Source organism: Streptomyces sp. NPDC004051, from assembly GCF_053604275.1.
Genome location: NZ_JBSGHG010000008.1, coordinates 110,750 through 166,748, shown reverse-complemented (window position 1 = coordinate 166,748; position 55,999 = coordinate 110,750). Strand labels below are relative to the sequence as shown.

Sequence of the window (55,999 nt, the reverse complement as noted above, 5' to 3'; positions counted from 1 at the left end):
GGTCGCCGGTGAGTCCGTCCGGGCCGACCAGCACCGAACTCTTGTAGATGCCGGGCTGGTCGGAACGCCGCGCGTCCACGTTGACCAGGAGCTCGGCACCCGTCGCGCGCGACAGCGCGGCAAGGCGCCGCACCAGGTCGGGCCGGGCGCCGAGGTCGAAACCGACGCTGCTCTCGCCCCAGACGACCAGGTCGACGTCCCGGCCGGAGAGCTCCCGGGTGAGCCGCTCCTCGCGGTCGAAGCGCCGGTCCGGGCTGTCCGGCCCGGAGACGACCCCCGGCTGGACGACCGCGATCCTGGCCCGGCCCCCGGAGTCCGGGACGGGCGTCCCCACCCACGCGGCGGAGGCGACCACGCCCGTGGCGACCAGAGCGGCCACGGCCGGCACCCGGGCCTGCCGCACCACGAGGAGCACGGCCACGGCCACGTTCAGCACCACCAGCAGAAAACTGAGCAGCCAGATCCCGCCGACCGACGCCAGCCGCAGCGCCGCACCCACCTGCCACTGGCTCGCACCGAGCACGCCCCAGGGACCGCCCAGCGCCTCCCAGGAACGCACCAGCTCGATGGCCAGCCAGCCCGAGGGCAGCACGACCAGCGCGGCCCCGGCCCTCCCCCGGGACGGCGCCCCGCCCAGCAGCCGTCGCACCAGCCACCCCCAGGGCGCCCACAGCGCGCCCAGCAGGGCCGCGAGGACGAACGTGAACACATGCAGATTCGGCAGCAGCCAGTGGTGCATCGCGAACATGAAACCGAACCCGCCCCACCAGCCGTCGTACGCGGCGCGGCGGCCCGTGGGCGCGGAACGCGCCAGCAGAATCCAGGGCACCAGCGCGACGTAGGCGAACCACCACAGGGACGGAGCGGGGAAGGCGAGGACGGGCAGGGCCCCCGCACCCGCGGCGACGGCCGAGCGCCGCCACGGGGAGACCAGCCAGTGGCCGGACGACTTCAACGGCGCCTCCCTGTCCCGGGTATGCCTCCAGTGTGCGCCCCGGGCAAGATCCGGGACAGGGCGCGTGGGACCCAGTGGACCACAGACGCCGTCGGCCGGCCGGACGGACGCCGCCGGGCCCATGTCCGGGCCGGGACCCGCCCGGAGCCAGGGGGCGTGCGCGGATGTCCGCATTCCCGCGAGGAGTTCCGGAGAGTCTGGGAGTCTGGTGATCTTGGGTTCGGGCTCCAGCACAGGAGGACTTCATGAGGCGTCTCGTCACCGTGGTCACCGGTGGTAGCCGGGGGATCGGGGCCGCGACCTGCCTGCGGCTCGCGGGGGAGGGGCACGACGTGGTGGTGGGGTACGTGCGGGACGCCTCGGCCGCACAGAGCGTGGCCGACGGGGTGCGGGCGGCCGGTGCGCGGGCCGTCACCGTACGGGGGGACACCGCCGACGAGGAGGACGTCGACCGCCTCTTCGGCGTGGCGGAGCGGGAACTGGGGCCGGTCACGGGGCTGGTGAACAACGCCGCGGTGACCGGGCCGCTGGGGCGGTTCACCGACGTCGACACCGCGACGATACGCCGGGTCGTCGACGTCAACCTCATGGGGACGCTGCTGTGTTCGCGCCGCGCCGCACAGCTGATGACCCCCCGGGGCGAGGGGACGATCGTGAACATCTCGTCGGGGGCCGCCACCCTCGGCAGCCCCGGCGAGTACGTCCACTACGCGGCGACCAAGGCCGCCGTCGACGCCCTCACGGTCGGACTGGCGAAGGAACTCGGTCCGGTCGGCATCCGCGTCAACGCGGTGGCTCCGGGTGCGATCGACACGGACATGCACGCCGCCATGGGCGCCCCGGACCGGGCGTGGGAGGTGGCCGCCACGGTCCCGCTGCGCCGCCCGGGGCGGGCCGAGGAGATCGCCGCGGCGGTCGCCTGGCTGATGTCTCCGGACGCCTCGTACACGACGGGGGCGGTGCTGCGGGTGGCGGGCGGGCGCTGAGGCGCTCCTCCCGGTGCGGGGGCGGGGGCTGGGGGTACCGGTACGGGGGCGGTGGCGGCGGGGCTCAGGCCGCCTTGACGACCTCGACCCGGATCGCCGCCGCCCACTCGATCACCAGGAGCTCGTACTCCGCGCGCTCACGGGCCGACAGGGAGCCGCCCGCGCGCAGCCACAGTGCTCGGATGCGCTCGTTGACCTCAGCGGCGGACCGCACGGAACCAGGGGTCACGGAATCGGGGGACATGCCGACCAGCCTAGGGCCACGCACTGACAGTGCGCTACCGGACGGCTACCCGTCCCGTATGGGTTCGGTCACGTCTCCCGTGAGGACCCTCAGCCCGACGACTCCGCCGCGTGCGGACTCAGCACACCCGTGCTGACCAGGACGATGATGACGATGCCGAGCGCGATGCGGTACCAGACGAACGGCATGAAGCTCTTGGTGGAGATGAACTTCATGAACCACGCGATCACCGCGTACCCGACCGCGAAGGCGACGACCGTCGCGAAGATCGTCGGGCCCCAGGTGACGTGACCGCCGTCGGTGGCGTCCTTGAGCTCGTAGAGTCCGGAGGCGAGCACCGCGGGAATCGCGAGCAGGAAGGAGTAGCGGGCCGCGGCCTCACGCCGGTACCCCATGAACAGGCCGCCGCTGATGGTGGCGCCGGAGCGGGAGACACCCGGGATGAGCGCCAGGGCCTGGCAGAACCCGTAGATCAGGCCGTCCTTGACGGTCAGGTCCTGGAGTTCCTTGCCCTGCTTGGGGGTGCGGTGCCGGCCGCCGCTCTCGTCCCGCGCCGCCAGCCGGTCGGCGACACCGAGGACGATGCCCATGACGATCAGCATGGTCGCGGTGAGCCGCAGGTCGCGGAACGGCCCCTCGATCTGGTCCTTCAGCGTCAGGCCGAGAACGCCGATCGGGAGCGAGCCGACGATGACCAGCCAGCCCATGCGCGCGTCGTGGTCCCGGCGCATCTCCTTGCCGGTGAGCGAGCGGGTCCAGGCCGACAGGATCCGCCCGATGTCCTTGCGGAAGTAGATGAGCACGGCTGCTTCCGTACCGATCTGGGTGATCGCGGTGAAGGCCGCGCCCGGGTCCTCCCAGCCGGAGAAGGCCGCGGTCAGCCGCAGATGTGCGCTGGAGGAGATGGGCAGGAACTCGGTCAGCCCCTGGACGAGTCCGAGGATGAGGGATTCAAACCAAGACATGAGGCAGCGGTGTCCAAGTGCCGATCGCGGAAAGGGATGACGGGCACGCCGAAGCACGGTGTGCGGTGATCGGGCGCGCCGGGGTCGAAGCGTAGCGTCCCAAGATGAACGAGAGACGCCAGGTGTTGCGCGAGCTTTCGGCCCCTGAAACCGACGCGGTGGTGCGGGAACGACCACGGCGGGGCGGCGGCGGATCCCACCCGGAGTGCCGGAGGCGTCAACGGCGGCGCAGCGCGCGCCGCTTGCGCCACGCGAGCACCGCGCCCAGCAGGCCCGGCACGGTGATGCAGGCCAGGGCGATCAGGAAGGCGGGGGAGGTCGGTGTCGAGGCGCGGGCGCCGGCGACGGCGTAGGCGGCGGTGTTCGGGATCGAGCCGAGAGCCGTCGCCAGCAGGAACGGCAGCAGGCCCATCCGGGAGACGGCGGCGCAGTAGTTCGAGGCGGCGAACGGCACCCCCGGGAAGAGCCGCGCCGCCAGCATCGAGCGGAACCCGTGCCGGCTCAGCTGCTTGTCGGCCGCCTTCAGCCAGCGCCCCCGCAGGAGCGTACGCAGTGCGTCCTGGCCGAGTGCCCGGCCGAGGCAGAAGGCCAATCCGGCGCCGAGCACCGTGCCGGACAGGGCGGCACCGAGCCCCAACTGGCTGCCGAACAGCGCGCCCGCGGCGAGGTTCAGCAGCGGGCGCGGCACGAAGGCCACCGTGCACACCCCGTAGGCCGCCGCGTACACCACGACCGCCGCGGCTCCGCCGAGCTGCGGCGGCCAGCCGTCGGTCAGCAGCTTCTGCGGCTCCAGGAGCAGCATCCCCGAAGCCGCGGAGGCGAGCAGCGCCAGCAGCAGGGACAGCCGTGACCAGGGCGACAGCAGGGCTCTGGCGCAGCGGGCGGGCAGGCCCGTGGCGGGCGGCACGGGCGGGAGCACGGAGACCGGGGCGGCCGAGGGGACGGCGGCAGCGGTGAGTTCCGTGGCGACGGCCCGGGGAGAGGCCGTAGCGGTGCCCCCAGAGCGGTTGGTGGCATCGAGCATTCGGTGACATTAACCGACGAATATGTCCGGTCGCCGTAGTGTGCGTCTCACGAGCGTCACAAGGGCCGGAACACCCGGGGCGCCGGGGAGCGGGCTCGCCGGCACCGTGCCGGAGGGCCTGCCCCGGCCCGACGCGGCCGACTGCGCCGTCATGGGTGCCACTGTGCCTCCGGGTTCCCGCACGTCGCCCGGCACCTCCTCACCACCGTCCCGTGGCGGGACACCGTCGCGTGACCGCCCGGCTCCCGTGACCCCGCGGAAAACCGTTCGACGCGGGGCGGTCCGTCGGCAATGATCGACGCCATGTTCCGGTACGCCTTCCACCTCGCAGCATCCGCGGTCGCGGATGCCCCGAAGGCTGCCGTTCCCGCTTTCCTCGCCGCTGTCGACGGCGCCCGAAGCTGACCCTCCCCGGATCGTCCGGCGGACCCCCCAGGGGGAGGGTCGGTCAGGTTCCCGGGGTCCCCGTCCCACCGCGCGCCGATCCGCCGCGCGGCCGGGGCCGATCACGCATCACCTTCGAGAGGCTTCGAGGTACCGCCATGTCCAAGACGGCGTACGTCCGCACCAAACCGCATCTGAACATCGGCACGATGGGCCATGTCGACCACGGCAAGACCACCCTGACCGCCGCCATCACCAAGGTCCTCGCCGAGCGCGGCTCCGGCGGTTTCGTCCCGTTCGACCGCATCGACCGGGCGCCGGAGGAGGCCGCGCGCGGCATCACCATCAACATCGCGCACGTCGAGTACGAGACCGACACCCGGCACTACGCGCACGTCGACATGCCCGGCCACGCCGACTACGTCAAGAACATGGTCACCGGAGCCGCGCAGCTCGACGGGGCGATCCTCGTGGTCTCCGCGCTCGACGGGATCATGCCGCAGACCGCCGAACACGTCCTGCTCGCCCGCCAGGTGGGCGTCGACCACATCGTGGTGGCCCTCAACAAGGCCGACGCCGGCGACGAGGAACTGACCGATCTGGTCGAGCTGGAGATCCGCGAGCTGCTCTCCGCACACGGTTACGGCGGTGACTCCGTACCCGTCGTACGGGTCTCGGGACTCAGGGCGCTGGAGGGCGACCCGCGCTGGACGGCGTCGATCGACGCGCTGCTCGACGCGGTGGACACCTATGTGCCCCTGCCCGAGCGGTACGTGGACGCGCCGTTCCTGCTGCCGGTGGAGAACGTGCTCACCATCACCGGCCGGGGGACCGTGGTCACCGGCGCGGTGGAGCGCGGCACGGTCCGTCTCGGCGACCGCGTCGCGGTGCTCGGCGCCGGGCTGGAGTCGGTGGTCACCGGTCTGGAGACCTTCGGCAAGCCGATGGAGGAGGCGCAGGCCGGGGACAACGTGGCGCTGCTGCTGCGCGGGGTGCCGCGGGACGCGGTGCGACGCGGGCACGTGGTGGCCGCACCGGACAGCGTGGTGCCCAGCGGGAGCTTCACGGCGCGGGTGTACGTGCTGTCGGCCCGGGAGGGCGGCCGTACGACACCGGTGGTGACCGGGTACCGGCCGCAGTTCTACATCCGCACCGCGGACGTCGTCGGCGACGTCGACCTCGGCGAGACGGCGGTCGCCCGGCCCGGCGACACGGTGACGATGACCGTCCGGCTGGGGCGCGAGGTGCCGCTGGAGCCGGGGCTCGGATTCGCGATCCGCGAGGGCGGTCGCACGGTCGGCGCCGGGACGGTGACGACCGTCGGCTGAACGGCGGGTGACGAGGGCCGTCCCGCGGGCACCCGGCCGGTGCCCGCGGGACGGCACAATGGGGGACTGTGAACGAGCCGATACCCGTGACCCGCGCCGTCGCCCACGGCACCGCGAAGCTGATGCCCGACGTCGACCGTGCGCGGGCCTGGCTGCTGACGGTCGACGGGGCGCCGCAGTCGTACGTCGACCTGGACGATCCGGCTCATCTGGAGTTCGAGTACGTCCGGCGGCTCGGGCACGTCCTGGACGCCCTCGCCGAGCCGGGGCGCCCGCTGGACGCGATCCACCTCGGTGGCGGCGGGCTCACCCTGCCCCGCTACCTGGCCGTGACCCGCCCCGGATCCCGGCAGGACGTCGTCGAGTTCGACGGGGAACTGCTGGACCTGGTCGCCGAGGAACTGCCGCTGCCCGCGGGGGCGGACGTCACACTGCACGCGGCGGACGCCCGCGCCTGGCTGGAGGCCGCCCCCGACGCCTCCGCGGACGTCCTCGTCGCCGACGTCTTCGGCGGCTCACGGGTCCCGGCGCACCTGACCTCCGTCGCCTACGCCCGTGAGGCGGCGCGCGTCCTGCGGGACGGCGGCGTCTACCTCGGCAACCTCGCCGACGCGGCTCCGTTCGCCTTCCTGCGCTCCCAACTGGCCACGCTCGGCACGGTCTTCGAGGAGCTGGTGCTGATCGCCGAGCCGGGGGTCCTGCGCGGGCGCCGCTTCGGCAACGCCGTACTGGCCGCCGCGCACCGCCCCCTGGACGTCACCGCCCTGGCCCGGCGCACCGCCGCCGACGTCTTCCCCGCCCGCGTCGAGCACGGCGCGGCCCTGCGGGACTTCACCGGCGGGGCGCGGCCGGTGCGGGACGAGGACGCCGTACCGTCACCCGAGCCCCCCGACGGGGCGTTCGGCATCGGCTGACTCGGTGCCCCGGACCGCCCCGGCGACGGGCACGGTCCGGCGGCGCAGGTCGCGCACGTCCGGTACGCACAGCACCGCCGCCGTCACCACGACGACCAGCGCGGCGCAGCCCCACAGCGCCTCCGTGCGGCCGAACACCGACTCGACGGGGCCCGCCAGCGCCATCGCGGCCGGCACCAGCGCCACCGAGCCGAACCAGTCGTAGGCCGAGACCCGGGAGAGTTTCTCCTCCGGTATCTCCTGGTGCAGGGCCGTCATCCAGGAGACGCCGAACACCTCCACGCTCACGCCGGTCACGAACATCACCGCGCACAGCACCGCCACCGGTACCGGCACGGCGAGCGCGGCGGACGGCAGGGCCAGCGGGAACACACAGAGGGTGCCGACGAACAGCAGGCGGCGCGGTTTCCAGCGGGTCATCACCAGCGCGCCCACCACCGTGCCCCCGCCGAAGAAGGCCAGGGCCAGGCCCCACGGCGCGGCGCCGCCCAGGTGGTCCCGGGCCACGAGCGGACCGTAGACCGCGTCGGCGGCGCCGACGACCGCGTTGGCGATGGAGAACTGGATGACGATGCCCCACAGCCAGGGCCGTCCGGAGAACTCCCGCCACCCCTCCCGGAGGTCGGCGAGCAGACCGCCGCCCGGTGCGCGCGGCGGGATGTGCTTCACATCGAGGAAGGCGCGCAGTGCCGCCGCGACCGCGAAGGCGGCCGCGTCCGCCGCGAGCACCCAGCCCGGCCCCATCACGGTGATCATGAGGCCGCCCAGGGCGGCGCCGCCGAGTGTCGCGCCCTGCATCGCCATCCGGAACACCGCGAACGCCCGGCCGGCCTGTTCGCCCTCGACCGAGGAGAGCAGCATGCCCTCGGCGGCGGGGCCGAAGAACGCCTGGCCGACTCCGCCCAGGCCGCTGAGCAGCATCATCTGCCACAGTTGGGCCTCACCGGCCAGGACGAGGGCCGCGAACGCGGCCTGCGAGAGGCAGTTCAGGACGTTGGCCGCGACCATCACATGGTGGCGCGGCAGCCGGTCCGCGACGGCACCGCCGATCAGCAGGAACAGCACCAGCGGCAGGGTGCGGGCGGCGGCCACCAGGCCCACGTCTCCGGCGCCCCCGCCCGCGGCCAGCACCGCGAACGCGGAGGCGATCAGCGCACCGTGACTGCCCAGGCTCGTCACCACCGCGGAGGCGGTCAGCAGCGTGTAGTTGCGGCCCGCCCAGGCGGGGCGGCGACGGGAATCGATGGTCGGCACACCGTGACTATCGCCGGGGGGTGGCCGACTTGCCAAATGTGCCGAGGGGCGCTCCGCCCGTCACAGGCCGCCCGCCGCCCGTCCTTCGCTTCCCGCCGCCCGCTACGACCCCGTCACGACTCGGTCGGCGGTTCCTCGGTGAGCCGCACCGTGCTGAGGATCTTCTGCACGGTCGCCTCCGGGATCTCGTCCTTGACGCCCTTGGCGCCGTACAGGTTCCAGGTGACGAAGTCCCCGGCGCCGTTCTTGAACGCGAAGGTGACCGCCTTGCCCTCGCTGTCGCACTTGCCGTTCTGCGGCGTGCCCTCCGAGTGCGCGGTGACGACGCTGCCCTCGAGACCCGAGGCGGTCGTGTACGCCTTCGGCTTCCCGGCCTTCACGCTCTTCTTGTCGGGCTGGGTGTAACCGCCGAAGATCCACCACGGCACACGGGTCTCCGCCGCCATGTCAGTGGTCTTGGCGCCGTTCTCACCACGGGTTCCGGCGGTGACGAGGGAGGTGTTCTCCTCGCGGCCGTCCTTGTCGTCGTCGCTCGTGCACCACTTGGACTTCAGATAGGCCGGGGCGGTGACGGTGGTGCGGCCCGTCTCACCGTCCTTCTCCTCCCACTCGAAGCCCACACTGGTGCCGGGGGTCTCGATCTCCCAGTCGGCCGGGACGTCGAACTTCGTGCCGAAGCGGGTGTTCGTGACGACCTGCCAGCCCGGAACCGTCGCCTTCTCCGCCTCACCGCCCCGCGGGTTGTCCTCGGAGCCGGAGCCGGAGCCGGATTCGGATGTGCTCGGCTCCGCGGACGGGTCCGCGGGCGCGCTCACGGACGGCTTCTCGTCCTTCTCGCCGGCCGTGTCGTTCGTGTCGCTGTTGTCGCCGCCCAGCACCAGGAAACCGGTGACACCGGCGGCCACGACGACGGCCGTCGCCGCCACGACGGCCACCAGTTTCGTCCGGTTCCCGCCGCCCCCGCCCTGCGGCGGCTGGGGCATGCCCACGGTGGCCGGCGTCCCCCACTGCTGGTGCTGCTGCGCGTAGGGGTTGGGCTGCTGGGCACCGGGCTGCTGATACGGATTCGGCTGCTGGTACCCCGGCTGCTGGTACGGATTGTTCGACTGCGGGTTCTGCTCGCCCCCGGGCGGCTGGTTTCCTGGCCACATGGCCAGCCACCCTAGTCCTGCCAGTGACACGATCAGGTCACTGCCTTTTGACAGGGACGTAGCAATCAGAGGGTGGGGGCCGCGCGGCGGGCCGCCGGTCCGGGCCGCCGGAGGGCGGGCCCGGAGCCTGGCCGACATGTTCTACTCGTGGGTAACATGCGGCCATGAGCCAAGACCAGATGACCATCGGCGAGATGCTCGCCGCCACGGTGCCCATGGCCCGGACCCTCAACCTCGAGTTCCTGGAGACCACTGCGGAGCGGGCCGTGGTGTCCCTGCCGGACCAGGGCGACTACCACAACCACGTGGGCGGTCCGCACGCCGGCGCCATGTTCACCCTCGGTGAGTCGGCGAGCGGCGCCATCGTGCTCGCCGCCTTCGGGGACCAGCTCGCGCGGGCCGTACCCCTGGCGGTCCGCGCCGAGATCGCCTACAAGAAGCTGGCGATGGGCCCGGTCACCGCCACCGCGACCCTCGGCCGCCCGGCCGCCGAGGTCGTGGCGGAACTGGACGAGGGCAGGCGTCCCGAGTTCCCGGTGTCGGTCGCCATCCGGCGCGAGGACGGCGCCGTGACCGGGGAGATGACGGTCGTCTGGACCCTCCGCCCCAACGGCTGACCGAGGGGGGCGGGCCGGCGGCGGGGCCGGTTCAGACGCCGCCGCCCGCCCCGTGAGGGCCGTACAGGTCCAGCAGCCGGACCCGGGCGGCGTGCAGCCGGTGGGAGACCACGCTGCCCACCCACTGGGAGAGGTCCCGCCCGAGGGCCGGCTCCTCCTCGCTCAGCGAGTGGACCGTCGCGGCGTCGAACTCGTAGGCCCGCACCGGACTGGCCGCCTCCGCGCCCAGATGCCAGACGTGCGGGCTGTACAGCCAGGACCAGCCGACGAGTTCGTTGTGGCCGAGGCGTTCGATGACGGCGGCCCGGCGGCCGGGCACGTGCATGTCGAGTTCGACGGTGCCGGTACGGATCACCCAGAACCGGTCCGCGTGGCCACCCTCCTCGAACAGCCGGACCCCTTGCGGGAAGGACACCTCCCGAGCGGTCTGCAGGAGTTTCACCCGGTGTTCGGCGGGCAGAGCGCGCGGCATGCTGGGGGACGGGGGAGCGAACATCGCGGACCTCCCATACGGGGTGCGGGAACTGCCGTGGTGATCCCAGCCTCCTGCGGAACCCCGCCCGTGGCCATGGGCCGTACGGCCCTGATGCGTCGCCTCCGCCCCCGTGCCGGGCCGGTCCCGCACGCCGACGGGACCCGGTGGTCCGGGCGCTCCCTCCCCCGCGGGAGCAGGACCTTCGGCACCCGCGGGGGACCTGTGGTCCCTGTCGTCGGGTTATTCTCCGGCCGACGCTGTGGATGATCCCACCGACAACAGGAGGCGCACGTCATGTCCCGCACCATCACGGTCGGTTTCGACGGTTCGGCCGAGAGCCGGGCCGCGGCCGAATGGGCGGCCCGCGAGGCGAATCTCCGTGGCCTGCCGCTGCGGCTGCTCGAGGTCCGCGAACCCCTTCCGGACCCTGTGTCCCAGGCGCTGTCCCTCGGTGCGGAGAGCTCCTCCGCCGACGGCGGGGACAGTGCGCGGAGCGAGGCCGCCGAGGGGCTGCGACTGCGCCACCCCGGTATCGAGGTCACCGCGGAGCAGGCCGCCGGCCGGCCCTACGAGGTGCTCGTCGAGGCCGCCGAGGAGGCCGAGCTGCTCGTGCTGGGCTCCCGGGGGATGGGAGCCTTCGCCGGCTTCCTGGTCGGCTCCGTCGGTCTCGCCGTCGTGGCCCGTGCCGAGCGGCCCGTCGTCCTGGTCCGTGCCGGGGAGCAGGCCGCCGACGAACACGAGCCGGACCCCGCGGGCATCCCGTCCGCCGCGACCCGCTACCGGCCCGTCCTCCTCGGTGTGGACGTGGACCGGCCCGACGAGGCGGTGATCCGGTTCGCGTTCGCCGAGGCGGCCCGGCGGGGCACCGGCCTGCGCGTCGTGCACGGCTGGAACCTGCCGCCGTACTACGTCCACGGGCTGCCGGCCGACCCGGACATGTACCAGAAGGTCAGCGCGGAGCAGGCCGCGGCGCTGACGAAGGTCCTCCTCCCCTGGCGGGCGGAGTTCGGGGACGTCGAGGTGACGGAGGAGTCCTTCAGCGGCAGCCCCTCCATCCGGCTGATCGAGGCGTCCCGGGAGTCCTCGCTCGTCGTGGTCGGGCGCCGTGTCCGCCGGAACCCGTTCGGCATCCGCGTCGGACCCATCGCCCACGCCGTGCTGCACCACTCCGCGGCGCCCGTCGCCGTCGTCGCGCACGACTGATCGGCAGGGGGCGGGGGCGGGGCACCGGACGGTGCCCCGCCCCCGTTTCAGGCCGTACCGTGCGCGTCGCGGTGCGCCTTCGCCAGTTCCGCGTACATCGTCCCGTTGAGCGTCAGCCCCGCACGCTCCTCCTCGGTGAGCTCCCGCCGGACCTTCGCCGGGACCCCCGCGACGAGGGAGCCCGGCGGCACCTCCATGCCCTGCGGCACCAGCGCCTGCGCGGCCACCAGGGAACCGGCGCCTATCACCGCGCCGTTGAGCACCGTGGCGCCCATGCCGATCAGGCAGTCGTCCCCGACCGTCGCCCCGTGCACCACGGCGTTGTGCCCGATGGAGACCCGCTCGCCGACGGTGACGGGGAAGCCGGGGTCGGCGTGCAGCGTGCAGTTGTCCTGGACGTTGCTGCTCGCGCCGACGGAGATGCTCTCCACGTCACCGCGCAGGACCGCGCCGTACCAGACGCTGGTGCCCGCCCGCAGTGTCACGTCCCCGATCACCGTGGCGGTGGGCGCCACGAAGGCCTCCCGGTCCACCTGCGGTTCCCTGCCGCCGACAGCGGTGATCAGTGCCCTGTGCGTCATCGTCGCCTCCTGGTCGGGTGTTGTCAGGCACCGTACGCCGACACGGTGGGGTGAAGATCACAGGGCGTCCGGCTCTTCGGCGGCACACCCGCCGACTACGGTGAGCGGGTGCCGAAGAGCAGGAACACGTTCTCGTCCTGGCTGCGCCGCCTCGCGCAGCGCGCCGTCCACGCGGGCTGGGCGTGGGCGCAGCGCACGGGCTCGGTGACCGCCGAGCACCCCGGCCGCTTCCGGTTCGGCGCGATGGGAACGGGCACCAGGCTGGCCTTCCCGCTCGGCACCGTCTTCGGTGAGCCCTGGATCCATCTCGGCGCCCACTGCATCATCGGCGAACAGGTCACCCTCACCGCAGGTCTGATGCCCGGTCTGGAGCTGGGTCCCGCCCCGATCCTGCGCCTCGGCGACGGTGTCGTCCTGGGCCGCGGCAGCCATGTCATCGCCGACACCACCGTCACCATCGGCAGCGACTGCTACTTCGGGCCGTACGTCTACGTCACCTCCACCAACCACTCCTACGACGATCCCCACGAACCCATCGGCAAGCAGTGGCCGCGGATGGACCCGGTGGAGATCGGCCCCGGCTGCTGGATCGGCACCGGGGCGGTGATCCTGCCGGGGGCGCGGATCGGACGGAACGTGGTGGTGGCCGCGGGCGCGGTGGTCCGGGGCACGGTGCCCGACCACGCCGTGGTCGCGGGCGCCCCGGCCCGCGTCGTACGCCGCTGGACCCCGGCCGACGGATGGCAGCCGCCGCTGCGCACTCCGGCCCCGGTGCCGATCCCCGAGGACGTCACCCCGGAGCAGCTGCGGGCGCTGGCGATGCTGGACGTCGAGAGCGTCGAGGAGGCCAAGGGCGCCAAGGACGCCGAGGAGACCAAGGACCTCGAGGACCTCGAGGAACCGGCCCGGCTGGTCGAGCTGGAGCCCGAGCGCTGACCTCCGCCCCGGCCGCCGGCGGCCGGGGCGAGTACCGCTGTCACGGCGAGCCGCGCAGTACAGTTCGGTGGACGATCGGGTGCACCGCACCGCAGCCGAACGAGTTGAACGCTGTCATCCGGAATATTGGACGGAACGTGTCGGATCTCGACCTGCTGGCCCAGTCGCTGGCGCGCAACGTCAAGCGCTGGCGCACCGAGCGGGCCTTCACCCTGGACGCGCTCGCGGCGCGGGCCGGGGTGAGCCGCGGCATGCTCATCCAGATCGAGCAGGCCCGCACCAACCCGAGCATCGGCACCGTCGTCAAGATCGGAGACGCGCTCGGCGTCAGCATCACCACCCTGCTCGACTACGAGCGGGGCCCCAGGGTCCGTGTCGTCCCCGCCGACCGGGCCGTACGGCTCTGGCACACCGAGGCCGGCAGCTGGAACCGGCTGCTCGCGGGCACCGAGGCACCCGGGCCGGTGGAGATGTGGGACTGGCGTCTCATGCCGGGCGAGAGCAGCGACTCCGACCCGCACCCGGTCGGCACGGTCGAACTGCTCCACGTCACGGCCGGGGAGCTGACGCTCACCGTCGACGGCGCGGAGCACCGCGTCCCGGCCGGCGCCAGCGCCTCCTTCGAGGCCGACACCCCGCACACCTACGGCAACCAGGGCGGCGAACCCATGGAGATGATCATGGCGGTCTCGGTCCCGCCCGTGCGCTGAGACGTCCCACCTGCGCCCGCCGAGCGGCTGTTACGGTGCCGCCATGCGCGCACCCATCGGCTCCTTCGACCACGCCATCCCCGCCCCCGACTGCCTCGACGGGCTCACCGCACCGGTCGCCGCGGCCGTCCGCGCCTGGAACGGCAGCGTCCCCGCCGAGCAGATCCTCTACGTCGACACGGACCCGCACTGGGCCGACACCGCCGTCTTCGTGGAGCACTACGGCCAGGACCTGCTGGAGCGGTCGGCGAACTGCGTGGTGGTGGCGGGCAAGCGCGGCAGCGGGACCACCCTCGCCGCATGCGTCGTCCTGTCCACCACCCGGGCCGACGTCAACGGAGTCGTGCGCCGCCGGCTCGGCGCCCGCAAGGCGTCGTTCGCCCCGATGGACACGGCCACGGGGGAGAGCGGCATGGAGTACGGGGGCATCACCCCGATCGGGCTCCCGGCCGGCTGGCCGGTGCTGGTGGACGCGGCCGTCGTCGACCTGCCGTACGTACTGGTCGGCAGCGGGCGCCGCCGGGGCAAACTCCTCGTGCCGGGCAAGGCCTTCGCCGAACTGCCGGGTGCGGTCGTGCTGGAAGGCCTGGGGGTGGCCTGAGCGGGGGCGCAGCAGCCCGGCCCGGGCCCGAGCGGGGGTGTGCCGGTCATGCCGTCGCGTGGTGGGCCAGGGGCAGGTGCGGGTCCCGCTCGCCGGGGACGGGCTCCGGGTCGGTGTGGACCAGGGCGGCGGTCAGCCGGGGCACGGCGTGCAGCAGGGCGTGTTCGGCGTCGACCGCGATGCGATGGGCCTCCCGCACCGTCGCCCCGCCGTCCACCACCACCGCCACCTCGGCGCGCAGCCGGTGCCCGATCCAGCGCAGCCTCAGCTCACCCACGCCGCGTACCCCGGGGACCCTGGTCAGTGCCCGCTCCGCCCGGTCCACGAGCGCCGGGTCGACGGCGTCCAGCACCCGCCGGAACACCTCCCGCGCGGCGTCCCGCAGCACCAGGACGATCGCCGCGGTGATCACCAGTCCCACGACCGGGTCCGCGAGCTGCAGCCCCAGAGCCGATCCGCCGGCCCCCAGCAGCACGGCGAGTGAGGTGAACCCGTCCGTCCGGGCGTGCAGTCCGTCCGCGACCAACGCGGCCGAGCCGATGGCACGGCCGACCCGGATGCGGTAGCGGGCCACCCACTCGTTGCCCGCGAACCCGACGAGTGCGGCCACGGCGACCGCCGGGACGTGGTCCACGGGACGCGGATCGAGCAGCCGGTCCACCGCCGTCCAGCCGGCGAACGCCGCGGAGGCGGCGATCGTCAGCACGATCACGACACCGGCCAGGTCCTCGGCCCGGCCGTAGCCGTAGGTGAAACGGCGGGTGGCGGCGCGCCGGCCCAGCACGAAGGCGAGGGCGAGGGGGACGGCGGTGAGCGCGTCCGCAGCGTTGTGCACCGTGTCGCCGAGCAGCGCGACCGAGCCCGAGACGGCCACCACGACCGCCTGGACCAGCGCCGTCAGGCCGAGCACCGCCAGCGAGATCCACAGCGCCCGCAGGCCGCGGGCCGAGGACTCGAGGGCGGGGTCGAGCTTGTCCGCGGCCTCGTGCGAGTGCGGGGCGAGCAGGTGGCGAAGGCGGTGACGCGGGGACGTTCCGGGGTGCGGGTGCTCGTGCCGGAGACTCACGTGGATCCCCTTCCGGTGGGCGGGGTGGACGGGATGTCGCCCAGGGGCCATTATGTGCGTATGAGCGCACGCATGCACCTGTCACCTGCGCACGAAGCGTACCCGCGCACCCCCGGCGACCAGCGGTTCGCGCTCGCGGCGGAACTCCTCGCCCTGCTCGGCGACCGCACCCGGCTGGCCCTGCTGCACGCCCTGGCCGGTGGCGAGGCCGACGTCGGCACGCTCACCGAGGTGTGCGGGGCGGCGCGACCCGCGGTCAGCCAGCACCTGGCACGACTGCGCCTCGCGGGGCTGGTGGACACGCGGAAGGAGGGCCGCAGGGTGATCTACTCACTGCGCGACGGACATCTGCTCAGGCTGGTGGCGGAGGCGCTGAACGTGGCCGACCACCGGATCGGCGGACGCCCCCCGCACGACTGACGGCGGCGGGCGCGGACCTCCCGTGCCCCGCGCGTCGGCCCGGGCCGACGGGTTCCGCGCCGGGCCCCCTCGCGCACAAAAGGGGCACACTGGCAGGAGAGGGATGTGCAGCGCGGCAGTGCGCGTTCACTGGAGGTGATCCGGATGCCCAGGAGCCGGTCGCATTCGCGGTACGCCCCGGACCGGGGCCTCACCACCCGTATGGTGACGACGATGTTCCTGATCGGGCTGCTCTACGTCGTCTTCGTCGGCATCCTGCTGGCCCTCCTGAAGAACGCGTGGCCCGTCGTCCTGCTGTTCGCGGGCATCCTGTTCGTCGCACAGTTCTGGTTCAGCGACCGGATCGCGGCCTTCAGCATGGGCGCGCGCGAGGTGACCCCCGAGCAGGCTCCCGGGCTGCACGGCTCCGTGGACCGCGTCTGCGCCCTCGCCGACATGCCCAAACCGCGGGTGGCGATCGCCGACAGCGACCTGCCGAACGCCTTCGCAACCGGCCGCAACGAGAGAACGGCCCTGGTGTGCGTCACCACGGGGCTGCTCCGCCGACTGGAACCGGAGGAGCTGGAGGGCGTCCTCGCCCATGAGCTGTCGCACGTCGCCCACCGGGACGTCGCCGTGATGACCATCGCCTCGTTCCTGGGCGTCCTGGCCGGTTTCATGACCCGCGCCGCGCTCTACACCGGCCTCGGCCGCACCAGCCGCGACAGCTCCACCGCCATCGTGGTGATCCTGATCCCGCTGGTCAGCGCCGTCGTGTACGTGATCAGCTTCCTGCTGACCCGGCTGCTGTCCCGCTACCGCGAACTGTCCGCCGACCGCTCCGCCGCATTGCTCACCGGCCGGCCGTCCGCACTCGCGTCCGCGCTCACCAAGGTGACCGGAGAGATGGCGAGGATCCCGACGAAGGACCTCCGCCGGGCCGAGCCGTTCAACGCCTTCTGGTTCGCACCGGCCTTCTCCTCCCGGGAGAGCCTGAGCCGGCTGCTCTCCTCCCACCCCACCCTCGAACAGCGCCTCGACCAGCTCGGCCGGATCTCGGCCCAGCTCGGCCGGGCATGACGATCCACGGAGGTGCCGTCCCGTGGGACTCCTCGACACCATCCTCGGCCGCAGCAAACCGGTGCGCCCGGACCTCGACCAGCTCTTCAGCCTGCCCTCGGCCGCGATCACCGTGCAGGCGGGGGCGGGGTTCACCCCGACCGGGAGCGGATCGGTCTGCTTCGCGAGCGTGGAGGGCGGCGCGTTCGACCGGCTCCAGCAGGAGGTACGGGACCTGCTCGACGCCGACACCGGCCGGGGCGGCACACCCGTCGAATACACCAAGGACGCGTACGGGTACACCTGGCTCCTCGTCCACCACCCCGCCGACGACACCGCCTCACTGGTCAACGACCTGCACGCCGTCAACACGCTCCTCCAGGACGCCGGCTTCGGCCCGCAACTCCTCTGCTCCCTGGTCGGCTTCCGGGCCGCGACGGACCCCCGGGTCCTGGCACTGGTCTACCTCTACAAGCGCGGCACCTTCTACCCGTTCGCGCCGCTCCCCGACGGCACGGAGCGGCGCGACAACGCGTTGGAACTCCAGATCAGGTCACTCCTCGCGGACGACCTGCGCATCGAGGCCGACCTGGCCCGCTGGTTCCCGGTGTGGGGCGCTCCGGGTCTCACGGAACGCCGGCCCTGAGGGCCCTGAGGCGTGCCGCCGGCCCGGCTCCGGTCAGCCCAGGCGCGGTATCTCGATCGCCGGGCAGCGGTCCATCACCATGTCCAGGCCCGCCGCGCGGGTCCGCTCGTAGGCCGCCTCGTCGACGACGTCCAGCTGGAACCACACCGCCTCGGCGCCCTTGGCGACGGCCTCGTCCGCGACCGCTCCGGCCAGTTCGCTGTTCACGAACACGTCGACGACGTCCACCTCGAAGGGGATGTCCGCGAGCGAGGCGTACCCCTGCTCGCCGTGCACCGTCTCGGCCTTCGGGTGCACCGGCACCACCCGCTTGCCGAAACGCTGCAGCACCTGGGCGACGCCGTACGCCGCGCGCTGCCGGTTCGACGACAGGCCCACCACGGCCCAGGTGTCGCCCAGCCCGGTGAGGATCTTGCGGACCGTTGCCTCGTCGCCGTACACCGTCGGGCCTCCTGAAGGGTCGTGGAAGAGCAGGCGCGCAGTCGCGCGGTTGTTCCGATGCTCCGGCAACGGACGGGCGCGTGCGGAGATTCCCGGTTCGGGGCCACGTCGGGCCCGAAAAGCGTGCGAGATGCCTGCGCGGGCCCGCTTGTGCGCCTACGCTCGCCTCGTGCTGCGCATCACTGACGCCCGGACCGGCGAACCCGTGGACGCCACCCCCGCCCGACGGGGCCTGACCCGCGTCGAGGCCCACACGCGCGGATTCGATCCGACGAACCTGCGGGTGCTGCTCGTCGCCGACCTGCTCGTGCGTGCCCTGGAACTCGGCGGCACCCCGGTGTGGGCGCTGCTCGTGGGCGAACGGGACCTGCCCGAGCTGCACGCGGCGGGCGCGGCCCTCGGCGTACGGCCCTTCGAGGACAGCCGGGACGCCGGCACGGGGCTGGGCGAGGCCCAGGTCCTGCACGTGGTGAGCGAGGGCGGCGAGACACCCGAGGGAGTCCGGGTCGCCGTCGCGCCCGTCCGTCCGGAAGCCCCCGGCGTGTCGGACGGCACCGACCCGACCGTTCTGCGTCTGGCCCTGCTCGCGCACCCCAGGAGCAGACCGCTGCGGCTCGACCCGGCCGCCCTGGACGACGCCGCCGGCATCCTCGCGCGCTGGCGCGGCGCGGTCGCCGCCTGGGCGCACCGGCCCTCGCGGCCCATCCCCGACGAGGTGCGCGCGGACCTGCGCACCGCGTGGGAGGACGACCTGGACGCGGCCGGCGTCCTCCGGGTGCTGCGGGACGTGGAGACCGCACCGGACCTGCCGGACGGCGCCCGCTTCGAGACGTACGCCTACGCGGACCGGCTGCTCGGCCTCGACCTCGCCCGAGACCTGGGATCCCCGGCGTGAGCGGGGCGGCGGGGACGAGCGGGGCGGCCGGGCGCACCGGCGCGGGACGGGAGCGCCGACTGGTCGTCCTGCGGCACGCCAAGTCCGCCTGGCCCGACGGCGTCGCCGACCGGGACCGCCCGCTGGCCGCGCGCGGCCGCCGGGACGCGCCCGCCGCCGGACGCGCGATCGCCGAGACCATCGGCCTGCCCGATCTCGTGCTGTGCTCCACCGCCGTCCGCACCCGCGAGACCTGGGAGCTGGCGGCGGCGCAGTGGGACACCTCCGTGCCGGTCCGGCACGAACCGAGGCTGTACGCCGCCGACGCCCCCGCGCTCCTGGCCGTGCTGCACGAGGCGCCCACCGAGGTCGGCACCCTGCTGCTGATCGGCCACAACCCGGGCCTGGCCGAGCTCGTCCTGGCACTGGCCGGCGAGGGCGCGGACGACACGCTCGACCGGGTCCGCACCAAGTTCCCGACCTCCGCGATCGCCGTGCTGTCCTGGCGCGGCGCCGGCTGGCCGGACCTCGCCCCCGGCACCGCCCTGCTGACCGCCATGACCGTGCCCCGGGGCGCCGCATAGGCTGGCCGGATGCAGGACGAGTACCGCACCGTCGCCCGCGCGGGTGTGCACGAGACCGAGATCAACCGCTCCCGCTTCCTGTGCGCCCTCGCCCCGGCGGCCACCGAGCAGGAGGCGCAGGAGTTCATCGCCGGCGTCCGCAAGGAGCACGCCGACGCCACCCACAACTGCTGGGCGTACGTCATCGGCGCGGACGCCTCCGTCCAGAAGGCCAACGACGACGGGGAACCCGGCGGCACCGCGGGCGTCCCCATGCTCCAGATGCTGCTGCGCCGTGACATGCGGTACGTCGTCGCGGTCGTCACCCGCTACTACGGCGGCGTCAAGCTCGGCGCGGGCGGACTGATCCGCGCGTACGGCGGCACCGTCGGCGAGGCACTGGACACCGTCGGCACGCTCACCCGCCGCCGGTTCCGGCTGGCCACGGTGACGGTCGACCACCAGCGGGCCGGCAAGATCCAGAACGACCTGCGCTCCACGGGGCGCACGGTGCGGGACGTGCGCTACGCCGAGGAGGTCACGATCGAGATCGGCCTCCCCGACTCCGACGTCGACGCCTTCCGGTCCTGGCTCGCGGACGCGACCGCCGGAACCGCCCGCCTCGAACTGGGCGGCGAGGCGTACGGGGACGCGTGACCACCACCGGGTCGCATCACGGTCATCGGGTGCATAACGGGCGTACGGATTCCGGGTCGTGACGGGGTGATGCGGGAGTTACCGAGCGTGATGCCGGACCCGGCCGATACCCTCGGGGATCATGAGGCTGCTGCACACTTCCGACTGGCATCTCGGCCGGTCGTTCCACCGGGTCGGCATGCTCGGTGCCCAGGCCGAGTTCATCGGCCATCTGGTGGCGACCGTGCGCGAGCGCGCCGTCGACGCGGTGGTCGTGTCGGGGGACGTGTACGACCGTGCGGTACCGCCGCTCGCCGCGGTGGAGCTGTTCGACGACGCCCTGCACCGCCTCGCCGCCCTCGGTGTGCCGACGGTGATGATCTCCGGGAACCACGACTCGGCCCGCCGTCTCGGCGTCGGCGCCGGGCTCATCGGACGCGCGGGCATCCACCTGCGGACCGACCCCGCGGCCGGCGGCACCCCCGTGATGCTGTCCGACGTACACGGGGAGGTCGCCTTCTACGGGCTGCCCTATCTGGAACCGGCGCTGGTCAAGGACGAGTTCGGGGTGGAGAAGGCAGGCCACGAGGCGGTGCTCGCGGCCGCCATGGACCGGGTCCGGGCCGACCTCGCCGCCCGCCCGCGCGGCACCCGGTCCGTGGTCCTCGCACACGCCTTCGTCATCGGCGGCGCACCGAGCGACAGTGAGCGGGACATCACCGTCGGCGGGGTCGCCGCCGTGCCCGCCGGGGTCTTCGACGGCGTCGACTACGTGGCGCTCGGCCATCTGCACGGCTGCCAGACCCTCACCGAGCGGGTGCGCTACTCCGGTTCTCCGCTGCCGTACTCCTTCTCGGAGGCGGATCACCGCAAGAGCATGTGGCTCGTCGACCTGGCCGCGGACGGATCGGTCACCGCCGAGCGGCTCGACTGCCCGGTGCCGCGCGCCCTCGCCCGGATCCGCGGCACCCTGGAGGAACTGCTCGCCGACCCCGCCCTCGCGCGGCACCGGGAGGCGTGGGTCGAGGCCACGCTCACCGACCCGGCCCGCCCCGCCGACCCCATGGCCCGGCTCACCGAACGCTTCCCGCACACCCTGAGCCTGGTCTTCGAGCCCGAACGCGCGCCCGACGACCCGTCGGTGTCCTACGCCCGGCGCCTCGCCGGGCGCGACGACCAGCAGATCGCGGAGGACTTCGTCGCCCACGTGCGCGGCACCGGCCCCGACGAGCACGAGCGGGCCGTCCTGCGGGACACCGTCGACGAGGTCCGCGCCGCCGAGGCCGTGAACGAGGTGGCGCGATGAGGCTGCACCGGCTCGACATCACCGCCTTCGGCCCCTTCGGCGGTTCGCTGACCGTCGACTTCGACGCACTCTCCGCCGCGGGCCTCTTCCTGCTGCACGGCCCCACCGGCGCCGGCAAGACCTCGATACTCGACGCCGTCTGCTACGCGCTGTACGGCTCCGTCCCCGGGGCCCGGCAGAACGGGCAGGGCACGGCGCTGCGCAGCGACCACGCGGCCCCCGCCACCCGCACGGGGGTCACCCTCGAACTCACCGTCGCCGGCCGCAGGCTGGAGGTCACCCGGCAGCCGCCCTGGCAGCGCCCGAAGAAGCGCGGCACCGGAACGACCCTGGACAAGGCGCAGAGTCGGCTGCGCGAACACGATCCGGCGAGCCGGTCCTGGAAGGACCTCAGCCGCTCCCACCAGGAGATCGGCGAGGAGATCAGCCAGCTCCTCGGCATGAGCCGGGAGCAGTTCTGCCAGGTCGTCCTGCTGCCCCAGGGCGACTTCGCGCGTTTCCTGCGCGCCGACGCGGAGGCGCGCGGCAACCTGCTCGGCCGGCTCTTCGACACCCGCCGCTTCGCCGACATGGAGAAGCGCCTGGCCGAACGCCGCCGTGCCGCCGAGTCCCGGGTACGGGACGGCGACGCCGAACTGCTCGCCGACGCGCACCGGATGCAGCAGGCCGCGGGCGGGGCCATGGAGGCGGCGGACCTCGCGCCGGGCGAGCCGGGACTGGCCGAGAGCGTGCTGAGCGCGGCCGCCGTGGCCCGCAGCACCGCCCGCGAACAGCTCACCGTGGCCCGCTGCCGCCTCGCCGCAGCCGAGTCCGCCCAGGCCTCCGCCGACCGCTCACTGGACGAGGTACGCGAACGGGACCGGCTGCAGCGGCGGTTCGCCGAGGCACGGCAGCGCGCGGCACGGCTGGCGGAGCGGGCCGAGGACCGGCAGGAGGCGCAGACGCGCCTGGACCGGTCCCGCAAGGCCGAGACGGTCGCCCCCGCCCTGGAACTGCGGGAGTCCGCCGACGCCGAACACCGGCGGGCTGCCGACGCCGAGGCGCGTACCCGCGACCTGCTCCCCCCGCCCCTCAGGGACGCGGGTGCGGCCGGGCTCGCGGCCGCCGCCCGCCGGGCCACCGAGGAGCTGGGCGGGCTGGAGTCGGCCCGCCGCGCCGAGCGACGGCTCACGGAACTCCTCGAGGAGCGGGCCGGTCTGGACCGCCAGGAGCGCGCCGACGACGACGTGCTCGACGAGTCCGAGGCGTGGCTCACCGGCTGGGAGGAGACCCGGGCCGGTCTCCAGGCCCGGATCGAGTCCGCGCAGCAGGCCGCGGCCCGGGCCGGTGAGCTCGCCGTGCAACGCGACACCGCGTGCAAGCGGTTGACCGCCGCACGGCTGCGGGACCAGCTGGCCGAGGACACCGAGGACGCCGCCGAACAGGCCCGCGCGGCCCGGGAGCGGGTCCTCGAGGCCAAACAGCACTGGCTCGACCTCAAGGAACAGCGGTTGGCCGGCATCGCCGCCGAACTCGCCGCGGGCCTCACCGACGGCGACCCCTGCGCCGTCTGCGGGGCCACCGAACACCCCGCCCCCGCCCGCAAGGTCGCCGGCCACGTCGACCGCGAGGCGGAGGAGCGGGCCCTGGCCGCGCACCAGAGCGCCGAGGAGCACCGGGCCGACCAGGAAGGCCGCCTCGGCGCCGCACGCGAGGCGCTGGCCGCCGCCGGAGCGGAGGCGGGGGACACGCCGACCACCCACCTCGCCCGAGAGGTCGAGGAGTTGGAGCAGCGGTACGCGCAGGCCCGGGACACCGCCTCCGATCTGCACCCCGCCCGGGAACAGCTGCGCCAGGCGGAACACGAGCATGAACGACGCGTCGCCGCCCAGCGGGAGGCGGCGGTGCGGACCGCTGCCCGGGCGGGCCACCGGGAGCGGCTGGCCCATGAACAGGCCGTGCTGGAGGAGGAGTTGATCCAGGCGCGGGGCGACGCGGACAGCGTGGCCGCGCGCGCCGCGCAACTGGAGCGGCGCGCCGCACGGTTCACCGACGCCGCCGACGCCGCCCGGGTCGCCGAGGGCACCGCACAGCGGCTCAAGGAGGCCGACGGCCGGCTCGCCGACGCCGCCTTCCGGGCGGGCTTCGCCACTCCGCGGGAGGCGGCCGAGGCACTCCTCGACGCGGCCGCCCACCGCGAACTGCAGGACCGGCTGGAGGCCTGGCGGCAGGAGGAGGCCGCCGTACGCGCGGTGCTCGCCGAGCCGGCCACCGCGGCCGCCGCCCAGCAGCCCCCCGCCGACCTCACCGCCGCACAGCGCACCGCCGAGGACGCGGACCGCAGGACGCGCGAGGCGGTGTCCGCACGCGACGCCGCCGCCCGCCGCTGCGCCGAACTCGACCGGCTCTCCGCGCGGGCCACCGCCTCGGTGCGCCGACTGGCGCCGCTGCGCGAGGAGTACGACCGGGTGGCCCGTCTGGCAGGTCTCACCGCGGGCACCTCGGCCGCCAACGAACGCAGGATGCGCCTGGAGTCCTACGTCCTGGCCGCCCGCCTGGAGCAGGTCGCCGCCGCGGCGACCGCCCGGCTGCACCGCATGTCCTCCGGCCGCTACACCCTGGTGCACTCCGACGACCGCACCGGGCGCGGGCGCAGCGGCCTCGGACTGCATGTCGTGGACGCGTGGACCGGCCGGGAGCGGGACACCGCGACCCTCTCGGGCGGCGAGACCTTCTTCGCCTCGCTGGCCCTCGCGCTCGGACTCGCCGACGTCGTCACCGACGAGGCCGGCGGGGTCCGGCTGGACACCCTCTTCATCGACGAGGGCTTCGGCAGCCTCGACGACCAGACGCTCGACGAGGTCCTGGACGTCCTGGACTCCCTGCGGGAACGCGACCGCAGCGTGGGCATCGTCAGCCACGTCCCCGACCTGCGCCGCCGGATCCACGCCCAACTCGAGGTGGTGAAGGGGCGGTCGGGATCGACGCTGCGGCAGCACGGCGTCACCTGAGCCGAGTCCGTGGGCTTCCCACAGCCGTCGGCCTTCCCGGGTTTCGCGCACGGCTGCGACAAGAGGAGGCGAAGTGGCTGGAATCGGACGGCGGCCCCCTCAGGGCAGCGCCGCCGAAGGCGCTGCCCTTCCGGACGGGTGCCGACGGCAGGGAGACGGCCTCCGGCACGACCGGGCCCGCGGGGCGGACGGACCCGTCGGGCTCCCCCCGGGGCGGCGACTCCACGGCCTGGCCCGGCAGGGATATCCACGTGCGCCGGCCGCCGACGCCCCTCATGATGGGCGATCATGCCCAAGCTCCCGCACCCCGCCCCCGAAGCCCTCCGCCGCGACCCCCTGCCCCTGCGCGGCCGGACCGCCCTGGTCACCGGGGCCAGCCGACGCGGCGGCATCGGGCACGCGGTCGCCCGCCGTCTCGCCGCCCACGGAGCGAGCGTCTACCTCCACCATCACGTCCCGCACGACGCCGCCATGCCCTGGGGCGCCGACCGGATCGAGGACGTGACCGCCTCCGTACGGGAAGCCCTCGGCGACCCCTCGGCGCGAGTGGCCGCCGGTCCGGGTGACCTCGCCGACCCGGACGTCCCCGCCGAACTGCACGCCCGGGCCGCCACCGCGCTCGGCGGGCGGCTCGACATCCTCGTCGCCAACCACGCCCTCAGCGGCTCCGACGGCGACCTCGACACCGTCGACGCCGCCATGCTCGACGCGCACTGGGCCGTCGACACCCGCTCGGTGCTGCTGCTCGTCCAGGCCCACGCCCGGCACCGGGCCGCCCTGCCGCCGCGCACGCCGGGCGGACGCGTGGTGATGATGACGTCCGGCCAGGACATCGCCGGAGGCATGCCCGGTGAGATCGCCTACGCCCTGCAGAAGGGCGCGCTCGCCTCCGTCACCCGCTCCCTGGCGACCACGCTCGCCGAGCACGCCGTCACGGTCAACACCGTCAACCCCGGCCCGGTGGACACGGACTACCTGACCGGCGACGCCTACGAGGCCGTCGCCGCACGCTTCCCCGCTGGGCGGTGGGGGATGCCCGACGACCCCGCCCGCCTCATCGCGTGGCTGGCCACGGACGAGGCGGACTGGATCACTGGCCAGGTCGTCAACTCCGAAGGGGGATTCATGCGCTGACCGGGGCCGCCTACAGCGCCGACAGTTCGTCCACCAGGTCGTCCAGGCCCAGCGAGCCCTGGGACAGCGCCGCCATGTGCCACGCCTTGAGGTCGAAGGCCTCGCCGTGCCGCCGGCGTGCGTTCTCCCGGCCGAGCAGCCAGGCCCGCTCGCCGAGCTTGTAGCCGATCGCCTGACCGGGAATCGTCAGATAGCGGGTCAGCTCGCTCTCCACGTAGTCCGCGGGACGGCTGCTGTGCGCCCCGAAGAACTCCTCGGCCAGCTCCGGCGTCCAGCGCTCGCCCGGGTGGAACGGCGAGTCCGCGGGGATCTCCAGCTCCAGGTGCATGCCGATGTCCACGATGACCCGGGCGGCCCGCATCATCTGCGCGTCCAGGTAGCCCAGCCGCTCCTCCGCGTCCGTGAGGAACCCGAGCTCGTCCATCAGCCGCTCCGCGTACAGCGCCCAGCCCTCGGCGTTGGCGCTGACCATGCCCACGGAGGCCTGGTAGCGGGACAGGTCCTCGGCCACGTGCGCCCACTGCGCCAGCTGGAGGTGATGGCCGGGGACGCCCTCGTGGTACCAGGTCGACACCAGGTCGTAGACGGGGAAGCGGGTCAGCCCCATGGTCGGCAGCCAGGTGCGGCCCGGCCGCGAGAAGTCCTCCGACGGAGGCGTGTAGTACGGTGCCGCCGCGCTGCCCGGCGGGGCGATCCGCGACTCCACCCTCCGTACCCGCTCGGCGAGTTCGAAGTGGGTGCCGTCCAGGGACTCGATCGCCCGGTCCATCACGCCCTGGAGCCACTCGCGGACCTCGTCGACGCCCTCGATGTGCCGGCCGTGCTCGTCGAGGTGCGCCAGCGCCACCCACGGCGTCTCGGCACCCGGCAGGATCTTCTCGGCCTCCTTCTTCATCTCGCCGAGCAGGCGGTGGTACTCGGACCAGCCGTAGGCGTACGCCTCGTCCAGGTCGAGGTCGGTGCCGTTGAAGTAGCGGGCCCAGCGGGCGTAGCGCTCCCTGCCCACGGTGTTCGGGGCGCCTTCGATCGAGGGCGCGTACACGTCGCGCATCCAGTCCCGCAGCTCCACCACGGCCGCGGTCGCGGCGCGGGCCGCCTCGTCCAGCTCGGCGCGCAGCGCGTCGGGGCCCGCCGAGGCGAAGTCCTCGAACCAGCCGCGGCCCTCGCCGGTGTCCGCCCACTCGGTGAGCTGCCCGACGAACGCGGCGGTCGGACGCGGAGCCGCGTACAGCTTGCGCTCCAGGCCGAGCGCGAGGGACTCCCGGTAGCCCGCCAGCGCGGCCGGCACCGCGCGCAGTCGCTCGGCGACCGCGGCCCAGTCCTCCTCGGTCTGCGTCGGTGTCACGGTGAACACCTCGCGCACCGAGTGGGCGACCGTGCCCAGGTTGCCGACCGAACACAGCCCCTCGTCGGCCTCGTGGACGGCGATCTCCGCGGTGAGCCGCTCCCGCAGCAGCCGGGCGCAGCGGCGCTCGATGCCGCTGTCCGCGCCGGGCCGGGCCTCGGCCTCGTCCAGCAGGGCGAGCGTGGCCCGCTGGAGTTCCGCGAGCGCCGCCTGGCCCGCGGGCGAGAGATCGGGCAGACGACCGGAACTCTCCTGCACGCCGAGATACGTACCGGTGACCGGGTTGAGGGCGATGAGGTCGGCGACGTAGGCGTCGGCGACCTCGCGGGGCAGCGGGTTGTTGGTCTGTGACATGCGGACCATCCTGGTACGCGGCCCGCCGCCCGTCATCCCGTTTGAGCCGAGGGCGAAGACGGCAGCAGCGGGCCGCAGTCCCACTGCTGGAAGATCAGCCGGGTCTCCACGCGCGCGACCTCCCGCCGCGACGTGAACCCGTCCAGCACCAGCCGCTGCAGATCCGCCATGTCCGCGACCGCGACGTGGATCAGGTAGTCGTCCGGCCCGGTCAGATGGAAGACGGTCAGCGACTCCGGCAGCGCCCTGATCCGCTCCACGAACGGCCCCACCAGCTCCCGCCGGTGCGGTCTCACCTGCACCGACAGCAGCGCCTGAAGTCCCCGCCCCAGCTTGGCCGGGTCCAGTTTCAGCCGGTGCCCGAGGATCACGCCGCAGCGGCGCAGCCGGGCCACCCGGTCCAGGCAGGTCGACGGTGCGACCCCGACCTGCGCGGCGAGGTCCCGGTACGTCGTCCGGGCGTCGTTCTGCAGCAACCCCAGCAGACGCAGATCCACCGGATCCAGTACGACGGATTCAGCCATGGGCCGAACGTAGCACGGAGATCTCCGCCGACCACCCCTCCTGTGTTCACCCTTCGGTCCATGGACTGGGACAAGGACTGGGACAAGGACCTGCGCGCGGACACGCGCGGCACCACGAGAGCACTCGCCACCGAGGCCGTGCACGCCGGCCGGGACGACCTCGCCCGGCAGGGACTGCACGCCCCGCCGATCGACCTGTCCACCACCTACCCCTCGTACGACAGCCGCGCCGAGGCCGCCCGCATCGACGCCTTCGCCGCCACCGGCGCCGAACCGGACGGCCCGCCCGTCTACGGACGGCTCGGCAACCCGACCGTCGCCCGCTTCGAGACCGCCCTGGCCCGCCTGGAGGGCACCGAGGCCGCGGTCGCGTTCGCCAGCGGCATGGCCGCGCTCAGCGCCGTCCTGCTGGTGCGCGGCTCCATGGGGCTGCGCCACGTCGTCGCCGTACGCCCCCTGTACGGGTGCAGCGACCACCTGCTGACCGCCGGGCTGCTCGGCTCCGAGGTGACGTGGACCGACCCGGCCGGGGTCGCCGACGCGCTGCGCCCGGACACCGGTCTGGTCCTGGTGGAGTCACCGGCCAACCCGACCCTCGCCGAGGTCGACCTGCGGGCCGTCGCCCATGCCTGCGGCTCGGTGCCGCTGCTCGTCGACAACACCTTCGCCACCCCGGTCCTCCAGCGTCCGGCCGGGCACGGGGCGCGGCTGGTGCTGCACAGCGCCACCAAGTACCTCGGCGGACACGGCGACGTACTGGCCGGCGTGGTGGCCTGCGACGAGGAGTTCGCGGGGCGGCTGCGGCAGATCCGGTTCGCGACCGGAGGCGTGCTGCACCCGCTGGCGGGCTATCTGCTGCTGCGGGGCCTGTCGACGCTCCCGGTACGGGTGCGGGCCGCGTCGGCCAACGCCGCCGAACTCGCCCGCCGGCTCGCCGCCGATCCGCGCGTGGCCCGGGTGCACTACCCGCGCATCGGCGGGGCGATGGTCGCCTTCGAGGTCCACGGGGACCCGCACGAGGTGATCGGCGGGGTACGGCTCATCACCCCGGCGGTGAGCCTCGGCAGCGTGGACACCCTCATCCAGCACCCGGCGTCCATCAGCCACCGCATCGTCGACGCCGGCGACCGCAGGGACGCGGGAGTGAGTGACCGGCTGCTGCGGCTGTCGGTCGGCCTGGAGGACGTCGACGACCTGTGGGCGGACCTGGACGGGGCGCTGGGGGAGCGGACCGGGGTGCCGGAGGGCGACCGCACGGGCGGGACGGCCGACCGGCCGGAGGCGCCGGCCCGGAACTGAGACGCGGGCCGCGCCCCGCGCCACCGGTCCCGCGCCACCGGTCCCGTGCCACCGGTCCCGTGCCACCGGCCCCGCGCCCGCGTCACGGGGCCGGTGGCACGGTGGTCCACGACCGGTGGCCGGCCGGTGAACCGTGCTCCCGCTCCTCCCGCGCCCGGCGGGCCCGTGCCGGGTCCAGGCGCGCGGTGACGACGAGGGTGCTCTCCTCGACCTGGTAGTCGAGGGGCAGTCCCAGCCCGCGCATCGCGGCGACCATCCCGGTGTTGGACGCCTGCGTCACGGCGTACACGTGGGCGCACCCCGCCTCGGTGGCCATCGACACCAGCCGGGCCAGGAGTTCGGTGCCGATGCCGCGGCGCTGCCAGGCGTCCTCGACGAGCAGTGCCACCTCGGTCTCGTCGCCGTCCCACAGCAGATGACCGAGGCCGACGATGCGGCCGGAGGCGGTCCGTACGGCGAGCGTACGGCCGAAGCGGGGGCCGAGCAGGTGGTTCAGGTAGCGGTCCGCGTCGCCGACCGGACCGTGGTACCGCCGGCGCAGGGTCTCGGGCGAGCACCGCTCGTGCATCGCCCGCGCCGCCTCCAGGTCGCCGGTGTCCGCCCGGCCCACGGTGATGTCGCCGCCCTCGGACAGGGTGAGGACGTCCTGGCCGCGCGGGACCCGGGGGCCGAGCCGGGCGTCCAGCTCCACCAGGGCCCGCGCTCGGGCGAACTCGGTGGGAGTGAAGGGCGGATGCGGCCGCTCCACGGTGAGCACGCCGCCCTCCGGGGCGCGCAGCCGCATCACGGTGTCCTCCAGGGTCCCCTCCACCGGGACTCCCTCCGGCGCCGGCCGCCCGCCGCGGGGAGCGGCGGGCAGCGAACGGATGGTGCACCGTCCCAGCAACTGCCTTAGTGCCAGCGGAAGTTCCGCGTCGTCCAGGGCCGTGCGCGCGGCGAGTTCCAGCACCCGGGCCGGGGCGTCCACCAGATCGTGGGCGTCGGCCCGCTCGGTCCAGGTGTCCGTGCCCCCGGCGTCCGCCACCGCCGCCGTGAGGCCGGCGGCGGTCAGGTCGGCCGGGGCGCGCAGCAGGAACTCGTCGACCGTGGCCTCGCCCAGGGGGTGCGTCTGCAGGCTCAGGATGTCGACCCGGTGCCCGGCCAGCGCCGTGCACAGTGCGGCCAGCGCGCCCGGTTCGTCCCGTACCGTCGTCCGCATCCGCCACAGGGCGCTCTCCGGCGGCCGGCTCTTTCCGGTCCCGTCGGTATCGGGTGCGGGGGGCACGTGGCCGAGGCGGCGTGCCCACCAGCTGTGGAACGCCGCCGTGAAGCGCGTGGACGGTTCTCCCCCCGGTCCCTGCACGGGGCGACGGTGCCGGGTGTGCGTCACGTCGGACATGTCTCGGCTCATGCGACCACTGTGACGGGATCGTGTTTCGCGGCCGCCAACGCGCCATGACTGTCGAGTAAAGAGTTCTTATGGGGCCCATGGGTCATTTGTCGCTTCACTGGCCGACCAGACCCGGCTGCAGCCGCTTGGTGTAGAGCACGCTCCCGTCCTGCTCCCGCAGCCGTACGGTCAGTTCTCCGCTGCCGCCGTCGATGTCGACCTCGCCGAAGAACTGGTACCCGCCGGCGGGCGAGACGTTCGACGCGGTCGGCGCCTTCACGAACACCCGTTCCGGGCCGAAGGTGCCGTCGAGGGCGCTCGCCGGGAAGGCGCCCGCGTTGAGCGGACCGGAGACGAACTCCCAGAACGGCTCGAAATCGCCGAACGCGGCCCGTGCGGGCTGGTAGTGCTGGGCGGAGGTGTGGTGCACGTCGGCCGTCAGCCACACCGTGCCGGTGATCCGCCGGTGCTTGATGAACCGCAGCAGCTCCGCGATCTGCAGCTCGCGCCCCAGCGGAGCCCCCGGGTCGCCCTGGGCCACCGCCTCGACGTGCTGGGCGCCCTCGGTGGTGTCGGACACGATCAGGCCGAGCGGCATGTCCGCGGCGATCACCTTCCACACCGCCCGCGACCGCGCCAGTTCCCGCTCGAGCCACTGCAACTGCTCGCGCCCGAGGATCCCCTGCGGGTCCACGCTCTGGTCGCCGGGGGAGTTGGCGTTGCGGTACGTCCGCATGTCCAGCACGAACACGTCCAGCAGCGGCCCCTGCCGCAGCACCCGGTGCATTCGGCCCTCGCGGGCACCCGGCCGCAGCGTGGACATCGGGAAGTACTCGCCGAACGCGCGGCGCGCCCGTGCCGCCAGGACGTCGACGCTCTTCTCCGTGTAGCGGGTGTCCGTGTCGGTGATCCGCTGGCCCGGGTACCAGTTGTTGCGCACCTCGTGGTCGTCCCACTGCACGACGGACGGCACCTGGGCGTTGAACCGGCGGAAGTGCTCGTCGAGCAGGTTGTACCGGAAGTTGCCGCGGAACTCGGCCAGGGTCTCGGCGACCTTGGACTTCTCCTGCGTGGTGATGTTCCGCCAGACGCTCCCGCCCGGGAGCGCCGCGGTCGCCGGGACCGGCCCGTCGGCGTAGACGGTGTCGCCGCTGAACAGGAAGAAGTCGGGGTCGAGCCGGGCCATCGCCTCGAAGATCCGGTAGCCGCCGAAGTCCGGGTTGATGCCCCAGCCCTGGCCGGCCAGGTCACCCGACCACAGGAACCGCACACCGTCGCGCCGCCGCGCGGGCGCCGTCCTGAACGTACCGGTGACCGGCTCGCCGGAGCGGCGCGGGTCGTCGGGGTCGGCGAGCCGCACCCGGTAGTGGATCTGCTCGCCGGCCGGCAGTCCGCGCAGCCGGACCGTCCCGGTGAAGTCCGTACCGGGTCCGAGCAGCGGTCCGTGCAGGCGGCGCGGGTGCCGGAACGACTCGGTCGCCGACGTCTCGACGATCATCCGGGCCGGGCGGTCGGAACGCACCCACACCAGCCCGGAGTCACGCGTCACGTCACCGCTCTGCACGCCCCACTTCGCCTCCGGGCGCCCGGACCGGGCGAACGCGGGCGCCGCCCCGACGGCGATGGGCAGGGTCAGGGCGGCCGAGGCCGCGAGCGAGCCGCGCAGCACGGCGCGGCGGCCGGGGAACGAGGGGTGTGACATGGATGCGCCTCCAGGTGGCGGGAGTTCCGGCCGGTGTGCGCTGCCACACGTACTCGTGCGGCGCGGCTCGCACGCAAACCCCAAGTGAACAACTCGCCCCTTCATCCTGTGGCATGACGCGCCGTCAGCAGGATGTTCCGCATGTCGCGCCGCGCCGTTCAGCGACTGCCGTCGAGCAGGACGCGGGCGACCAGTGCCGGGTCGTCGTTCATGGGGACGTGGCCGCAGCCGGGCAGCCGGACCAGCCGCGCCCCGGGGATCACCCGCTTGGCGCGGATCCCCTGACGGGGGACGAGCAGCCGGTCGCGGGCACCCCAGGCGACGGTGACCGGGACCTCGGGCACGTCGTGGGTGAAGCGCACCGTGGCGCCCGCCCGGAGCGTCTCGGCGAAACCGGTGGCACCGGCCAGCGCGAGCGTCTCGGCGATCACCGCCTCGGGCGAACGGCGCCCCGGACGGGCGTAGATGGTGCTGGTCAGCGCCGCTCGCCCGGCCGCCGAGCGGGCGAGCCGCTCGACCAGCGGCAGTGGCATCCGCTCCGCGAGGCGCCGCATCCCGAGCAGTACGCCGAAGGCGTAGCGCCGCTCGGCCTGCGTCCAGAACCCGGCGGGGGACAGCGCGGTGACGGACCGTACGAGGTTCTGGCGGCCGAGCTCCAGCGCCAGGAGTCCGCCGAGCGAGTTGCCCGCGACATGCGGCCGGCCGAGCCCCAGCTCCTCGCACAGGGCGCCCAGGGCGGCGTTCATGGTGGGCAGGTCGTGGGCGAGGCCGCCCGGCAGTGCCGGGGAGGCGCCGAAGCCGGGCAGGTCCACGGCGATCACCTCGCGCTCGGTGGCGAGGATGTCCACGACCGGGTCCCAGGCCTGACGGTGGTGGCCGATGCCGTGCAGCAGGAGCAGCGGTTCGCCGCGGCCCACGCGCGCGTAGGACAGGGTCACGGTCTGCGGGCCGTGCGGAGAGGTGACCTCGAACGAGACGGTCGCGGACATGAAGGTGCTCCTCGTCTGGGACTCGCGGGGGGACGCCGCTTGACGCCGCCTGACGCCATCTGACGCCTCCTGACGTCGTAGACAGCTTGTCAGCAATTACTACCGACGGGTAGCCCCCGGTGACCGGATCCGGGCCCCGGCTCCGCGACGCGCCCGGATCCGCCTGGACACGGACCGTACGGGTCGGCTGGGATGGAAAGGTGAGCGCCGACACCGTGACCGATGCCTTCGAAGAGCACCGTCCCGTCCTCCAGGGGGTCGCCTACCGCATGCTCGGCCGGGTGGCCGACGCCGAGGACGTGGTCCAGGAGGCGTGGCTGCGCTGGGCGGGCGGGGACCGGTCCGATGTCCGCGAGCCGCGCGCCTACCTGGTGCGCGTCACCACCCGTCTCGCCGTCGACCGACTGCGTCAGATCAAGGCGCGGGGCGAGACGTACGTCGGCCCGTGGCTGCCCGAACCGTACGCCACCGACTTCGGCGGCACCGCCCCGGACACCGCCGAGCAGGCGGTGCTCGCCGACTCGGTCTCGCTCGCCGTCCTGGTCGTGCTGGAGTCCCTGTCCCCGCTGGAGCGCGCGGTGTTCGTCCTGCGCGAGGCGTTCGGTTACCCCTACGCCGAGATCGCCGCCATGCTCGACCGCGGCGAACCGGCGGTGCGCCAGCTCGCCACGCGGGCCCGCAAGCACGTCGAGGACCGGCGTCCGCGCTACGACGTCGACCCCGTCCGGCGCCGCGAACTGACCGAGCGGTTCCTGGCGGCGGCCGGCGGCGGTGATCTGGAGGGGCTCCTGGAGCTGCTCGCCCCCGATGTGCGTCTCGTCAGCGACAGCGGCGGCAAGGTCTCCGCCGCGCTGCGCGTCCTGGAGAGCGCCGACAAGGTGGGCCGCTTCGTGCTGGGTGTCACCCGCAAGAGCTTCCAGGGAGACTTCTCGGCCCGCTTCCTGGAGCTCAACGGGGGCCCCGCGGTGCTGCTCCTCGTCGGCGGCACGCCCGACTCCGTCGTCCAGCTGGATGTCGCCGACGGGCGCGTCCGTGCGGTCTACGTCATCCGCAACCCCGACAAACTGCGTTCGCTGGCGGCGGCCCGGTAGGGGTTCGGTCACCCGGTGGAGGGGTCCGCGTCATCCGGTGCGGCCCTCCTCGTTATGTCCGATTGGTATTGACCAAGGGGGGAGGCCGCCATATGGTCGCAGATAAGTGAAACAACCTTTAATAAACAAGGGCGCGAAAACGCCGCCGGACCTGACGATCGCGGAGGACAGGGTGGGGACCACGCAATTGGACACGGTGCCGGAACCGAAGTACTGGCACCTCAGGACCGTGCTCAGCGAAGCGCTGGACTCGGAGTTCTCGGTGGGCGAGATCCTGCCCAACGAGCGCGACCTCGCCGCCCGCTTCGGAGTGGCCCGGGCCACGCTGCGGCAGGCACTGGAGCAGCTGGAACTGGAAGGCAGGCTGGAGCGCCGCCGCGGTGTGGGCACCACCGTCGCCCCGCCGCGCATGGGCGTGGCCGTCGGTACGGCGCAGCACGCCTGGCCGGGCGGGCCCGACGACGCCTGGCAGAGCCTGGACTGCGCGCTCGAGGCGCCGGCCGCGGCCGTCGCCGAGATCCTGGTGACCGGCCGGGACGAACCCGTGCACACCGTTCGACGGTCCCGGGTCTCCCAGGGCCGCCCCGTCGCCACCGAACTGCTGTACGTCCCGGCGGCCTCGGTGCCCGGCCTCTCCGCCATCGACGCCCCCTCCGGAGCCGCACGCGCCCGTGCGGTGCTGCGGGAACTGCGCCACCTGCAGCTGGAGCGGCACGAGAACGCGGTGGAGCTCGGCTCCGCCCGCGCGGACGAGGCCAGGGAGCTGGACCGCCTGCCGGGCGCACCCGTCCTCGTCGTCACCACCCGCTTCATCGCCCGGGGTCGGGTCTCCGCGCTCTCCGTGGCCACCTACCGTGCTGACACCTGCCGGCTGACCTTCGGTGACTCCGGAGGAGTGGAGATCCACGACGGCCCCGAACGCCGCGCTTCCTGAACGCCGGGCGTTCCGGACGCCGGGCGGAGCCGACGGGGCGAGACCGGTGGCGGGCCGCCCGGCCGCGGCCTACCGGCGGGCCGTCACCGTGCCTTCCACGGCGAAGAGTTGCTCCTCCACATGGTCCAGGGCGAGCCGCACCGCGCCCGTCGCCACCGCCGCCTCCCCGAGACGGGAGAGAGCGACCCTCGGCGGACGCAGGCAGTAGCGGGCCAGTTCACGCCGCAGCGGCTCCAGGACCCCGTCCAGCCCCGCCGCCCAGCCGCCGATCACGACGAGTTCCGGGTCGAGGGCCAGCACCAGCGCCGCCACGTCGTGGACCAGCCGCCGGATGAAGCGGTCCACGGCCGCGAGGGCCCGCTCGTCGCCCTCGCGTGCCTGGGCGAAGACCTCGGCCACCGCCTGCTCGTCGAGCGGGTGCAGCGGCTCGTCCGTGGTGGACAGCAGCTTCTCCGGGGTAGCCTCGCGGCCCAGCAGGTGCAGCGCCCCGATCTCGCCGGCCGCCCCGCCGTACCCCCGGTGCAGCCGCCCCCCGATCAGTGAGCCGGCGCCGGGACTCAGCCCGGCCAGCACGAACACCACGTCGTCGGTCCCGGTGGCGACGCCCTTCCAGTGTTCGGCCACGACCGCCGCGTTGGCGTCGTTCTCGACCAGCACCGGGCACCTGAAGGACCGGCTCAGCCGCTCGCCCAGTCCCAGCCCCGTCCACCCGGGCAGCGCCGTGCCCAGCCGTACCGTGCCGTCCGCCTCGACGATCCCGGGCGTGCCCACGCCCACGGCCCGCAGCGAGTCGCGCGGCACCCCGGTCCGGCGCAGCAACTCGGCGACGGCGGCGCGCAGCCGCTCCAACCGCCCGTCGGCGTCGACCCGCTCACCGACCTCCTTGGCCTGGGCGCCGATCACCCGGCCGTCCAGGTCGGCCAGCAGCGCGGCCACCCGGTGCGGCCCGATCTCCAGACCCAGGAGATGCCCGGCCTCGGCCCGGAACCGGAACCTCCGGGCCGGCCTTCCCTGCCGCCGCGCCGCCCCCTCCTCGGCCGCCGCCTCCACGACGAGACCCGCTTCGATCAGGCCCTCCACGACGCCCTCGACGGTCGGCCGTGACAGCCCCGTCACCCTGGTGACCTCGGTCAGCGTCGCGCAGTCCGTGGCCCGCAACGCGTGCAGCACCACCGCGGAGTTGATCCTCCGCAACAGCGAGGGAGCCCCGCCGGTCAGCCGACCCACCGTCCGTCCTCCCAGCTCGTGCGCGTGTGGGGCGGATGGTACTCGGCACGGCACACCCCGGCGACCTCCGGGCACGACCCCGCGGTCAGCCGCTCCGGCCTGTCCGGGGAGGCGGCTCATCCCGGCGCCACGAACCCCGACTCGTACGCCGCGATCACCGCCTGCGTGCGGTCGCGCGCCCCGAGCTTCGCCAGCACGGCGCTCACATGCGTCTTCACCGTCTCCGTGCCCACCACCAGCCGGGCGGCGATCTCCGCGTTCGACAGCCCCCGGGCCATCAGCCGCAGCACCTCCGCCTCGCGCTCGGTCAGCCGCGCCCGATCCAGCACGTCCCGCGCCGCGCGGTTGCCGCCCTCGTCGCCGTACTCGGCCGCGAGCCGGCGCACCGAAGCGGGGAACAGCAGCGACTCGCCCTCGGCGACCAGTCGCACCGCGTGCACGATCTCCGAGGGCCGCGCCCGCTTGAGCAGGAACCCGTCGGCCCCGGCGCGCAGGGCCTCGTACACGTACTCGTCGTTCTCGAACGTCGTCACCACGAGGATCTTCGGCGGCTCCTCGACCGTCCGCAGCAGCGCACGCGTGGCCTCGATCCCGTCGAGCAGCGGCATGCGCACGTCCATGGCGACCACGTCCGGCCGCAGCCGCCGCACCAGCGGGATCACCGCCGCCCCGTCGGCCGCCTCCCCGACCACCTCGAGGTCGGGCTGCGCTTCCAGAACGGCGCGTAACCCCGCGCGCACGAGGGGCTCGTCGTCGACGAGCAGAACGGTGACCGGCATCCGGCCAGCCTAGATCAACGCATCTCGGCTCCGGCCAGCGGCAGTTCGGCCCGCACCGCCCAGTCGCCCCCGTCCGGCCCCGTCCGCGCGCGGCCCCCGAGCAGGGCTGCGCGCTCCCGTATGCCGCGCAGCCCGCTGCCGCGCCCGGGGCCGGGCACGTCCCCCGGCAGCGGGTTGCGGACCTCCAGGAGCAGGGTGCCCTCGGCGACGCGGATCCGGACCCGCACGGGGACCGTCCCCGCGTGCCGCAGCGCATTGGTCAGCGACTCCTGCAGGATGCGGTAGCCCTCCCGGGAGACCGGGCCGGACACGGTGCCCACCGGGCCGGTCACCTCGGCGTCGACCTTCGCCCCGGAGGCGCGGGCGGACTCCAGCAGGCGGTCCGCGTCCGCGAGCGTGGGCCGGCTGCTCACAGGTTTCTGCGCCTCGCGCAGGACGCCGAGGACCCGCTCCAGGTCCTCCAGGGCGGCCCGGCCGGTCTCCTCGACGGCGGCCAGCGCCCGGTCGGTGAAGGTGGGGTCGCCCGCCGCCCGCGCGGCGCCGGCCTGCACGACGGCGACCGTCAGGGCGTGGCCGATGGAGTCGTGCAGCTCACGCGCGATGCGGGTGCGCTCCAGGAGCTGTTCGGTCCTGGCCTCCAGGGCGGCCAGGCGTTCGGCGGGGGAGGGGCCGAGCAGACGGCGCGCGGCGGCGGTGACCAGCTCGCCGATCCCCACCATCAGCAGCCCCGCCGCGAGCAGGGGGACCGGCACCAGCAGGGCGTAGGCCCAGTGCGGCTGGGCGCCTCCGAGGAAGGGCAGTTCCTCGGGCACGTGTCCCGTGACGCTCTCCCCCAGGAGGTACGCCAGAAAGAACGGCCAGACCGTGACGTACCCCACCACCATCATCAGCACCATCCGCACCGCCAGCCACAGTACGGTCCGCAGCCGGTCCTGCCACGTCGCCGACGGCTTCTGGGAGATACCCGGCTCCCGTTCGCCGGGCGTCAGCATCAACTGGGCCTGCACGCCCTCGACCCTGCGCACCGAGGGAATCAGGCCCAGCGGGAGCAGCACGAGCGCGGGCACCCAGGGTGCGTCCGGGTAGATGAATATCCAGATGCTGAACGGCAGCCAGGGCACCCACAGGTGCAGCAGGCGCGAGTACGTCGCCCCACGCAGGAGGGCACGCAGAACGGTGACCATCGCGTCATCGTGCCAGCCGCCACCGACCACCGGCCTCCCCCGGGCGGGGGAGAGGCTCTCCCCGCCCGGGGGAGGTGTCGGCCCCCGGTCCGCCGCCACGCTGGTGCGCATGACCAGCATCGACGTCCAGAACCTCACCAAGGAGTACGGCACCCGGCGGGCCGTCGACGACCTCACCTTCCGCGTCCCGCCCGGCCGGGTCACCGGCTTCCTCGGCCCCAACGGCGCCGGCAAGTCCACCACCATGCGCCTGGTGCTCGGCCTCGACCGTCCGACGTCCGGCTCCGCCACCGTCGGGGGACGCGCCTACGCCACCTTCCCCGAGCCCCTGCGCCACGTCGGCGCCCTGCTCGACGCGCAGGCCGCGCACGGTTCCCGCACCGGCCGCGACCACCTGCGCGTCCTGGCCGCGAGCAACCGCATCCCGGACCACCGGGTCGACGAGGTGCTGGAGGAGACCGGCCTGGTACCGGCGGCCCGCCGCCGGGTGCGGACGTACTCCCTGGGCATGCGCCAGCGGCTGGGCATCGCCGCCGCGCTGCTCGGCGACCCGGCGGTGGTCATGCTCGACGAGCCCTCCAACGGCCTGGACCCGGAAGGCATCGTGTGGATCCGCACCCTGCTGCGCCGCCTCGCGGACGAGGGACGGACCGTCCTGGTCTCCAGTCACCTGATGAACGAGACCGCCGCCTTCGCCGACCACCTGGTCGTCCTCGGGCGGGGCCGGCTGCTGGCCGACACCCCGGTGCGGGAGTTCATCCGCGCACGGGTGCGGCCCACCGTCCGCGTCCGCACCTCCGACCCCACCGCCCTCGAGGACGCGCTCGCCCGGGAGGGCCACGCCATGGCGGAACACCCGGACGGGCACTGGACCGTGCCGGACGCGCGGGTGGAGGACATCGGACGCCTCGCCTCCGCCGCGGGGGTGCCGATCCTCGAACTCGCGGCGGACGAGGGCACGCTGGAGCAGGCCTATCTGGACCTGACCGCGGCCGAGACCGAGTTCACCGCACAGCCCCAGGAGGTCTGACCATGCAGTTCGCACCCGTACTACGGTCCGAGTGGCTGAAGATCCGCACGCTCCGCTCGCTCCCCGGGGCCCTCCTGGCGCTGTTCGCCGTGACCACGGCGTTCTCCGCGCTCTCCGGCATCTCGGAGATGCCGGACGACTTCGACCCGCTGTACGTCTCCCTGTCCGGCGTCATGCCGGGCCAGATCGCCGCGATCTCCTTCGGCACCATGGCCGTGTCGTCGGAGTTCCAGAACGGCGCCCTGCGGCTCTCGCTGGCGGCGGTTCCGCGGCGCGACCGCTGGTTCGCCGCCAAGGTGGTGGCGATCGCCGTTCCGGCGCTCGTCGCCGGGCTGCTGAGCGCCCTCGCCGCGCTCCTCGCGGCACGCGTGGGGCTGGGTTCCCTGGCGGACGGTCTCACCGGGGGCGAGCAGGTGCGCGGGGTCGTGGGCTGCGGTGTGTACCTCATGCTGATGGCCCTGTTCGCCGCGGGCCTCACGGTCCTGCTGCGCAGCGGGGTGGCCACGCTGTCCGTGCTGATCCCGTTCATCGTCGTCGTGTCCTTCGTGGTCGGCGACGCGATCGGTCCCGTCGTCGACTTCCTGCCCGACCGGGCCGGACAGTTGGTCTTCCAGCAGACCCACGAGGGACCGCTGGGCCCCTGGTCGGGGCTCGCGGTGACCGCGCTGTGGACCGCGGCCGCCCTGCTGGCGGGGGCGTGGAGCCTGCGGCGCCGGGACGCCTGACGGCCGGTCGACCGACGTTCCGTCAAGTGCCGGTGGTGACCGGGGTCCACCGGACCCATGGGCACCGCGCGCAACGCGTCGCCGGCCGACGGGCCGCGCTCCGCCCCTTCCCGGCGGAGCGCGGCCCGTCGGGCGGCGACGGCCGTGAAGGCGCCACCGGCCCTGCGTCCGGTCGGCCGCTCAACCCACATCACATGCCGGAACGAACGGTGGCGAAACGGGCGGCCCGTCGCAGTTGCGACTTGTGAAGAAAGGGTTGCGAAGAAGGCGGTGTGATCACTGTGAAGGTGGACAGAACGAGAATTCAAGTGTAAACATCTGCTGTCTGCCTGGTAGGGCTTGAGGGCGGCCAGCCGCGTATCTCGGTGCGACCGAAGAACGCCGCCGCCAGTGGAAGTTTTCGCCCTGCGATTGGTTTGCGGGCCCAAAGGGGCCCGCAGTTTTTGTGAGCTCCCCCGGCTTGCGCGATGACGCGCCGGGCGGCGGAGACGGAGCACACTCCGCGCCTACGGCGCGCGGATGTGTTCGGTGTGCCCCGAGCGAGCCCTTCGGCGCCGTCGTCGGCGCCCGGCTCCGCGACACGAAGGAGGTACTTCTGTTGAACGGCATGGAAACGGCCCAGTTCAGCGCCGTGATTGTCGTTGGCCTACTGGTCCTCTTCTACGGTGGGACCTTTCTGATCTCGACCCGGATCGGCAAGAAGGAGGAGAACGCCGACGGGTACATGACTGCTGGTAACAACATCGGATTCGGCGTCTCGGCCGCCAGTATGACGGCGACGTGGATCTGGGCGGCCTCGATGTACGCCTCCGCCACGTCGGGTTACACCTACGGCATCTCGGGCCCCATCCACTACGGGCTCTGGGGCGCCCTGATGATCCTTTTCATCTACCCCTTCGGCAAGCGCATCCGCGCCGTCGCCCCCAAGGCGCACACCCTGGCGGAGGTCATGTACGCCCGCCACGGGCGCTCCAGCCAGCTGATGCTCGCGGGCTCCAACGTCGTCGGCAGCCTCATCAGCCTGATGTCCAACTTCATCGCCGGCGGCGTGCTGATCTCGCTCCTGTCACCGTTCAACTTCATCCAGGGCGTCCTCTGCGTCGCTTCGGGCGTCCTGCTCTACACCCTGTGGTCCGGGTTCCGGGCCTCCGTCATGACCGACTTCGTGCAGGTCGTGGCGATGCTCGGCGCCGTCGCCGTGATCGTTCCGTTCATCTTCTTCGCGGCCGGATTCCCGGCGGCGTTCGAGACCGGCGCGGCGAACCTGACCCCGCAGCAGGGCAACTTCTTCTCCAGCGAGGCCTTCATGGGGCAGGGCGCCCCCTACATCGCCGCGGTGCTGGCCTACGCGATCGGCAACCAGACCATCGCCCAGCGCCTGTTCGCGGTGAAGGAGAGCCTGATCAAGCCCACCTTCATCACCGCGACCATCGGCTACGGCGGCATGGTGATCGGCGTCGGCATGATCGGCGTGCTCGCCCTCTACCTGGGCTTCGAGCCGTCCGGCGGCGACATGAACAACCTCATCCCGGAGATGGCCGCCACCTATCTGCCGCCCGTGCTGCTGGCCCTCTTCTTCATCATGATCGTCGGCGCGCTGTCCTCCACCGCCGACTCCGACCTCGCCGCCCTCTCGTCGATCATGATGGCCGACGTCTACGGCCGGGGCGTGGCGGGCAAGGGACGGGCCAACCCGAAGACGATGCTGCTGGTCGGACGGCTCACCATGGTGCTGGCCACCGCGCTGGCGGTGGCGTTCGCCAGTCTTCAGCTGAGCATCCTCGATCTACTGGTCTTCGTCGGCGCGCTGTGGGGCGCGCTCGTCTTCCCGGTGCTGGCCAGCTTCTACTGGGAGAAGGTCACCAGCAAGGCGTTCACCACCTCGGTGCTCGCGGCGCTCGCGGTGTTCCTGCCCGTGCGCTTCGGCTGGATCCCCGTGGACGGTGTCTTCGGCTACGTCGTGGACGTGCTCGCGGTCATCGGCATCGGTGTCGTCCTCGGTCTGATGGTGTTCGGCTTCTCGAACCTCAAGGCGGCGAAGATCACCGGTGTGCTGGCCATGGTGGTCTCCGCGCCGTTCGCGATCGGATCCCTGCACGAGTACGCGACGCTGTGCGGTTCGCTCGTGGCCTACTCGGTGAGCACCGTCATCTGCTGGGCCATGTCGGCGCGCCATGGAGAGAGCTTCGACTTCTCCGTCATCGCGGAACGCGCCGGCAGCTTCGACGACGGGGACGCCGCCGCGGCGAGCCCCGACGGGACCGGGGAAGCGCTCGACGTCCCGGGCCCGCGGTCGCCCGGCGGAGACGTACCGGGCGGGCGCGCACCCGAGCCCGCCGCACCCGCCAAGTGAGCCGAAGCAAGACAAGACAGAAGGAGGCGCAGTGACCGTAGCCCTGAGCGTCTACGTCCTGGTGTGGCCCGTCGTCGTGGCCGCCACCCTGTTCGTGATCAGCCGTGGGTTCTTCCGGGAGTGGGCCGAAGCCCGCCGCAACGGCCACGACCTGGTCTGACCCCCAAGCGCGCGAGCCGCGTCCCGCGGGACCCCGTCGGGACCCCGCGGGACGCGGCTCGCGCGCCTCCGGCCCGGACCCTCAGCCCTGGCCGGTACAGCTGCTCAGAGGATCGCCCCGGGGGCGTAACCGGCGGCCTCCGGGTGCTGCTTGACGAGGTCGTCGACACGGCCGACGACGGCGGCGACCTGGGCGCCCGCGGCGCCCGTGAAGGACAGCTTGTCCGCCATCAGCGCGTCGAGTTCGGACCGGTCGAGCGGGAGGCGCTCGTCGGCCGCGAGCTTGTCCAGCAGGTCGTTGCGCTCGGCGCCCTGCTCACGCATCGCGAGGGCTGTCGCGACGGCGTTCTCCTTGATCGCCTCGTGCGCGACCTCCCGGCCGACGCCCGCGCGCACCGCGCCCATCAGCACCTTGGTGGTGGCCAGGAACGGCAGGTAGCGGTCCAGCTCCCGGGCGACGACCGCCGGGAACGCGCCGAACTCGTCGAGCACCGTCAGGAACGTCTCCAGCAGGCCGTCGAGCGCGAAGAACGCGTCGGGGAGCGCCACCCGGCGCACCACCGAACAGGACACGTCGCCCTCGTTCCACTGGTCGCCCGCCAGCTCCCCGGTCATCGAGGCGTAGCCGCGCAGGATCACCATCAGGCCGTTGACGCGCTCGCAGGAGCGGGTGTTCATCTTGTGCGGCATGGCGGACGAACCGACCTGGCCCGGCTTGAACCCCTCGGTGACCAGCTCGTGCCCGGCCATCAGCCGGATCGTCTTCGCCAGTGACGACGGCGCCGCCGCCAGCTGCACCAGCGCGGTCACCACCTCGTAGTCCAGCGACCGCGGGTAGACCTGACCGACGGAGGTGAACGCCTCCGCGAAGCCCAGGTGGCCGGCGGTCCGCCGCTCCAGCTCCTCGAGCTTCGCCGCGTCGCCGCCCAGCAGGTCCAGCATGTCCTGCGCCGTGCCGACGGGGCCCTTGATGCCCCGCAGCGGGTAACGGCCCAGCAGCTCCTCCAGCCGGCCGTACGCGACGAGGAGTTCGTCGGCGGCGGTGGCGAACCGCTTGCCGAGGGTGGTGGCCTGCGCCGCCACGTTGTGCGAACGGCCGGCCATGACCAGCTCGCCGTACTCGCCGGCCAGCCTGCCGAGCCGGGCCAGCACCGCCACCGTACGGTCGCGCATCAGCTCCAGCGAGAGCCGGATCTGCAACTGCTCGACGTTCTCGGTCAGGTCGCGGGAGGTCATCCCCTTGTGCACGTGCTCGTGCCCGGCGAGGTCGTTGAACTCCTCGATCCGCGCCTTCACGTCGTGCCGGGTGACCTTCTCCCGCTCGGCGACGGAGTCCAGGTCGACCTGGTCGAGGACGCGCTCGTAGTCGGCGATCGCCGCGTCCGGCACCTCGATGCCGAGGTCCTTCTGGGCCCGCAGCACGGCGAGCCAGAGCTGTCGCTCCAGCCTCACCTTCTGCTCGGGCGACCAGAGCGTGGCGAGCTCGGCGGAGGCGTAACGTCCGGCGAGAACGTTCGGGATACGGGGCTTGGCGGGCGCAGCAGTCACGTGTACGGAGTTTACCCGGCGTCCCGGGAGCCTCCGAACCGTCCATGCAGTCCGAAAAGCCCAGGCCGGACGCCTTCCGACCGGGGCTCTCCACCGGTTCCGTGAGATGTGTGTGGGACGACCACCAGGGGCTGTCCGCGGTGGTGATCGATGGACTCCCGGAAGGTTGCGGATCCAGATGGTCGTTGCGCGGAGACGGAGTCCGGCAAGGCAGCTCTCGGGCGACGTGTCGTAGCGGGTCGCGATGCCTCGCCAGTCCTTCATCTTGTCGGCGGCCCGCTCCACGGTGTTGCGGTCGCGGTGGAGGCCGGGGTCATGGGCGACGGGCCTGCCGCCCCGGCTGCCCTTCTTCCTTCGGACGGGAGCCCGATCCTCCTTCCCCGGGACGACCGTCTTGATGCGCCGTGCGCGGCGGATGCGTCGTCGCTCGGCTTGGAAAGGGTCGTTCTCGCCGCCCTGTCCGTCTTGTTCCTCGCGCGCTCTCCCTTCGGCGAGGCCGCGCGCCGGGCACGCGGCGGGTCAGCCGGCCCGCCGCGTGCGGCGGCGGACCGGCGGTCGGAGTGATCCGCTACTCGTCCTCGGACAGCGTGATGGCGCCCACGGGACAGGCGCGGGCGGCCTCCCGGACCAGCGGGTCGCCGGCGCCGTCCTCCCGACCGGGCAGCAGGGCGCTGAAGCCGTCGTCGTCCTGGGTGAACACCCCCGGCGCGGTCAGGGCGCACTGTCCGGCGCCGATGCAGCGGTCCTTGTCGATCTCGATGTGCATGACGGCAGCCTCTTACCAGCTGACGGGGAGTTCCAGCATCCCCTGGATGGTGTCGCCGGGTTTGAAGGGGATCTCCTCCGGCGGGGCGGCGAGCCGGAGCCCGGGCAGCCGTTCGAGGAGCGTGCGCAGGGCGATCTCCAGCTCGGTGCGGGCGAGGTTCTGGCCGAGGCACTGGTGGATGCCGAAGCCGAAGGCGACGTGGTGACGGGTCGAGCGGTGGAAGTCGAGCGTGTCGGGCGCCGGATAGACGTCTTCGTCGCGGTTGATGACGGAGGTGGAGAAGACCACGCCGTCCCCGGCCCTGATCGTGGTCCCGGCGATCTCGATGTCCTCGGTGGCCAGCCGCAGCAGCCCGTCCGCGATGGACAGCATCCGCATGAGTTCCTCGATCGCGTCCGGCAGCAGCGAGGGGGTGGCGCGCAGTTCGCCCAGCCGGTCGGGGTGCAGCAAGAGGGTGTAGGTGCCGAGGGAGATCATGTTGGCCGTGGTCTCGTGGCCCGCGACCAGGAGGATCATCGCCAGCGCGGTCAGCTCCTCGCGGTCCAGCTCGCCCTCGCGCAGCCGCTGCTGGACGAGTTCGTCCAGCAGACCCTCACCGGGCTGCCGCTGCTTGTGGTCGATCAGTTGCTCCAGGTACGCCGCCAGCCGGTCCCGGGCGTCCTGCGTCTCCTCGGCGGTCGGTCCCCGCAGCAGCCGCCTCGACTGCTCCTCGAAGAACTCGTGGTCGGCGTAGGGCACGCCGAGCAGGGCGCAGATCACCATGGACGGAACCGGCAGCGCGAAGGCGCGCACCAGGTCGGCGGGCGGCCCCTGCGCGATCATCGCGTCCAGCAGCTCGTCGACGATCTCCTGGATGCGCGGCCTCAGCTCGGTGGCGCGCTTGAGGGTGAAGCTCGGGATCATCATCCGCCGCTGGGTGCGGTGCTCGGGGTCGTCGACGCCCAGGAGTGCCGGCTTGCGGTCGCGGAGCGCGGCGAAGCGGGGGGCGGTGGCGGGGAAGCCCGAGCGGGTGCGGTCCGTGGACAGCCGGGGGTCCGTCAGCAGGTCGCGGGCGACGGCGTGGCCGGTCACGAGCCAGGCCGGGCGGCCGTCGTAGAGCTGGATGCGGGCCAGTGGCCGGGCGGTGCGCAGCGGGTCGTACCCGGTGGGCGGGTGATAGGGGCAGGTCCGGTCCTGAGGGAAGGAGACGGGCTCGGACAGTTCGGTCAGGTCTGTCATGGAAGACCTCGCAGACGAAGGATGCGTCGTGCCGATCTTCATTAGATGCCCGGGGCATCTGGGGCACGACATGAAGTTCGGCCAGATCGGGGGCCTGCGGGATCTGGCTGGGAACCACCCATTCCGGATCGTAGTTCGATTGCCGCCCGAACGGCGCGGAACACCGGATCCGGCCATGTCCACGACCGATGTGTCCTCGCCGCTGCCGCCCGCCGCCGCCCTCTCCCCGGGGTCCCGGCAGCAGGCCGGCCGTCGCCGGAGGCCCGGTCCGCCGCGGTCGTGAGCGCTGCACTCGTCGCGGTTCTGCTCACGGGCTACGGCATCACCGTGCCCGTCGGCGCCGTCGCGACCCACCGCGTCACCCTGACCGCCCAGCGCCTCCTCCCGCGCCGAGGTACTGCGGCACCGCTGCCGCAGCCGGTCGCCCGAGCGCCTGCAGGAGCTGGACGGCCCCGTCGCGGGCACCGTCGGCCTGCCGATCCACCCCGCCCAGAACCGGGCGTTCCCGAACGTCTGCGCCGTCCGGCGTGTCCTGCCGCCGGTCAGGGGCACTGGGAGACGATGAGCGTTCCTCGGGCACTGACGAGGCGGGCCTGAACGGAGGGATCGCGTGGACCAGCCGGCCACACTTGGAGGGAACGGGGAGAGGACCGGGAGCGGTGCACCCGCGTGCGACGGGAACGTGCCACCCGGGGCCGGGCCGGACGTACGGCGGCGGATTCCCCGCACCGACGCCGTCCTGCGTGATCCGCGTCTGCTGGAGGCGGCGAACCGACTGGGGCCCGGGTTGGTGAAGTCGGCGGTCCGGCAGGCGCAGGAGAGGGCGCGCGAAGGCGCCGTCGCGCCGGATCAGGTGGCCGACACGGCCTGCGCCCTGCTGCCGCGCACGGTGGGCGGACTGCGGCCGGTGATCAATGCCACCGGCGTGGTGCTGCACACCAACCTCGGACGGGCACCGCTGTCGGCGGCGGCCCGGCAGGCGGTGCGGGAGGCCGCCGGCCCCACGGACGTCGAGCTGGACCTGCGCACCGGCGTACGGGCCCGCCGGGGCCGCACCGCCCTGGCGGCCCTTCGGCACGAGGTGCCCGCGGCCGCCGCCGCGCACGTCGTCAACAACGGTGCCGCCGCACTGGTCCTGGCGGCCACCGCGCTCGCGGCCGGACGGGAGATCGTCATCAGCCGGGGGGAGATGGTGGAGATCGGCGACGGCTTCCGCCTGCCGGACCTGCTGGTCTCCACCGGAGCACGGCTGCGCGAGGTGGGAACGACCAACCGCACGACCGCCGCGGACTACGCGGCGGCCATCGGCCCGGAGACGGCGTTCGTGCTGAAGGTGCACCCCTCCAACTTCCGGATCACCGGGTTCACCCACGCCGCCGACGTCGGCGAACTCGCCGCACTGGGAGTTCCGGTCGTCGTCGACATCGGTTCCGGCCTGCTGACTCACCACCCGTCGCTGCCCGAAGAACCCGATGCCGAGACCCAACTGCGATCGGGTGCGGCCCTCGTCACCGCGAGCGGCGACAAACTGCTGGGCGGGCCCCAGTGCGGACTGCTCCTGGGGCGGGAAGACGTGATCCGCACCGTGGCCCGGCACCCGCTCGCCCGCGCCCTGCGCGTGGACAAGCTGACCCTGGCCGCGCTGGAGGCGACGCTGACCGGTCCCGAGACCCCCACGAGCGCGGCGCTGGCCGCCGACCCGTCATGGCTGAGGCGCCGCGCCGAGCGGCTCGCCACGGCCCTGGCCGCCGGCGGCATCGACGTCCGGGCCGTCGGGAGCACCGCGACGGTGGGCGGTGGCGGCGCCCCCGGCGTGACGCTGCCCAGTGCCGCGCTGTCCCTGCCCGAACGCTGTGCCGCCGCCCTGCGCACCGGTCCGGTCCCCGTCGTCGGGCGTCTGGAGGCGGGACGGTGCCTGCTCGACCTGCGGGCGGTGCCCGCGGAGGACGACGAGAAGCTGGCCGAGGCCGTGCGAGCGGTCGCGGGGAGGTGGGCGTGATGCGGGTACTGGCCACCGCCGGGCACGTCGACCACGGCAAGTCCGCCCTGGTGCGTGCGCTGACCGGAATGGAACCCGACCGTTTCGAGGAGGAGCGGCGCCGGGGGCTGACGCTGGACCTCGGGTTCGTGTGGACCCGACTGGAACCGTGCGGCGCCGACGGCTCCGAGGGGGAGCACATCGCCTTCGTGGACGTGCCGGGCCACGAGCGGTTCGTCGCCACCATGCTGGCCGGCGTCGGCCCCGTGCCCGCCGTGCTGTTCGTGGTGGCCGCCGACCAGGGCTGGCAGGAGCAGTCGCAGGAGCACCTCGAGATCCTGCACGCCCTCGGAGTGCGGCACGCCGTGCTCGCGGTGACCCGAAGCGACCTCGCCGACCCCGAACCCGTGCGAGCGGACGGGGTCGGGCGCATGGCCGCCACCACCCTGGGCACCGTGGCGTCCGTCGCGGTCAGCGCCGTGACCGGCGACGGGCTGGGCGAACTGCGAGCCGAGCTGAGCCGGCTGGCCCGGTCGCTGCCCGTCCCGCCGGCCGACGCGGACGTGCGGTTGTGGCTGGACCGCGTCTTCACCGTGCGCGGCCGCGGCACGGTCGTCACCGGCACTTTGGGCGCGGGCACCCTGCGCGTCGGCGACCGGCTGGTGACGGGGGACGGCACGGACGGGCTGCGGGTGCGCGGGCTGCAGTGCCTGCACGAGGACAGGACCGCCGTGCCCGGCGTGGCCCGTGTGGCGGTCAACGTGCACGGAGCCCGTGACGGCGCACTCGGCCGCGGCCGGGTGCTGCTGACCCCGGACCGCTGGTTGTCGACCGGGCTGATCGACGTCCGTGTCACCGGAACGCCGGCCGGGGAACTGCCCCGGACGGTGACCCTGCACATCGGCACCGCCGCGGTGCCCGTGACCGTCCGCCCGCTCGGTGCGGACACCGTCAGACTCACCCTGGCCTGGCACCTTCCCCTGCGCGTCGGGGACCGGGCCGTCCTGCGGGAACCGGGCGGACGGCGCGTGCCGTCCGGAGCGACCGTGCTGGACGTCCGTCCACCGCGACTGGTCCGGCGTGGAGCAGCCCGCGCCAGGGCGGCCGAACTGGCGGGCATGACCGGTCGCCCGGACGGCGCGGCGGAACTGCGGCGCCGCCGACTCGTCCGTCGCGTGGAGCTGGAGGCCATGGGAGTGCCCGCCCCCGCACCGCCCGTCGCAGGGGACTGGCTGGCCGATCCGGCCCACTGGACGGCACTGCGCGACCGCCTGGCCGTCGAGGTGGCGCGGCACGCGACGCGGCACCCGCTGGACCCCGGCCTGCCCACCGAGGCCGCCCGGCACCTGCTCGGCCTGCCCGACCGGGCCCTCGTCGACGCGCTCGTCGCGTCCTCGGACCGGCACCGACTCCGCAGCGAACAGGGCCGGTTGCACGGCCCCGGAAGTACGAAGCCCACTCTGCCGACTCCCGTCCGGAAAGCCGTCGACGCCGTGCGGCGGGAGCTGGAACGAGCCCCCTTCCGTGCCCCGGAGGCCGACCGGCTGGCCGCCCTCGGGCTCGATCGCAGGACGGTGGCGGCCGCCGCCGCGGCGGGTGCGCTGCTGCGCGTGGACGACGGCATCGTGCTGCTGCCGGGGGCGGACGCCCGGGCCGCCGCCGTCCTGCGCGAGCTCCCGCAGCCGTTCACCCTGAGCGAGGCCCGCAGGGCCCTGGACACCACGCGCCGGGTGGCCGTACCGCTGCTGGAGTTCCTGGACGGGCGGGGCCTCACCGAACGCGTGGACGATCAGCGCCGGCGCTGCCGGACCGATGCGGGGAGCGGAGGCGGACGGGAATCGAACCCGCCTGCCCGAGATCCTCGGGCACCTCGGTTTTGAAGACCGGGAGGGCCACCAGGCACCCACACGCCTCCACCGCCCGCCCAGGCTATCGGAAGACCCCGGTGCCACCGCCCCCGGAACACGACAGCGACCACGGAGACAGGTATGACCACGACACGTGAAACCCCGGTACGTCTCACGCAGTTCGCCCACGGCGGCGGCTGCGCCTGCAAGATCCCGCCCGGCGAGCTGGAGGACGTCCTCGGCGGCCTCGCCCGGCCGGTGCCGCCCTCCGGCGACACGCCGCTCCTGGTCGGGCTGGCCACCGGTGACGACGCGGCCGTGGTCGGCCTGCCCGCGCAGGACGGGGCCGCGGGCCGGGCCGTGATCTCCACCGCGGACTTCTTCACCCCCGTCGTGGACGACGCCTACGACTGGGGCCGCATCGCCGCCGCCAACGCCCTGTCCGACGTGTACGCGATGGGCGGACGCCCCGTCCTCGCCGTCAACCTCCTGGCCTGGCCGCGGGACGTCCTGCCCTTCGAACTGGCGCGCGAGGTGCTGCGCGGCGGGCTGGACGTCGCGGCCGAGGCGGGCTGCCACGTGGGGGGCGGGCACAGCGTGGACGACCCGGAGCCCAAGTACGGCATGGCCGTCACCGGCCTGGCGGACCCGGCCCGGCTGCTGCGCAACGACACCGGCCGACCGGGTGTGCCGCTGTCACTCACCAAGCCCCTCGGGGTGGGGGTGCTGAACAACCGTCACAAGGCCACCGGCGAGCGGTTCGAGCAGGCGGTGGCCACGATGGTGACGCTCAACCGGGACGCCTCGGCCGCCGCACTGGCCGCCGGGGCGAGGTGCGCCACCGACGTCACCGGCTTCGGCCTCCTCGGCCACCTGCACAAGCTCGCCCGCGCCTCGGACGTGACCGCCGTGATCGACACCGCCGCCGTGCCCTACCTCGAAGGGGCCCGCGAGGCGGTGCGGGAGGGCTACGTCAGCGGCGGCACCCGGCGGAACCTGGAGTGGGTGGCGCCGTTCACCGACTTCGGGACGGCGGACGCCGACACCCGCCTGCTCCTGGCCGACGCCCAGACCTCGGGCGGGCTGCTGGTGGCCGGGGAGGTGCCGGGCGCCCCCGTCATCGGGGAGCTCGTCCCGAAGGGCGCGCACTCCGTCGTGCTGAGGTGAGCCCTTGGACACGCGATGCTCAGGGTTCGGTGCCGGTGTGCTCGTCGATGCCGGCCCGTGCCCGGTAGGCCCGCACCAGTTCCACGGCGGCCGGGCCCCTGGGACGGCGCCCCGCACGGATGTCGACGGCGAACGCCTTGGCCTCCTGGATGTGGGTGTTGGGGTCGAGGGACAGGTGGAGCAGTTCGTTGGCCGCGTCTCCCGTGGTGCAGCCGTTCGGGCCCCAGTGGTAGGGCAGTCCCACCTGGTGCAGACGGCGGCCCTGCACGGTGAGGGGCGCCATGCGGTCGGTGACGAGCACCCGTGCCTCGATCACGCCGCGGGCGCTGACGATCGTCGCCCAGCCGGTGTGCTCCAGGCCGCGCTCGGCGGCGAGTTCCGGTGACACCTCGCAGAAGAACTCCGGCTGCAGCTCGGCCAGATAGGGCTGCCAGCGGGACATGCCGCCCGCCGTGTGGTGCTCGGTGAGCCGGTAGGTGGTGGCCACGTACGGGAAGACCTCGGAGCCGGGCTCCCGGCCGCTGGGCTGGTAGCGGTTGTCGGGATGCGGTGGCAGCAAATGCCGCACCGGGTTGCGCTGCTGCCGGTACAGCAGGTTCGGGAACGGCGAGTCCTGCGGCTCGTAGTGCGTCGGCAGCGGGCCGTCGGTGAGGCCGGACGGCACGTACAGCCACGCCTTGCCGTCGGCCTGCATGATGAACGCGTCGGTGCCCGACAGCGCCTCGGGCCCGGTCGCGTCCGGCGGCGGCTCGTGGTCGGGGGGCTTGTCGGCCTTGAAGTCCGGGATGTCGTGCCCGGACCACGATCCCTTGTCCGCGTCCCACCACACCAGCGCCTTGCGTTCGCTCCACGGCCTGCCCTCCGGGTCGGCCGAGGCGCGGTTGTACAGGACGCGGCGGTTGGCCGGCCAGGCCCACCCCCACTCGCCCGCGACCCAGTTCTGCTCCTTGCCCGGTGTGCGGCGCGCGGCCTGGTTGACGCCGTCGGCGTACACCCCGCAGTAGATCCAGCAGCCGCACGCGGTGGAGCCGTCGTCGTTGAGCTGCTCGTACGAGGCCAGGGGGTTGCCCTCGGCGTCGTAGCCGTTGATCTCGGCGAGCACGGCCTCCGCCTCGGGCTCGGCGTGTCCGCCCTTGGTGGGGTAGTCCCAGGTCAGGTCGAGCAGCGGCCGGTCCATCGGGTCGGTGGACGCGGCGAGCTTCTCGCGGATGATCCGCCCGAGGTGGAAGGTGAACCACAGGTCGCTGCGGGCCTGGCCGGGGGGCTCGACGGCCTGGTGGTGCCACTGCAGCAGGCGCTGGGTGTTGGTGAAGCTGCCGTCCTTCTCGGTGTGCGCGGCGGCCGGCAGGAAGAACACCTCGGTGCCGATGTCCTCGGTGCGCAGCTCACCCGTCTCGATCTCCGGGCCGTCCTTCCACCAGGTGGCCGACTCGATGAGGGAGAAGTCCCGCACGACGAGCCAGTCCAGGTTGGCCATGCCCAGGCGTTGCATCTTGGCGTTGGCGGAGCCGACCGCGGGGTTCTCGCCCATGAGGAAGTAGCCCTTGCAGGTGCCCTCCAGCTGGGTCATGATCGTTTCGTAGGTGGAGTGGGAGCCGGTCAGCCGCGGCAGGTAGTCGAAGCAGAAGTCGTTGTCCTCGGTGGCGGCTCCGCCCCAGTACGCCTTGAGCAGGCTCACCAGGTAGGCGCGCATGTTGCCCCAGTAGCCCTTGCTCGCCGCGTCGGCCCGGACGAAGGTGTCCAGATCCTGCTGCGCGTGCGCGTGCGGCATGGGGATGTAGCCGGGCAGCAGGTTGAACAGCGTGGGGATGTCCGTCGACCCCTGGATGGAGGCGTGTCCGCGCAGGGCGAGGATGCCGCCGCCGGGCCGGCCGATGTTGCCGAGCAGGGACTGCAGCACGGCCGCCGCGCGGATGTACTGGACGCCGACGGTGTGCTGGGTCCAGCCGACCGCGTACGCGAAGGCGGTGGTGCGCTCCCGGCCGGAGTTCTCGGTGACCAGGTCGCACACCTGGCGGAAGGCCTCCTGCGGCACGCCGCAGATCTCTTCCACCATCTCCGGGGTGTAGCGCGCGTAGTGCCGCTTGAGCACCTGGAAGACGCAGCGGGGGTGGGTCAGCGTCTCGTCCCGCTCGGGCTCGCCCTCGGGGATCGCGGCGCCGCCGGAGCCGTGGGCCTCGCCGCGTGCCGCCTCCGCCACCGTGCTGTCCTCGTGGGTGCGCTTCTCGTACCACTGGTCGCGCTGGCCCGACGCTGCCTGGACCTCCCTCCCCTCGTACTGCCAGCTGCTGTTGTCGTAGCTGCGGCTGTCGGGGTCGAGGCCGGAGAAGACGCCGTCGAGGTCCTCGGTGTCGCGGAAGTCCTCCCGCAGGATGTCGGGCCCGTTGGTGTAGGCCACCACGTAGTCGCGGAAGTACTTTTCGTGCCGCAGCACGTGGTTGATGATGCCGCCGAGGAAGACGATGTCCGAGCCGGCCCGCAGCGGCACGTGCACGTCGGCCAGCGCGCTGGTGCGGGTGAACCGCGGGTCGACATGGATCACCTTCGCCCCGCGGGCCTTGGCCTCCATCACCCACTGGAACCCGACCGGATGGCACTCGGCCATGTTCGAGCCCTGGATGACGATGCAGTCTGAGTGCTGCAGGTCCTGCTGGAAGGTGGTCGCGCCGCCGCGGCCGAACGAGGTTCCCAGACTGGGAACGGTGGAGGAGTGTCAAACACGCGCCTGGTTCTCGATCTGCACCGCCCCCAGGGCGGTGAACAGCTTCTTGATCAGGTAGTTCTCCTCGTTGTCCAGTGTCGCCCCGCCCAGGCTGGCGATGCCGAGGGTGCGCCGGGTGCGCGTCTCGTCGACCTCCCACTGCCAGCCCGCCCGGCGGGCCTCGATCACCCGGTCGGCGATCATGTCCATCGCCGTGTCGAGGCCCAGGCGCTCCCACCGTGTGCCGTGCGGGCGGCGGTACAGCACCTGGTGCTCGCGCGCGCCGCCGGTGGTCAGCTGCAGGCTGGCGGCGCCCTTCGGACACAGCCGGCCGCGGGAGATGGGAGAATCGGGGTCGCCCTCGATCTGGGTGACGCGCTCGTCCTCGACGTAGACGTTCTGACCGCAGCCGACGGCGCAGTACGGGCAGATCGACTTCACGACCCGGTCCGCGGAGGCGACCCGGGGCGTGAGCCGCGCGCTGGGGCCGCTCTTGGCGGCGGCGCCGCGGCCCAGGGGGTCGGTGCCCTTCAGCTGGCGGTAGACCGGCCAGGAGTCGATCCAGGTGCGTACGCCCATCACGCCTGCCTTTCCGTGGTGCCAGGTGCCAGGTGCCAGGTGCCAGGTGCCAGGTGCCGTTGCGGGTGTCCGGTTCTTTCTCGTTCAATCGGATCGACGCGTGGACGGGACCGAACGTCTTCCGCCGAACGACCTGGGGCCCGGTGCTCTCTCCTCCTTGCGGCACATTCTCCTGCAGTAGCGCGGACACGGCATCCTCGGACACCGTGTGCGTGCGGCTGTGCCCGAGGTGTCCGAGGACGCCGTGCAGCCGCAGGACGGGGTCTCGCCGGTCAGGCGTTCCGCGCCTGCGCGGCCCGGTGCGTCCGGGCAGCACGGCCGACCCGGCTTTTCAGCCACTCGCACACGGTCCGTGTGCCGGTCGGACCGTCCGCCGACGTCGGACGGCACGTCCTGCCGAGCGCGCCCGTCGAGGACTCCCCGGTGCTTCCTCTTCCGCCTGCCCGCGCCGGTCGTCGTGCCATGCGATGGCGCGACGGATCTCCGGCTCGTGCAGACCGGTGCGGCAGGCGAGCTGCAGGAGGGTGAGCGTCGGTGGGCCGGTGGTCAGGGCCCGGGGCCGTCGTCGCCGGGCTTTTCGGACCGCGCTCGTGCCTGAAGCCGTTCCCGCTGCGGTACGACCGTGTACTTGGGGTCTTCGGCCGAGGCCACCCCGGCGTGGAACACGCCGAACCGCAGGGCAGCGGAGCCGGCCAGCAGGGCTGTGCCCGCGACAGCGGCAAGGCCCCGGCTCCGCCCGCCCGCGTACGCCGCCAGTGCGGCGCCCCCGGCTGTGAGCGCCTCCGCGGCACGCACCAGTTTGTGCGGCCTGCCTTCCTCGTAGGGTTCGGCCGACAACCCCATGCGCCGCTTCATCAGCCGGAAGGAGCCCAGTTCGAGCGCGGCGCCGAGGACGGCCATGTGGCGCGCGGGGCCGGTCTGCCCGGTCGGCACGCAGGCCAGGGCGAGTCCGGCCGCGGCGGTGGCACCGGACCCGGCGAAGACGAAGGGCATCTCGCGGTGGCCCTCGTGCCACGACGGCACGGCGGTGTCGGAGATCAGCACCGCGGTGTAGGTCGTGACGGCCGGGCCGAGCGCGGCGGCGGCGGCCGTGGCGGTGGCGCCCACCAGGCGGTACCGGCCGGCGACGTCGGCTGCGGCGGCGGCCATCGTGAGCGGTGCGTAGCCTGCCAGCAGCCACGAGCCCAGGTTCATCGGGGAGGTGGGCTTGAAGATGCGGAGCATGTTGACGAAGCGGGCGGGCCGGCCCAGATCGTGCACCAGCGCGACCAGTGAGGCGGAGATCGCGCCCGCGGCCCCGAGCTTCGCCGTGCGGGCCAGGGCCGGCCGCGCGGTGGCGTCGGCCCCGGCGGCCAGCAGCGACGACGCCCCGGCGAGGCCGCCGAGGTAGAGGTAGCCGGCGATGTCCAGCGCCCTCCACGTCGGTTTGTTCAGGACCGGCTTGCCGTAGTAGGAGGAGAACTCGGCGTCGGGCACCATGGCCTGCTCGCCGCGCCCGCGGCGGCGCCGGCGGCGCCCGGTGAGGGCGCCGGTGAGGGCGTCGCGTCCGGGGCGAGCGCCCTCCACCCCGTCGCGGGTGACGTCGGACCCGGTCACCGTGGCCTCCTGGCGAAGCTGACGGCGGCCAGCGCGGCGAGCGAGGCGGCGGCCGCCGCCGCGTGCCGCCACATGGCGGGCAGGTCGCGGGTG

At 73.5% G+C, this 55,999-nt stretch carries 50 protein-coding genes, 1 tRNA gene and 2 pseudogenes (2 of these 53 cut by a window edge); 27 read left to right on the top strand and 26 right to left on the bottom strand.

What is annotated here, in order from left to right; translation table 11 throughout:
* Nucleotides 1-955, bottom strand: the 5' portion of a protein-coding gene (lnt, locus tag ACWEQO_RS12250) for an apolipoprotein N-acyltransferase (RefSeq protein ID WP_452981879.1). The gene continues 623 nt to the left of window position 1, outside the view; 955 of the gene's 1,578 nt are visible here — the first part of the coding sequence; the start codon lies at nt 953-955; its stop codon lies off the left edge, out of view.
* Between the two features lie 245 nt (nt 956-1,200).
* Between lnt and ACWEQO_RS12245 the strand changes: the two genes are divergently transcribed.
* A complete protein-coding gene (locus ACWEQO_RS12245; RefSeq protein ID WP_361460476.1) occupies nt 1,201-1,941 on the top strand; it encodes an SDR family NAD(P)-dependent oxidoreductase in 741 nt (246 codons plus the stop codon).
* Between the two features lie 64 nt (nt 1,942-2,005).
* Here ACWEQO_RS12245 and ACWEQO_RS12240 read toward each other — a convergent pair whose 3' ends face one another.
* The 3 genes from ACWEQO_RS12240 to ACWEQO_RS12230 form a co-directional block, all read right to left on the bottom strand.
* Nucleotides 2,006-2,185 carry a hypothetical protein gene (locus tag ACWEQO_RS12240; RefSeq protein ID WP_361460477.1) on the bottom strand — a complete coding sequence of 60 codons (180 nt, stop codon included), beginning with the start codon at nt 2,183-2,185 and terminating at the stop codon, nt 2,006-2,008.
* Nucleotides 2,186-2,274: 89 nt separating this feature from the next.
* Nucleotides 2,275-3,150 carry an undecaprenyl-diphosphate phosphatase gene (locus ACWEQO_RS12235; protein ID WP_452981875.1) on the bottom strand — a complete coding sequence of 292 codons (876 nt, stop codon included), beginning with the start codon at nt 3,148-3,150 and terminating at the stop codon, nt 2,275-2,277.
* A gap of 217 nt (nt 3,151-3,367) precedes the next feature.
* Nucleotides 3,368-4,174 (bottom strand): TVP38/TMEM64 family protein, encoded by an 807-nt coding sequence (locus ACWEQO_RS12230; protein WP_452981872.1) that lies wholly within the window; start codon nt 4,172-4,174, stop codon nt 3,368-3,370.
* A 542-nt stretch (nt 4,175-4,716) separates the two neighbouring features.
* Here ACWEQO_RS12230 and tuf point away from each other — a divergent pair.
* Both tuf and ACWEQO_RS12220 read left to right on the top strand, forming a co-directional pair.
* Nucleotides 4,717-5,886: an elongation factor Tu gene (gene tuf / locus ACWEQO_RS12225; protein ID WP_452981869.1), complete on the top strand. Its 1,170-nt coding sequence runs from the start codon at nt 4,717-4,719 to the stop codon at nt 5,884-5,886.
* A gap of 68 nt (nt 5,887-5,954) precedes the next feature.
* Nucleotides 5,955-6,800 (top strand): spermidine synthase, encoded by an 846-nt coding sequence (locus tag ACWEQO_RS12220; protein WP_452981866.1) that lies wholly within the window; start codon nt 5,955-5,957, stop codon nt 6,798-6,800.
* Here the strand turns inward: ACWEQO_RS12220 and ACWEQO_RS12215 are convergent.
* Nucleotides 6,762-8,054, bottom strand: coding sequence for an MFS transporter (locus ACWEQO_RS12215; protein ID WP_361461247.1), 1,293 nt, complete (start codon nt 8,052-8,054; stop codon nt 6,762-6,764). The two genes, ACWEQO_RS12220 and ACWEQO_RS12215, sit on opposite strands and share 39 nt — an antisense overlap.
* Nucleotides 8,055-8,167: 113 nt before the next feature.
* A complete protein-coding gene (locus ACWEQO_RS12210; protein WP_452981862.1) occupies nt 8,168-9,205 on the bottom strand; it encodes a hypothetical protein in 1,038 nt (345 codons plus the stop codon).
* 179 nt (nt 9,206-9,384) lie between these two features.
* On the opposite strand from ACWEQO_RS12210, the gene ACWEQO_RS12205 reads away from it, so the two are divergent.
* The gene (locus tag ACWEQO_RS12205) at nt 9,385-9,822 is read left to right on the top strand and encodes a DUF4442 domain-containing protein (protein WP_452981953.1); all 438 of its coding nucleotides are present in this window, start codon (nt 9,385-9,387) and stop codon (nt 9,820-9,822) included.
* A gap of 31 nt (nt 9,823-9,853) precedes the next feature.
* On the opposite strand, the gene ACWEQO_RS12200 is transcribed toward ACWEQO_RS12205, so the two are convergent.
* Nucleotides 9,854-10,318 carry a cyclic nucleotide-binding domain-containing protein gene (locus ACWEQO_RS12200; protein ID WP_361461241.1) on the bottom strand — a complete coding sequence of 155 codons (465 nt, stop codon included), beginning with the start codon at nt 10,316-10,318 and terminating at the stop codon, nt 9,854-9,856.
* A 273-nt stretch (nt 10,319-10,591) separates the two neighbouring features.
* Here ACWEQO_RS12200 and ACWEQO_RS12195 point away from each other — a divergent pair, with 273 nt between their 5' ends.
* Entirely contained in the window at nt 10,592-11,500 is a 909-nt protein-coding gene (locus ACWEQO_RS12195) for a universal stress protein (protein WP_452981859.1), read from the top strand.
* 47 nt (nt 11,501-11,547) lie between these two features.
* On the opposite strand, the gene ACWEQO_RS12190 is transcribed toward ACWEQO_RS12195, so the two are convergent.
* Nucleotides 11,548-12,081, bottom strand: coding sequence for a gamma carbonic anhydrase family protein (locus ACWEQO_RS12190; RefSeq protein WP_452981856.1), 534 nt, complete (start codon nt 12,079-12,081; stop codon nt 11,548-11,550).
* Nucleotides 12,082-12,189: 108 nt separating this feature from the next.
* Here ACWEQO_RS12190 and ACWEQO_RS12185 point away from each other — a divergent pair, with 108 nt between their 5' ends.
* The 3 genes from ACWEQO_RS12185 to ACWEQO_RS12175 all read left to right on the top strand — a co-directional run bounded on the left by ACWEQO_RS12185 (nt 12,190) and on the right by ACWEQO_RS12175 (nt 14,328).
* The gene (locus ACWEQO_RS12185; RefSeq protein WP_452981853.1) at nt 12,190-13,017 is read left to right on the top strand and encodes an acyltransferase; all 828 of its coding nucleotides are present in this window, start codon (nt 12,190-12,192) and stop codon (nt 13,015-13,017) included.
* Between the two features lie 137 nt (nt 13,018-13,154).
* The gene (locus ACWEQO_RS12180; RefSeq protein ID WP_452981850.1) at nt 13,155-13,727 is read left to right on the top strand and encodes a helix-turn-helix domain-containing protein; all 573 of its coding nucleotides are present in this window, start codon (nt 13,155-13,157) and stop codon (nt 13,725-13,727) included.
* 43 nt (nt 13,728-13,770) lie between these two features.
* Entirely contained in the window at nt 13,771-14,328 is a 558-nt protein-coding gene (locus tag ACWEQO_RS12175; protein ID WP_452981847.1) for a YbaK/EbsC family protein, read from the top strand.
* Nucleotides 14,329-14,374: 46 nt separating this feature from the next.
* On the opposite strand, the gene ACWEQO_RS12170 is transcribed toward ACWEQO_RS12175, so the two are convergent.
* The gene (locus ACWEQO_RS12170; protein ID WP_452981845.1) at nt 14,375-15,445 is read right to left on the bottom strand and encodes a cation diffusion facilitator family transporter; all 1,071 of its coding nucleotides are present in this window, start codon (nt 15,443-15,445) and stop codon (nt 14,375-14,377) included.
* A 9-nt stretch (nt 15,446-15,454) separates the two neighbouring features.
* Between ACWEQO_RS12170 and ACWEQO_RS12165 the strand changes: the two genes are divergently transcribed.
* The 3 genes from ACWEQO_RS12165 to pspAB all read left to right on the top strand — a co-directional run bounded on the left by ACWEQO_RS12165 (nt 15,455) and on the right by pspAB (nt 17,498).
* Complete coding sequence (locus ACWEQO_RS12165; RefSeq protein ID WP_452981842.1) at nt 15,455-15,814, top strand: ArsR/SmtB family transcription factor; 360 nt, start codon at nt 15,455-15,457, stop codon at nt 15,812-15,814.
* A 144-nt stretch (nt 15,815-15,958) separates the two neighbouring features.
* The gene (gene htpX / locus ACWEQO_RS12160; protein WP_452981839.1) at nt 15,959-16,873 is read left to right on the top strand and encodes a zinc metalloprotease HtpX; all 915 of its coding nucleotides are present in this window, start codon (nt 15,959-15,961) and stop codon (nt 16,871-16,873) included.
* A gap of 22 nt (nt 16,874-16,895) precedes the next feature.
* Entirely contained in the window at nt 16,896-17,498 is a 603-nt protein-coding gene (gene pspAB / locus ACWEQO_RS12155; protein WP_361461214.1) for a PspA-associated protein PspAB, read from the top strand.
* Between the two features lie 33 nt (nt 17,499-17,531).
* Here pspAB and ACWEQO_RS12150 read toward each other — a convergent pair whose 3' ends face one another.
* Nucleotides 17,532-17,939: a CoA-binding protein gene (locus tag ACWEQO_RS12150; protein WP_361461211.1), complete on the bottom strand. Its 408-nt coding sequence runs from the start codon at nt 17,937-17,939 to the stop codon at nt 17,532-17,534.
* Between the two features lie 130 nt (nt 17,940-18,069).
* Between ACWEQO_RS12150 and ACWEQO_RS12145 the strand changes: the two genes are divergently transcribed.
* The 6 genes from ACWEQO_RS12145 (at nt 18,070) to ACWEQO_RS12120 (ending at nt 25,442) form a co-directional block, all read left to right on the top strand.
* Nucleotides 18,070-18,834, top strand: coding sequence for a hypothetical protein (locus tag ACWEQO_RS12145; RefSeq protein ID WP_361461210.1), 765 nt, complete (start codon nt 18,070-18,072; stop codon nt 18,832-18,834).
* On the top strand, nt 18,831-19,397 hold the full coding sequence (locus ACWEQO_RS12140) for a SixA phosphatase family protein (protein ID WP_361461208.1): 567 nt from the start codon (nt 18,831-18,833) through the stop codon (nt 19,395-19,397). Before ACWEQO_RS12145 ends, ACWEQO_RS12140 begins: the two co-directional genes overlap by 4 nt.
* Before the next feature lie 9 nt (nt 19,398-19,406).
* Nucleotides 19,407-20,033: a YigZ family protein gene (locus tag ACWEQO_RS12135; RefSeq protein WP_452981834.1), complete on the top strand. Its 627-nt coding sequence runs from the start codon at nt 19,407-19,409 to the stop codon at nt 20,031-20,033.
* 121 nt (nt 20,034-20,154) lie between these two features.
* A complete protein-coding gene (locus tag ACWEQO_RS12130) occupies nt 20,155-21,318 on the top strand; it encodes an exonuclease SbcCD subunit D (protein WP_452981831.1) in 1,164 nt (387 codons plus the stop codon).
* A complete protein-coding gene (locus tag ACWEQO_RS12125; protein WP_452981828.1) occupies nt 21,315-24,308 on the top strand; it encodes an AAA family ATPase in 2,994 nt (997 codons plus the stop codon). The genes ACWEQO_RS12130 and ACWEQO_RS12125 overlap by 4 nt, the downstream gene beginning before the upstream one ends.
* A 288-nt stretch (nt 24,309-24,596) precedes the next feature.
* Complete coding sequence (locus ACWEQO_RS12120) at nt 24,597-25,442, top strand: SDR family oxidoreductase (RefSeq protein ID WP_452981825.1); 846 nt, start codon at nt 24,597-24,599, stop codon at nt 25,440-25,442.
* A gap of 10 nt (nt 25,443-25,452) precedes the next feature.
* Here ACWEQO_RS12120 and ACWEQO_RS12115 read toward each other — a convergent pair whose 3' ends face one another.
* Both ACWEQO_RS12115 and ACWEQO_RS12110 read right to left on the bottom strand, forming a co-directional pair.
* Nucleotides 25,453-27,141, bottom strand: a complete 1,689-nt coding sequence (locus tag ACWEQO_RS12115) for a DUF885 domain-containing protein (protein WP_452981823.1) — start codon at nt 27,139-27,141, stop codon at nt 25,453-25,455.
* A 32-nt stretch (nt 27,142-27,173) separates the two neighbouring features.
* Nucleotides 27,174-27,665 carry an Lrp/AsnC family transcriptional regulator gene (locus tag ACWEQO_RS12110; RefSeq protein WP_361461193.1) on the bottom strand — a complete coding sequence of 164 codons (492 nt, stop codon included), beginning with the start codon at nt 27,663-27,665 and terminating at the stop codon, nt 27,174-27,176.
* 60 nt (nt 27,666-27,725) lie between these two features.
* Here ACWEQO_RS12110 and ACWEQO_RS12105 point away from each other — a divergent pair, with 60 nt between their 5' ends.
* On the top strand, nt 27,726-28,964 hold the full coding sequence (locus ACWEQO_RS12105) for a trans-sulfuration enzyme family protein (RefSeq protein ID WP_452981820.1): 1,239 nt from the start codon (nt 27,726-27,728) through the stop codon (nt 28,962-28,964).
* An 82-nt stretch (nt 28,965-29,046) separates the two neighbouring features.
* On the opposite strand, the gene ACWEQO_RS12100 is transcribed toward ACWEQO_RS12105, so the two are convergent.
* The 3 genes from ACWEQO_RS12100 to ACWEQO_RS12090 all read right to left on the bottom strand — a co-directional run bounded on the left by ACWEQO_RS12100 (nt 29,047) and on the right by ACWEQO_RS12090 (nt 33,024).
* Nucleotides 29,047-30,354, bottom strand: a complete 1,308-nt coding sequence (locus ACWEQO_RS12100) for a GNAT family N-acetyltransferase (protein WP_361461187.1) — start codon at nt 30,352-30,354, stop codon at nt 29,047-29,049.
* Nucleotides 30,355-30,448: 94 nt separating this feature from the next.
* A complete protein-coding gene (locus ACWEQO_RS12095; protein WP_452981816.1) occupies nt 30,449-32,035 on the bottom strand; it encodes an alkaline phosphatase D family protein in 1,587 nt (528 codons plus the stop codon).
* 158 nt (nt 32,036-32,193) lie between these two features.
* On the bottom strand, nt 32,194-33,024 hold the full coding sequence (locus ACWEQO_RS12090; RefSeq protein WP_452981813.1) for an alpha/beta fold hydrolase: 831 nt from the start codon (nt 33,022-33,024) through the stop codon (nt 32,194-32,196).
* A gap of 200 nt (nt 33,025-33,224) precedes the next feature.
* Here ACWEQO_RS12090 and ACWEQO_RS12085 point away from each other — a divergent pair, with 200 nt between their 5' ends.
* On the top strand, nt 33,225-34,115 hold the full coding sequence (locus ACWEQO_RS12085) for an RNA polymerase sigma-70 factor (protein ID WP_452981810.1): 891 nt from the start codon (nt 33,225-33,227) through the stop codon (nt 34,113-34,115).
* A 172-nt stretch (nt 34,116-34,287) separates the two neighbouring features.
* A complete protein-coding gene (locus tag ACWEQO_RS12080) occupies nt 34,288-35,049 on the top strand; it encodes a GntR family transcriptional regulator (protein WP_452981807.1) in 762 nt (253 codons plus the stop codon).
* 69 nt (nt 35,050-35,118) lie between these two features.
* On the opposite strand, the gene ACWEQO_RS12075 is transcribed toward ACWEQO_RS12080, so the two are convergent.
* From ACWEQO_RS12075 to ACWEQO_RS12065, 3 genes are all read right to left on the bottom strand, one after another.
* Nucleotides 35,119-36,276 carry an ROK family protein gene (locus ACWEQO_RS12075; RefSeq protein ID WP_361461173.1) on the bottom strand — a complete coding sequence of 386 codons (1,158 nt, stop codon included), beginning with the start codon at nt 36,274-36,276 and terminating at the stop codon, nt 35,119-35,121.
* A 116-nt stretch (nt 36,277-36,392) separates the two neighbouring features.
* Nucleotides 36,393-37,055 (bottom strand): response regulator transcription factor, encoded by a 663-nt coding sequence (locus tag ACWEQO_RS12070; protein WP_361461170.1) that lies wholly within the window; start codon nt 37,053-37,055, stop codon nt 36,393-36,395.
* Between the two features lie 14 nt (nt 37,056-37,069).
* On the bottom strand, nt 37,070-38,239 hold the full coding sequence (locus ACWEQO_RS12065) for a sensor histidine kinase (protein ID WP_452981950.1): 1,170 nt from the start codon (nt 38,237-38,239) through the stop codon (nt 37,070-37,072).
* A 109-nt stretch (nt 38,240-38,348) separates the two neighbouring features.
* Between ACWEQO_RS12065 and ACWEQO_RS12060 the strand changes: the two genes are divergently transcribed.
* The 4 genes from ACWEQO_RS12060 (at nt 38,349) to ACWEQO_RS12045 (ending at nt 42,507) form a co-directional block, all read left to right on the top strand.
* Nucleotides 38,349-39,269 (top strand): ABC transporter ATP-binding protein, encoded by a 921-nt coding sequence (locus ACWEQO_RS12060; protein ID WP_361461165.1) that lies wholly within the window; start codon nt 38,349-38,351, stop codon nt 39,267-39,269.
* A gap of 2 nt (nt 39,270-39,271) precedes the next feature.
* Nucleotides 39,272-39,994, top strand: coding sequence for an ABC transporter permease (locus ACWEQO_RS12055; RefSeq protein ID WP_452981802.1), 723 nt, complete (start codon nt 39,272-39,274; stop codon nt 39,992-39,994).
* A 607-nt stretch (nt 39,995-40,601) separates the two neighbouring features.
* On the top strand, nt 40,602-42,347 hold the full coding sequence (locus ACWEQO_RS12050) for a sodium:solute symporter family protein (RefSeq protein WP_361463078.1): 1,746 nt from the start codon (nt 40,602-40,604) through the stop codon (nt 42,345-42,347).
* A gap of 31 nt (nt 42,348-42,378) precedes the next feature.
* Nucleotides 42,379-42,507 carry a putative transporter small subunit gene (locus ACWEQO_RS12045; protein WP_361463075.1) on the top strand — a complete coding sequence of 43 codons (129 nt, stop codon included), beginning with the start codon at nt 42,379-42,381 and terminating at the stop codon, nt 42,505-42,507.
* Between the two features lie 104 nt (nt 42,508-42,611).
* Here the strand turns inward: ACWEQO_RS12045 and purB are convergent, their stop codons facing one another.
* The 4 genes and pseudogenes from purB to ACWEQO_RS12025 form a co-directional block, all read right to left on the bottom strand.
* Entirely contained in the window at nt 42,612-44,054 is a 1,443-nt protein-coding gene (purB, locus tag ACWEQO_RS12040) for an adenylosuccinate lyase (protein ID WP_361461983.1), read from the bottom strand.
* Nucleotides 44,055-44,216: 162 nt separating this feature from the next.
* Nucleotides 44,217-44,477: pseudogene (locus ACWEQO_RS12035) on the bottom strand (hypothetical protein); the annotation flags it as partial.
* Between the two features lie 145 nt (nt 44,478-44,622).
* Nucleotides 44,623-44,820 (bottom strand): ferredoxin, encoded by a 198-nt coding sequence (locus tag ACWEQO_RS12030; RefSeq protein ID WP_055571498.1) that lies wholly within the window; start codon nt 44,818-44,820, stop codon nt 44,623-44,625.
* Between the two features lie 12 nt (nt 44,821-44,832).
* The gene (locus ACWEQO_RS12025) at nt 44,833-46,038 is read right to left on the bottom strand and encodes a cytochrome P450 (protein ID WP_452981797.1); all 1,206 of its coding nucleotides are present in this window, start codon (nt 46,036-46,038) and stop codon (nt 44,833-44,835) included.
* A gap of 682 nt (nt 46,039-46,720) precedes the next feature.
* Here ACWEQO_RS12025 and selA point away from each other — a divergent pair.
* The gene (gene selA / locus ACWEQO_RS12020; RefSeq protein WP_361461988.1) at nt 46,721-48,037 is read left to right on the top strand and encodes an L-seryl-tRNA(Sec) selenium transferase; all 1,317 of its coding nucleotides are present in this window, start codon (nt 46,721-46,723) and stop codon (nt 48,035-48,037) included.
* A pseudogene (locus ACWEQO_RS12015) lies at nt 48,037-49,803 on the top strand (SelB domain-containing protein); the annotation flags it as partial. The gene selA and the pseudogene ACWEQO_RS12015, both read left to right, overlap by 1 nt.
* Nucleotides 49,804-49,838: 35 nt before the next feature.
* On the opposite strand, the gene ACWEQO_RS12010 reads toward ACWEQO_RS12015, so the two are convergent.
* Nucleotides 49,839-49,931 (bottom strand) — tRNA-Sec (locus ACWEQO_RS12010).
* 73 nt (nt 49,932-50,004) lie between these two features.
* Between ACWEQO_RS12010 and selD the strand changes: the two genes are divergently transcribed.
* Nucleotides 50,005-51,030, top strand: a complete 1,026-nt coding sequence (selD, locus tag ACWEQO_RS12005) for a selenide, water dikinase SelD (RefSeq protein WP_361461991.1) — start codon at nt 50,005-50,007, stop codon at nt 51,028-51,030.
* A 19-nt stretch (nt 51,031-51,049) separates the two neighbouring features.
* Here selD and fdh read toward each other — a convergent pair whose 3' ends face one another.
* From fdh to ACWEQO_RS11990, 3 genes are all read right to left on the bottom strand, one after another.
* Nucleotides 51,050-54,310, bottom strand: coding sequence for a formate dehydrogenase (fdh, locus tag ACWEQO_RS12000; RefSeq protein WP_452981794.1), 3,261 nt, complete (start codon nt 54,308-54,310; stop codon nt 51,050-51,052).
* A 546-nt stretch (nt 54,311-54,856) separates the two neighbouring features.
* Nucleotides 54,857-55,906, bottom strand: a complete 1,050-nt coding sequence (gene nrfD / locus ACWEQO_RS11995; RefSeq protein ID WP_452981791.1) for an NrfD/PsrC family molybdoenzyme membrane anchor subunit — start codon at nt 55,904-55,906, stop codon at nt 54,857-54,859.
* A protein-coding gene (locus ACWEQO_RS11990; protein WP_452981788.1) for a 4Fe-4S dicluster domain-containing protein crosses the window boundary here: on the bottom strand, nt 55,903-55,999 show its 3' end. 962 nt of this gene lie beyond the right edge of the window; 97 of the gene's 1,059 nt are visible here — the last part of the coding sequence; its start codon lies beyond the right edge, outside the window; it ends in the stop codon at nt 55,903-55,905. Before ACWEQO_RS11990 ends, nrfD begins: the two co-directional genes overlap by 4 nt.

Coding starts and splice junctions, on each gene's coding strand:
- ACWEQO_RS12245 (WP_361460476.1), top strand. CDS start 1,201: ATGAGGCGTCTCGTCACCGTGGTCACCGGTGGTAGCCGGGGGATCGGG.
- ACWEQO_RS12235 (WP_452981875.1), bottom strand. CDS start 3,150: ATGTCTTGGTTTGAATCCCTCATCCTCGGACTCGTCCAGGGGCTGACC.
- ACWEQO_RS12130 (WP_452981831.1), top strand. CDS start 20,155: ATGAGGCTGCTGCACACTTCCGACTGGCATCTCGGCCGGTCGTTCCAC.
- ACWEQO_RS12135 (WP_452981834.1), top strand. CDS start 19,407: ATGCAGGACGAGTACCGCACCGTCGCCCGCGCGGGTGTGCACGAGACC.
- ACWEQO_RS12200 (WP_361461241.1), bottom strand. CDS start 10,318: ATGTTCGCTCCCCCGTCCCCCAGCATGCCGCGCGCTCTGCCCGCCGAA.
- ACWEQO_RS12030 (WP_055571498.1), bottom strand. CDS start 44,820: ATGCACATCGAGATCGACAAGGACCGCTGCATCGGCGCCGGACAGTGC.
- ACWEQO_RS12165 (WP_452981842.1), top strand. CDS start 15,455: ATGAGCGCACGCATGCACCTGTCACCTGCGCACGAAGCGTACCCGCGC.
- ACWEQO_RS12055 (WP_452981802.1), top strand. CDS start 39,272: ATGCAGTTCGCACCCGTACTACGGTCCGAGTGGCTGAAGATCCGCACG.
- ACWEQO_RS12110 (WP_361461193.1), bottom strand. CDS start 27,665: ATGGCTGAATCCGTCGTACTGGATCCGGTGGATCTGCGTCTGCTGGGG.
- ACWEQO_RS12170 (WP_452981845.1), bottom strand. CDS start 15,445: ATGGCCCCTGGGCGACATCCCGTCCACCCCGCCCACCGGAAGGGGATC.
- ACWEQO_RS12065 (WP_452981950.1), bottom strand. CDS start 38,239: ATGGTCACCGTTCTGCGTGCCCTCCTGCGTGGGGCGACGTACTCGCGC.
- ACWEQO_RS12175 (WP_452981847.1), top strand. CDS start 13,771: ATGCGCGCACCCATCGGCTCCTTCGACCACGCCATCCCCGCCCCCGAC.
- ACWEQO_RS12060 (WP_361461165.1), top strand. CDS start 38,349: ATGACCAGCATCGACGTCCAGAACCTCACCAAGGAGTACGGCACCCGG.
- ACWEQO_RS12070 (WP_361461170.1), bottom strand. CDS start 37,055: ATGCCGGTCACCGTTCTGCTCGTCGACGACGAGCCCCTCGTGCGCGCG.
- ACWEQO_RS12240 (WP_361460477.1), bottom strand. CDS start 2,185: ATGTCCCCCGATTCCGTGACCCCTGGTTCCGTGCGGTCCGCCGCTGAG.
- ACWEQO_RS12230 (WP_452981872.1), bottom strand. CDS start 4,174: ATGCTCGATGCCACCAACCGCTCTGGGGGCACCGCTACGGCCTCTCCC.
- ACWEQO_RS12105 (WP_452981820.1), top strand. CDS start 27,726: ATGGACTGGGACAAGGACTGGGACAAGGACCTGCGCGCGGACACGCGC.
- htpX (WP_452981839.1), top strand. CDS start 15,959: ATGCCCAGGAGCCGGTCGCATTCGCGGTACGCCCCGGACCGGGGCCTC.
- ACWEQO_RS12050 (WP_361463078.1), top strand. CDS start 40,602: ATGGAAACGGCCCAGTTCAGCGCCGTGATTGTCGTTGGCCTACTGGTC.
- ACWEQO_RS12120 (WP_452981825.1), top strand. CDS start 24,597: ATGCCCAAGCTCCCGCACCCCGCCCCCGAAGCCCTCCGCCGCGACCCC.
- selD (WP_361461991.1), top strand. CDS start 50,005: ATGACCACGACACGTGAAACCCCGGTACGTCTCACGCAGTTCGCCCAC.
- ACWEQO_RS12090 (WP_452981813.1), bottom strand. CDS start 33,024: ATGTCCGCGACCGTCTCGTTCGAGGTCACCTCTCCGCACGGCCCGCAG.
- ACWEQO_RS12195 (WP_452981859.1), top strand. CDS start 10,592: ATGTCCCGCACCATCACGGTCGGTTTCGACGGTTCGGCCGAGAGCCGG.
- tuf (WP_452981869.1), top strand. CDS start 4,717: ATGTCCAAGACGGCGTACGTCCGCACCAAACCGCATCTGAACATCGGC.
- ACWEQO_RS12100 (WP_361461187.1), bottom strand. CDS start 30,354: ATGAGCCGAGACATGTCCGACGTGACGCACACCCGGCACCGTCGCCCC.
- ACWEQO_RS12205 (WP_452981953.1), top strand. CDS start 9,385: ATGACCATCGGCGAGATGCTCGCCGCCACGGTGCCCATGGCCCGGACC.
- ACWEQO_RS12095 (WP_452981816.1), bottom strand. CDS start 32,035: ATGTCACACCCCTCGTTCCCCGGCCGCCGCGCCGTGCTGCGCGGCTCG.
- ACWEQO_RS12025 (WP_452981797.1), bottom strand. CDS start 46,038: ATGACAGACCTGACCGAACTGTCCGAGCCCGTCTCCTTCCCTCAGGAC.
- ACWEQO_RS12190 (WP_452981856.1), bottom strand. CDS start 12,081: ATGACGCACAGGGCACTGATCACCGCTGTCGGCGGCAGGGAACCGCAG.
- ACWEQO_RS12115 (WP_452981823.1), bottom strand. CDS start 27,141: ATGTCACAGACCAACAACCCGCTGCCCCGCGAGGTCGCCGACGCCTAC.
- ACWEQO_RS12125 (WP_452981828.1), top strand. CDS start 21,315: ATGAGGCTGCACCGGCTCGACATCACCGCCTTCGGCCCCTTCGGCGGT.
- ACWEQO_RS12210 (WP_452981862.1), bottom strand. CDS start 9,205: ATGTGGCCAGGAAACCAGCCGCCCGGGGGCGAGCAGAACCCGCAGTCG.
- ACWEQO_RS12145 (WP_361461210.1), top strand. CDS start 18,070: ATGCCTGCGCGGGCCCGCTTGTGCGCCTACGCTCGCCTCGTGCTGCGC.